Origin of the sequence: Pseudomonas sp. HS6, from assembly GCF_023375815.1 — a bacterium.
In the GTDB taxonomy this organism is placed as follows: domain Bacteria; phylum Pseudomonadota; class Gammaproteobacteria; order Pseudomonadales; family Pseudomonadaceae; genus Aquipseudomonas.
Genome location: NZ_CP067412.1, coordinates 5425991 through 5483661, shown reverse-complemented (window position 1 = coordinate 5483661; position 57671 = coordinate 5425991). Strand labels below are relative to the sequence as shown.

51 protein-coding genes (2 of these 51 running past the window's edge) are annotated in these 57671 nt (G+C 60.4%); 18 read left to right on the top strand and 33 right to left on the bottom strand.

The window, feature by feature from the left end:
• Positions 1-332, bottom strand: partial view of a PaaI family thioesterase gene (locus tag JJN09_RS24860; RefSeq protein WP_249484183.1) — the 5' portion only. The gene continues 145 nt to the left of window position 1, outside the view; only the first 332 of its 477 coding nucleotides appear in the window; its start codon is at positions 330-332; its stop codon lies beyond the left edge, outside the window.
• Between the two features lie 158 nt (positions 333-490).
• Between JJN09_RS24860 and JJN09_RS24855 the strand changes: the two genes are divergently transcribed.
• Positions 491-727, top strand: a complete 237-nt coding sequence (locus tag JJN09_RS24855; RefSeq protein WP_007959016.1) for a hypothetical protein — start codon at positions 491-493, stop codon at positions 725-727.
• Between the two features lie 77 nt (positions 728-804).
• On the opposite strand, the gene JJN09_RS24850 is transcribed toward JJN09_RS24855, so the two are convergent.
• The 12 genes from JJN09_RS24850 to sdhC all read right to left on the bottom strand — a co-directional run bounded on the left by JJN09_RS24850 (position 805) and on the right by sdhC (position 15223).
• A complete protein-coding gene (locus JJN09_RS24850) occupies positions 805-1206 on the bottom strand; it encodes an MAPEG family protein (protein ID WP_096822977.1) in 402 nt (133 codons plus the stop codon).
• Positions 1206-1943 (bottom strand): DUF599 domain-containing protein, encoded by a 738-nt coding sequence (locus tag JJN09_RS24845; protein ID WP_249484182.1) that lies wholly within the window; start codon positions 1941-1943, stop codon positions 1206-1208. Before JJN09_RS24845 ends, JJN09_RS24850 begins: the two co-directional genes overlap by 1 nt.
• Positions 1944-2198: 255 nt before the next feature.
• Positions 2199-3512 carry a branched-chain amino acid transport system II carrier protein gene (gene brnQ, locus JJN09_RS24840; protein WP_249484181.1) on the bottom strand — a complete coding sequence of 438 codons (1314 nt, stop codon included), beginning with the start codon at positions 3510-3512 and terminating at the stop codon, positions 2199-2201.
• Between the two features lie 329 nt (positions 3513-3841).
• Positions 3842-4723: a succinate--CoA ligase subunit alpha gene (gene sucD / locus JJN09_RS24835; RefSeq protein WP_017127973.1), complete on the bottom strand. Its 882-nt coding sequence runs from the start codon at positions 4721-4723 to the stop codon at positions 3842-3844.
• The gene (gene sucC, locus JJN09_RS24830; protein ID WP_085732277.1) at positions 4723-5889 is read right to left on the bottom strand and encodes an ADP-forming succinate--CoA ligase subunit beta; all 1167 of its coding nucleotides are present in this window, start codon (positions 5887-5889) and stop codon (positions 4723-4725) included. Before sucC ends, sucD begins: the two co-directional genes overlap by 1 nt.
• A 201-nt stretch (positions 5890-6090) precedes the next feature.
• A complete protein-coding gene (gene lpdA, locus JJN09_RS24825; RefSeq protein ID WP_249484180.1) occupies positions 6091-7527 on the bottom strand; it encodes a dihydrolipoyl dehydrogenase in 1437 nt (478 codons plus the stop codon).
• Positions 7528-7624: 97 nt separating this feature from the next.
• The gene (odhB, locus tag JJN09_RS24820) at positions 7625-8848 is read right to left on the bottom strand and encodes a 2-oxoglutarate dehydrogenase complex dihydrolipoyllysine-residue succinyltransferase (protein ID WP_249484179.1); all 1224 of its coding nucleotides are present in this window, start codon (positions 8846-8848) and stop codon (positions 7625-7627) included.
• Between the two features lie 42 nt (positions 8849-8890).
• On the bottom strand, positions 8891-11722 hold the full coding sequence (locus JJN09_RS24815; protein ID WP_249484178.1) for a 2-oxoglutarate dehydrogenase E1 component: 2832 nt from the start codon (positions 11720-11722) through the stop codon (positions 8891-8893).
• 272 nt (positions 11723-11994) lie between these two features.
• The gene (locus tag JJN09_RS24810) at positions 11995-12699 is read right to left on the bottom strand and encodes a succinate dehydrogenase iron-sulfur subunit (RefSeq protein WP_007959035.1); all 705 of its coding nucleotides are present in this window, start codon (positions 12697-12699) and stop codon (positions 11995-11997) included.
• 11 nt (positions 12700-12710) lie between these two features.
• The gene (gene sdhA / locus JJN09_RS24805; RefSeq protein WP_038363946.1) at positions 12711-14483 is read right to left on the bottom strand and encodes a succinate dehydrogenase flavoprotein subunit; all 1773 of its coding nucleotides are present in this window, start codon (positions 14481-14483) and stop codon (positions 12711-12713) included.
• 3 nt (positions 14484-14486) lie between these two features.
• A complete protein-coding gene (gene sdhD / locus JJN09_RS24800) occupies positions 14487-14855 on the bottom strand; it encodes a succinate dehydrogenase, hydrophobic membrane anchor protein (protein WP_085710546.1) in 369 nt (122 codons plus the stop codon).
• Entirely contained in the window at positions 14849-15223 is a 375-nt protein-coding gene (gene sdhC / locus JJN09_RS24795; RefSeq protein WP_055137330.1) for a succinate dehydrogenase, cytochrome b556 subunit, read from the bottom strand. Before sdhC ends, sdhD begins: the two co-directional genes overlap by 7 nt.
• A gap of 364 nt (positions 15224-15587) precedes the next feature.
• Here sdhC and gltA point away from each other — a divergent pair, with 364 nt between their 5' ends.
• Positions 15588-16877, top strand: coding sequence for a citrate synthase (gene gltA / locus JJN09_RS24790; RefSeq protein ID WP_249484177.1), 1290 nt, complete (start codon positions 15588-15590; stop codon positions 16875-16877).
• 838 nt (positions 16878-17715) lie between these two features.
• On the opposite strand, the gene JJN09_RS24785 is transcribed toward gltA, so the two are convergent.
• From JJN09_RS24785 to JJN09_RS24775, 3 genes are all read right to left on the bottom strand, one after another.
• Positions 17716-19374, bottom strand: coding sequence for a cation acetate symporter (locus JJN09_RS24785; RefSeq protein WP_249484176.1), 1659 nt, complete (start codon positions 19372-19374; stop codon positions 17716-17718).
• Positions 19371-19682 carry a DUF485 domain-containing protein gene (locus tag JJN09_RS24780; RefSeq protein WP_085710541.1) on the bottom strand — a complete coding sequence of 104 codons (312 nt, stop codon included), beginning with the start codon at positions 19680-19682 and terminating at the stop codon, positions 19371-19373. Before JJN09_RS24780 ends, JJN09_RS24785 begins: the two co-directional genes overlap by 4 nt.
• A 253-nt stretch (positions 19683-19935) precedes the next feature.
• A complete protein-coding gene (locus JJN09_RS24775; protein WP_249484175.1) occupies positions 19936-20787 on the bottom strand; it encodes a glycine betaine ABC transporter substrate-binding protein in 852 nt (283 codons plus the stop codon).
• Between the two features lie 300 nt (positions 20788-21087).
• Here JJN09_RS24775 and JJN09_RS24770 point away from each other — a divergent pair, with 300 nt between their 5' ends.
• Positions 21088-22683, top strand: coding sequence for a beta (1-6) glucans synthase (locus JJN09_RS24770; RefSeq protein WP_249484174.1), 1596 nt, complete (start codon positions 21088-21090; stop codon positions 22681-22683).
• Between the two features lie 122 nt (positions 22684-22805).
• Here the strand turns inward: JJN09_RS24770 and JJN09_RS24765 are convergent, their stop codons facing one another.
• Positions 22806-23174: a hypothetical protein gene (locus tag JJN09_RS24765; RefSeq protein ID WP_249484173.1), complete on the bottom strand. Its 369-nt coding sequence runs from the start codon at positions 23172-23174 to the stop codon at positions 22806-22808.
• 223 nt (positions 23175-23397) lie between these two features.
• On the opposite strand from JJN09_RS24765, the gene JJN09_RS24760 reads away from it, so the two are divergent.
• Complete coding sequence (locus JJN09_RS24760) at positions 23398-24696, top strand: serine/threonine protein kinase (protein ID WP_249484172.1); 1299 nt, start codon at positions 23398-23400, stop codon at positions 24694-24696.
• Positions 24689-25477 carry a VacJ family lipoprotein gene (locus JJN09_RS24755; protein ID WP_249484171.1) on the top strand — a complete coding sequence of 263 codons (789 nt, stop codon included), beginning with the start codon at positions 24689-24691 and terminating at the stop codon, positions 25475-25477. The genes JJN09_RS24760 and JJN09_RS24755 overlap by 8 nt, the downstream gene beginning before the upstream one ends.
• Before the next feature lie 129 nt (positions 25478-25606).
• On the opposite strand, the gene JJN09_RS24750 is transcribed toward JJN09_RS24755, so the two are convergent.
• From JJN09_RS24750 to JJN09_RS24730, 5 genes are all read right to left on the bottom strand, one after another.
• Positions 25607-26521 carry a DUF808 domain-containing protein gene (locus JJN09_RS24750; RefSeq protein ID WP_249484170.1) on the bottom strand — a complete coding sequence of 305 codons (915 nt, stop codon included), beginning with the start codon at positions 26519-26521 and terminating at the stop codon, positions 25607-25609.
• A gap of 67 nt (positions 26522-26588) precedes the next feature.
• Positions 26589-28133 carry an efflux transporter outer membrane subunit gene (locus JJN09_RS24745; protein ID WP_302851919.1) on the bottom strand — a complete coding sequence of 515 codons (1545 nt, stop codon included), beginning with the start codon at positions 28131-28133 and terminating at the stop codon, positions 26589-26591.
• Complete coding sequence (locus tag JJN09_RS24740; RefSeq protein ID WP_249484169.1) at positions 28130-31252, bottom strand: efflux RND transporter permease subunit; 3123 nt, start codon at positions 31250-31252, stop codon at positions 28130-28132. Before JJN09_RS24740 ends, JJN09_RS24745 begins: the two co-directional genes overlap by 4 nt.
• On the bottom strand, positions 31242-34325 hold the full coding sequence (locus JJN09_RS24735; protein ID WP_249484168.1) for an efflux RND transporter permease subunit: 3084 nt from the start codon (positions 34323-34325) through the stop codon (positions 31242-31244). The genes JJN09_RS24740 and JJN09_RS24735 overlap by 11 nt, the downstream gene beginning before the upstream one ends.
• A gap of 12 nt (positions 34326-34337) precedes the next feature.
• The gene (locus JJN09_RS24730; protein WP_249484167.1) at positions 34338-35465 is read right to left on the bottom strand and encodes an efflux RND transporter periplasmic adaptor subunit; all 1128 of its coding nucleotides are present in this window, start codon (positions 35463-35465) and stop codon (positions 34338-34340) included.
• A gap of 193 nt (positions 35466-35658) precedes the next feature.
• Between JJN09_RS24730 and JJN09_RS24725 the strand changes: the two genes are divergently transcribed.
• Positions 35659-36264, top strand: a complete 606-nt coding sequence (locus JJN09_RS24725) for a TetR/AcrR family transcriptional regulator (RefSeq protein ID WP_096822132.1) — start codon at positions 35659-35661, stop codon at positions 36262-36264.
• A 131-nt stretch (positions 36265-36395) separates the two neighbouring features.
• Here JJN09_RS24725 and JJN09_RS24720 read toward each other — a convergent pair whose 3' ends face one another.
• The gene (locus JJN09_RS24720; RefSeq protein ID WP_249484166.1) at positions 36396-36854 is read right to left on the bottom strand and encodes a transposase; all 459 of its coding nucleotides are present in this window, start codon (positions 36852-36854) and stop codon (positions 36396-36398) included.
• A gap of 210 nt (positions 36855-37064) precedes the next feature.
• Positions 37065-37505: a heme-binding protein gene (locus JJN09_RS24715; RefSeq protein WP_085710524.1), complete on the bottom strand. Its 441-nt coding sequence runs from the start codon at positions 37503-37505 to the stop codon at positions 37065-37067.
• A 268-nt stretch (positions 37506-37773) separates the two neighbouring features.
• Between JJN09_RS24715 and gcl the strand changes: the two genes are divergently transcribed.
• The 9 genes from gcl to JJN09_RS24670 all read left to right on the top strand — a co-directional run bounded on the left by gcl (position 37774) and on the right by JJN09_RS24670 (position 48269).
• Positions 37774-39549: a glyoxylate carboligase gene (gene gcl / locus JJN09_RS24710; RefSeq protein ID WP_249484165.1), complete on the top strand. Its 1776-nt coding sequence runs from the start codon at positions 37774-37776 to the stop codon at positions 39547-39549.
• Between the two features lie 193 nt (positions 39550-39742).
• The gene (gene hyi / locus JJN09_RS24705; RefSeq protein ID WP_249484164.1) at positions 39743-40525 is read left to right on the top strand and encodes a hydroxypyruvate isomerase; all 783 of its coding nucleotides are present in this window, start codon (positions 39743-39745) and stop codon (positions 40523-40525) included.
• A gap of 157 nt (positions 40526-40682) precedes the next feature.
• On the top strand, positions 40683-41576 hold the full coding sequence (locus JJN09_RS24700; protein ID WP_249484163.1) for a 2-hydroxy-3-oxopropionate reductase: 894 nt from the start codon (positions 40683-40685) through the stop codon (positions 41574-41576).
• 170 nt (positions 41577-41746) lie between these two features.
• The gene (locus tag JJN09_RS24695; RefSeq protein WP_249484162.1) at positions 41747-43021 is read left to right on the top strand and encodes a glycerate kinase; all 1275 of its coding nucleotides are present in this window, start codon (positions 41747-41749) and stop codon (positions 43019-43021) included.
• Positions 43018-44433: a pyruvate kinase gene (gene pyk, locus JJN09_RS24690; RefSeq protein ID WP_249484161.1), complete on the top strand. Its 1416-nt coding sequence runs from the start codon at positions 43018-43020 to the stop codon at positions 44431-44433. The genes JJN09_RS24695 and pyk overlap by 4 nt, the downstream gene beginning before the upstream one ends.
• Before the next feature lie 145 nt (positions 44434-44578).
• A complete protein-coding gene (locus tag JJN09_RS24685) occupies positions 44579-45493 on the top strand; it encodes an urea transporter (protein WP_249484160.1) in 915 nt (304 codons plus the stop codon).
• A 21-nt stretch (positions 45494-45514) separates the two neighbouring features.
• Positions 45515-46339 (top strand): ion transporter, encoded by an 825-nt coding sequence (locus JJN09_RS24680; protein ID WP_249484159.1) that lies wholly within the window; start codon positions 45515-45517, stop codon positions 46337-46339.
• Between the two features lie 105 nt (positions 46340-46444).
• Positions 46445-47440, top strand: a complete 996-nt coding sequence (locus JJN09_RS24675; protein ID WP_249484158.1) for a sulfate ABC transporter substrate-binding protein — start codon at positions 46445-46447, stop codon at positions 47438-47440.
• A 103-nt stretch (positions 47441-47543) separates the two neighbouring features.
• On the top strand, positions 47544-48269 hold the full coding sequence (locus tag JJN09_RS24670) for a hypothetical protein (RefSeq protein WP_249484157.1): 726 nt from the start codon (positions 47544-47546) through the stop codon (positions 48267-48269).
• A 13-nt stretch (positions 48270-48282) separates the two neighbouring features.
• Here JJN09_RS24670 and JJN09_RS24665 read toward each other — a convergent pair whose 3' ends face one another.
• Entirely contained in the window at positions 48283-48903 is a 621-nt protein-coding gene (locus JJN09_RS24665) for a DUF5666 domain-containing protein (protein WP_249484156.1), read from the bottom strand.
• Positions 48904-49146: 243 nt separating this feature from the next.
• Here JJN09_RS24665 and JJN09_RS24660 point away from each other — a divergent pair, with 243 nt between their 5' ends.
• The 3 genes from JJN09_RS24660 to JJN09_RS24650 all read left to right on the top strand — a co-directional run bounded on the left by JJN09_RS24660 (position 49147) and on the right by JJN09_RS24650 (position 52047).
• Positions 49147-50334: an MFS transporter gene (locus JJN09_RS24660; protein ID WP_249484155.1), complete on the top strand. Its 1188-nt coding sequence runs from the start codon at positions 49147-49149 to the stop codon at positions 50332-50334.
• An 84-nt stretch (positions 50335-50418) separates the two neighbouring features.
• The gene (locus JJN09_RS24655) at positions 50419-51138 is read left to right on the top strand and encodes an SDR family oxidoreductase (RefSeq protein ID WP_096822145.1); all 720 of its coding nucleotides are present in this window, start codon (positions 50419-50421) and stop codon (positions 51136-51138) included.
• A gap of 21 nt (positions 51139-51159) precedes the next feature.
• On the top strand, positions 51160-52047 hold the full coding sequence (locus JJN09_RS24650; protein WP_249484154.1) for a LysR family transcriptional regulator: 888 nt from the start codon (positions 51160-51162) through the stop codon (positions 52045-52047).
• 44 nt (positions 52048-52091) lie between these two features.
• On the opposite strand, the gene JJN09_RS24645 is transcribed toward JJN09_RS24650, so the two are convergent.
• The 8 genes in view from JJN09_RS24645 to JJN09_RS24610 are tightly spaced (at most 27 nt apart) and all read right to left on the bottom strand, a layout consistent with a single transcriptional unit that may run on beyond the window.
• Positions 52092-52499, bottom strand: a complete 408-nt coding sequence (locus JJN09_RS24645; RefSeq protein WP_249484153.1) for a hypothetical protein — start codon at positions 52497-52499, stop codon at positions 52092-52094.
• 27 nt (positions 52500-52526) lie between these two features.
• Positions 52527-53726: a c-type cytochrome biogenesis protein CcmI gene (ccmI, locus tag JJN09_RS24640; protein WP_249484152.1), complete on the bottom strand. Its 1200-nt coding sequence runs from the start codon at positions 53724-53726 to the stop codon at positions 52527-52529.
• Complete coding sequence (locus tag JJN09_RS24635) at positions 53723-54193, bottom strand: cytochrome c-type biogenesis protein (protein WP_064378637.1); 471 nt, start codon at positions 54191-54193, stop codon at positions 53723-53725. The genes ccmI and JJN09_RS24635 overlap by 4 nt, the downstream gene beginning before the upstream one ends.
• Positions 54190-54726 (bottom strand): DsbE family thiol:disulfide interchange protein, encoded by a 537-nt coding sequence (locus JJN09_RS24630; protein ID WP_249484151.1) that lies wholly within the window; start codon positions 54724-54726, stop codon positions 54190-54192. The genes JJN09_RS24635 and JJN09_RS24630 overlap by 4 nt, the downstream gene beginning before the upstream one ends.
• Entirely contained in the window at positions 54723-56711 is a 1989-nt protein-coding gene (locus tag JJN09_RS24625) for a heme lyase CcmF/NrfE family subunit (protein WP_249484150.1), read from the bottom strand. The genes JJN09_RS24630 and JJN09_RS24625 overlap by 4 nt, the downstream gene beginning before the upstream one ends.
• 3 nt (positions 56712-56714) lie before the next feature.
• Positions 56715-57170: a cytochrome c maturation protein CcmE gene (ccmE, locus tag JJN09_RS24620; protein WP_249484149.1), complete on the bottom strand. Its 456-nt coding sequence runs from the start codon at positions 57168-57170 to the stop codon at positions 56715-56717.
• Positions 57167-57343: a heme exporter protein CcmD gene (gene ccmD, locus JJN09_RS24615; RefSeq protein WP_008055370.1), complete on the bottom strand. Its 177-nt coding sequence runs from the start codon at positions 57341-57343 to the stop codon at positions 57167-57169. Before ccmD ends, ccmE begins: the two co-directional genes overlap by 4 nt.
• A protein-coding gene (locus JJN09_RS24610) for a heme ABC transporter permease (protein ID WP_025111913.1) crosses the window boundary here: on the bottom strand, positions 57340-57671 show its 3' portion. 424 nt of this gene lie beyond the right edge of the window; 332 of the gene's 756 nt are visible here — the last part of the coding sequence; the start codon falls outside the window, past its right edge; the stop codon is at positions 57340-57342. The genes ccmD and JJN09_RS24610 overlap by 4 nt, the downstream gene beginning before the upstream one ends.

The following is a 57671-nucleotide window of genomic DNA, read 5'->3' as shown; positions in this document are numbered from 1 at the left end:
GTGGTGACCCGGTAACACTGGGCGAAGCCATAGACATCTTTATGCGGTTCGGCGGCATGCATGTAGTCGATGCGCAGATCGAGGGTCGGGCAGACTTCGAATTCCGGCAGGACACACAGGGTCGACATGCCGCACGCAGTGTCCATCAGCGACGTGATCGCCCCGCCGTGGACCACGCCGGTCAGCGGGTTGCCAACAATTTGTGCGCTGTACGGCAAGACCACCGTCAGGCCTTCACTGCTGGCACTGTGCACTTTCAAACCCAGTACCTGACAGTGGCGCAGGGCCGAAAGAAAGCGGGTCGCGCGCTCAAAAACAGGGTTTTCGGCCATTTGATAATTACTCTTGTTAGTCACTGTTCCCGGTAGTGGAAAGAACAGCAAAAGTTCCATTGCAAAACAAACTTATATATCTGAGAGAAATGAGGAACTTAACCCTCGGGGCTGCGCTCTTAAGGCCAGTAGTTATTTTCCATAAGGAGAAACACCCCATGCGTAAGACTTTAGCTATTGCCTTGATGTTGACCGCTTCCCTCGGTCTCGCAGCCTGCGATAAAAAATCCGAGGACAAAGCTCAAGATGCCAACCAACATGCTGAACAAGCTCAGCAAGACATGAACAAAGCTCAGGATAAAGTGAACGACGCAGCGAAAGAAAACGCCGAAGCTGCCAAAGCTCAGGCCGAATCGAACGCTGCAGCGCAAGAAGAAGCTGCCAAGAAGCAATAAGCCGCTTCTGGATGGCAAAAAAGAAAACCCGCCAAGTGCGGGTTTTCTTTTGCCTGTCATTTTTTGGTAATGCCGTGTTAGAGCAAGACAGTTCTAAAAGTCGGACTAATCATCAACAACAATGAACACACTAAGCCGATCAGCCAGACCAGACTGCGCAGCTTGGGAATATCCGCCAGGTAGAACCACAAGTAGAGGATTCGTGCGATCACGAAGATGATCGCCAACGTATCGATCAGCCATCCCGCCGTCTGCGTGGTATGCGCCATCAACACGCCAACGGCAAACAAGATGAACGCTTCGATGCTGTTCTGATGCGCTGCCAGTGCCCGGGCCCCATAACCGGTGAGTTGCGCCTGTTGCTGACGCGGCAAGTGGTTGTTGTAACCCCCCTGCTCTTTCATGGCCTTGCCCACGGGCATGCGCGCCACGTAGATCAACAACGCACTGATAAACACACACCAGAACGGAATACTCATCAAGCAGCCTCTTTGATCGTTTCGGGCAATGGCGCCTCTGTAGGGGTATAGACCATTACATCAAGCACGTCGGAATGAAACTCGCGGCGATACAACACCAGCACCACGCCTGCGCTCATCAGCATGAACAGCCAGGGGCTGACGAACCACGCCAGCATGCTGATGCCGAAGTAATAGGAACGCAGACCAAAGTTGAACTGGTTGGCCGCCATCGAAATCACCCGCGCCGCCCGCGAAGCGAACGCCTTGCGCTCCTGCTCGGACACGTGCCGCTCGCCGATCATCGGCGCCGAGCCGATCAGGATCGCCGCGAAGTTGTACTGACGCATGCACCAGCTGAACGTGAAGAAGGCGTAGACAAACACCAGCGCCAGGCACAGCAACTTGATCTCCGACATGCCTTGGGAAGCCTGCTGCACCATCGGAATATCCGCCAGCAACGACACCGCACGTTCCGAGGCGCCGAGCACGGTGAGAATGCCCGCCAGGATGATCAGCGTGCTGGAAGCGAAGAACGAGGCGTTGCGCTCAAGGTTGCCGATCACGCTGGTGTCGGCGATGCGGTTATCACGCAGCAGCATGCGGCGCATCCAGTCTTCGCGGTACAGGTGCAACACGCTGGCCAGGCACGCCGTGTCACGGCCCTTCCAGGTCGCATAACGGGTGTAACCGCCCCAGCAGATGACGAACCAGAGCGCGGCAAGCAGGTGGATCAGGTTGGCTTGGATGAATGACATGCAATTCCCTGTGGAGTATGAAAGCGGCACCTGTGGGAGCGAGCTTGCTCGAGATGGCGCCGGCACATTCTGAATAGATGTGACAGACGCACCGCCATCGCGAGCAGATCCACTCTCGCACAAAAGCTTTGCTTGCTTCGACGCTGGATCACGGAAAAAGACACTGCCTGAAACCCATAAAAAATGCCCCGTATCGATTGATACGGGGCATTTCTGTTTAATCGCTCGACAGCCGCTTGTGGCGGCCCGGCAATCTTAGGCGAGTGCTTCGGCGCGCTTGCCCAGCAGGCGATCGCAAACCACGGCAACTACCAGGGTCATCACGCACGGCACCAACCACGCTAGACCTTGCTCGCTCAGCGGCAGGTGGGCCAGTTGCGACGGCAGCCAATCAGCCAGACCGGCGCCTTTCAAGGCGTCGATGGTGCCGAACACGAACGACACCAGCATCACCGGGCCCATGATGCGGCTCTGCTCATGCCAGAAGGCGGCACAGAAGCTCAGGGCCACCAGCACGATGCACGGCGGGTAGATCGCGGTCAGCACCGGGATCGAGAACGCGATCAGCTTGGTCAGGCCCAGGTTGGACACCAGCAGCGAGAATGCAGCCAGGATGATCACCAGCGTCTTGTACGACAGCGGCAATACGCGGCTGAAGTACTCGGCGCAGGCGCAGGTCAGGCCAACCGCAGTTACGAGACACGCCAGGGAGATCAGCACCGCAAGGAAACCGCTGCCCAGCGAACCGAAGGTGTGTTGCACGTAAGCGTGCAGCACCGCCGCGCCGTTGGTAGCGCCAGCGGCCACTTCATGGCTGCCGGAACCCAGACGGAACAGGCTGACATACACCAGCGCCAGACCGACGCCGGCAATCAGCCCGGCGATGATTGCGTAACGGGTGATCAGCGCCGGCGACTCGACGCCACGGGAGCGGATCGCGTTGACGATGACGATGCCGAACACCAGAGCGCCGAGGGTATCCATGGTCAGGTAACCATTGATGAAGCCCTGGGAGAACGGTGCCGCAACGTATTCCGGAGTGGCCACGCCGATGTCACCGGCCGGCAGCGCAAACGCAGCGATGCCGAGTACCGCCAGAGCGATGATTTTCAGCGGCGCGAGGAAGCGTCCTACGGTGTCCAGCAAACGGCCCGGGTAGAGCGAGATGAAGAACACCAGCAGGAAGTACACCGAGCTGTAGAGGAACAGCGCCAGCGGGCTTTCGCCGGTCAGCGGCGCCAGGCCTACTTCGAACGACACGGTCGCGGTACGCGGCGTTGCGAACAGCGGGCCGACTGCGAGATAGCACGCCGCCGCCAGCACGCCACCGGCAATCTTGCCGATCGGGCTGCTCAGGGAATCCATCGCTCCGCCGACCTTGGCCAGCGCCACGACGGTGATCACCGGCAGACCGACCGCCGTGATCAGGAAGCCCAGCGCCGCCATCCAGACGTGAGGCCCGGACTGCAAACCGACGATAGGCGGGAAGATGATGTTACCGGCCCCGACGAACAGGGCGAATGTCATAAAACCAAGTGCCAGGATGTCCTGACCTTTCAAAACTTTCATTAAGGAAATACCACACTACTGAATCGGAATTTAGAGGGGGATTTCCCTGTGGGGTTAGGGAAATGCTGTCAATCCGTATGGGACTGACCCGTTTAGCGCGTTGCATGCCTTGTGGGCGGCAGACGCAAAAATGGCTGCTAGCCTAACGAATTTGTCTGACAAACGCACTGTTTGAGGGCGAACTATCCGATACGCGACGTGTCTGTGTCGCGTTTTTGCATGTTATTGGGCGAGAGCCTATAAATCGCCATCGTCAAATAAACATCAGAAACGACAAAGGCCACCCGAAGGTGGCCTTTGTTTGGTAAAGCGTCAGCTAAGCGCGAGGCTTACTTGACAGCCCAACCAGTCAGCTCGGCCAGGGCCTTGCCGATGTCTGCCAGCGAACGCACGGTTTTCACGCCTGCGTCTTGCAGAGCAGCGAATTTCTCGTCTGCAGTGCCTTTGCCGCCGGAGATGATTGCGCCAGCATGGCCCATGCGCTTGCCCGGAGGAGCAGTCACACCAGCGATGTAGGAAACAACCGGCTTGGTCACGTGTGCCTTGATGTAGGCAGCCGCTTCTTCTTCAGCCGAACCGCCGATCTCGCCGATCATCACGATCGCCTCGGTCTTCGGGTCTTCCTGGAACAGCTTCAGGATGTCGATGAAGTTCGAACCCGGGATCGGGTCACCACCGATGCCGACGCAAGTCGACTGACCGAAACCGGCGTCAGTAGTTTGCTTGACAGCTTCGTAGGTCAGGGTGCCGGAACGGGAAACGATACCGACCTTGCCAGGCAAGTGAATGTGACCTGGCATGATGCCGATCTTGCATTCGCCTGGGGTGATCACGCCTGGGCAGTTAGGGCCGATCAGGATAACACCCAGCTCGTCGCACTTAACTTTAGCGTCCAGCATGTCCAGGGTAGGAATGCCTTCGGTGATGCAGACGATCAGCTTGATGCCGCCGAACGCTGCTTCCAGGATCGAGTCCTTGCAGAAAGGAGCCGGAACGTAGATTACGCTGGCGGTGGCGCCAGTGGCAGCTACGGCGTCTTTCACGGTGTTGAACACTGGCAGACCCAGGTGCTCGGTGCCGCCTTTGCCCGGAGTTACGCCGCCAACCATCTTGGTGCCGTATTCGATGGCTTGCTGGGTGTGGAAGCTACCTTGCGAACCGGTAATACCCTGGCAGATAACTTTGGTGTCTTTATTGATCAGGACGCTCATTACTTGCCCTCCGCAGCTTTAACGACTTGTTGAGCAGCGTCGGTCAGGCTGGTAGCAGCGATGATGTTCAAACCGCTTTCTGCCAGTACTTTAGCGCCCAGTTCAGCGTTGTTGCCTTCAAGACGAACAACAACCGGGATTTTCACGCCGACTTCTTTCACTGCACCGATGATGCCTTCGGCAATCATGTCGCAACGAACGATGCCGCCGAAGATGTTAACCAGTACTGCAGCGACGTTGGTGTCGGACAGAATGATTTTGAATGCTTCGGTAACGCGTTCTTTGGTAGCACCACCACCTACGTCGAGGAAGTTGGCTGGCTTGCCGCCGTGCAGGTTGACGATGTCCATGGTACCCATGGCCAGGCCGGCACCGTTCACCATGCAGCCGATGTTGCCTTCCAGCGCTACGTAGTTCAGTTCGAACTTGGCAGCGTGCGCTTCGCGCGGATCGTCCTGCGACGGATCGTGGAAAGTCTTCAGCTTAGGCTGACGGTACATTGCGTTGGCGTCGATGTTGATCTTGGCGTCCAGGCAGTGCAGATCGCCGTCAGCCTTGATCACCAGCGGGTTCACTTCCAGCAGAGCCAGGTCGTGATCCTTGAACAGCTTGGCCAGACCTACGAAGATCTTGGCGAACTGAGCAACCTGCTTGCCTTCCAGACCCAGCTGGAATGCCAGCTCGCGACCCTGGAATGGCTGAGCGCCAACCAGTGGATCGATAGTGGCTTTCAGAATTTTTTCTGGAGTGTCGTGAGCGATTTTCTCGATGTCCACGCCACCTTCGGTGGAAGCCATGAACACGATGCGACGGCTCGAACGGTCAACGACAGCGCCCAGGTACAGCTCTTTAGCGATATCAGTGCACGATTCAACCAGGATCTTGGTGACTGGCTGGCCATTGGCATCAGTCTGGTAAGTCACCAGACGCTTGCCCAGCCACTGCTGTGCGAAGGCTTTGGCGTCTTCTTTGCTGCGAACCAGCTTAACGCCGCCCGCTTTACCGCGACCACCGGCGTGAACCTGAGCTTTGACAACCCACTCGTTGCCGCCGATTTTGTCGCAAGCTTCTGCTGCTGCTTCCGGGGTGTCTACTGCATAACCAGTGGAAACTGGCAGGCCGTATTCAGCGAACAGCTGCTTACCCTGATACTCGTGAAGATTCATGCTTTTTACCGTCTTCGTTAGGTACTGCGCATTCGGCGCTGCGCTCTTGATGAGTGCCGCGCCACCTGTGACTGCTGCTTGCGTAGCCTTTCCGGATACCCGGTGCAGCTACGCAAGGCTGCGTCCAGCGGACATTCCGCGGTGAGTCTTGCACGCAAGGCTCACGACGGGCCGTACCGCCGTGGTTTCTTATTGTGTGTCTTAACGCTTCTTGCGGTTGGCAATGTGGATGGCGCCGCCATTCACTGCCAGAGCTGCTTCGTGCAAGGCTTCAGACAGGGTCGGATGGGAGAAAACCATCATGCCCAGGTCTTCAGCGCTGGTGCCGAATTCCATACCGATCGCGCCCTGCTGAACCAGTTCTGCAGCGCTCGGGCCAATCACGTGCACGCCCAATACGCGGTCAGTCTTGGCATCAGCGATGACCTTGACGAAACCACCGGTATCGTTAGCGGCCATGGCACGGCCGGAGGCTGCGAACGGGAAGGTGCCGACGTTAACTTCAACGCCTTCAGCTTTCAAGGCCTGCTCGGTTTTACCCACCCATGCGATTTCCGGGTGAGTATAAATAACCGAAGGGATCAGGTCATAGTTCATCTGAGCCTTGTGGCCCTTGATGCGCTCGACAACCATGATGCCCTCTTCCGAGGCTTTGTGAGCCAGCATCATGCCGCGAACCACGTCACCGATGGCGAATACGCCCGGTACGGTGGTGGCGCAGTGATCGTCAACGTGCACGAAACCGCGCTCGTCCAGGGTCACGCCGCTGTCGGCAGCCAGCAGATCAGTGGTCACCGGACGGCGACCAACGGCTACGATCAGCTTGTCGAAAGTGATGGTCTGTTCGCCGTTGGCATCGGTGTAGTTCACAACGACTTCGTCGCCGTTCACTTTCGAGCCGGTCACGCGAGCGCCCAGTTTGATGTCCAGACCTTGTTTGGTCAGGGTTTTCAGCGCTTCCTTGGAAACAGCGGTGTCCGCTGCCATCAGGAAGGTGTCCAGAGCTTCCAGGACAACCACTTCCGAACCCAGACGCGACCATACCGAACCCAGTTCCAGACCGATCACGCCAGCGCCGATCACGCCCAGACGTTTAGGTACGGATTGGAATTCCAGTGCGCCAGTCGAATCAACGATGACTTTCTGATCAACCGGAGCCGGTGGAATGTCGATCGGACGCGAACCTGGAGCCAGGATGACGTTTTCGGCTTCGATGATTTCAACCGAGCCGTCTGGCTTGGTGACTTCGACTTTCTTGCCAGCCAGCAGTTTGCCGTGGCCCTGGATCGAAGTAACGCCGTTGGCCTTGAACAGGGTGGCAACACCGCCGGTCAGGTTCTTGACGATGCCAGCCTTGCGGCCAACCATAGCAGCGACGTCCATTTTGACTTCGCCGGTCGAGATACCGTGGACGTTGAAGCTTTCTTTCGCTTCCTTGTATTTCCAGGAGCTGTCCAGCAGCGCCTTGGAAGGAATGCAGCCTACGTTCAGGCAGGTGCCGCCCAGGGCTTGCTTGCCTTCAGCATCGGTGTACTTCTCGATGCAGGCAGTGGTCAGACCGAGTTGCGCGGCCTTGATGGCAGCCACGTAGCCGCCAGGGCCAGCACCGATCACTACTACGTCAAATTTCTGCGACATTCAAAAAATCCTCTTTAGCGAAAAGCTTCAAGCCGCGCGCTGCAAGCCAGGCTGCGTTCTCTTGCAGCTTGAAGCTTGCAGCGCGTGACTGCTTCTATCAGATATCCAGCAACAGACGAGCCGGATCTTCCAGCAGGTTCTTGATGGTCACCAGGAAAGTCACAGCTTCTTTGCCATCGATCAGACGGTGATCGTAGGACAGTGCCAGGTACATCATCGGACGAATAACGACCTGACCGTTGATGGCCATCGGACGCTGGATGATGTTGTGCATGCCCAGAATCGCTGCCTGCGGCGGGTTGACGATCGGAGTCGACATCATCGAACCGAAGGTACCACCGTTGGTGATGGTGAAGGTACCGCCGGTCATCTCGTCCATCGACAGTTTGCCGTCACGGGCTTTCTTGCCGAAAGTGGCAATGCCGCCTTCGATTTCAGCCAGGCTCATCAGTTCGGCGTTACGCAGAACCGGAACCACCAGACCGCGGTCGCTGGAAACAGCAACACCAACGTCGGCGTAGCCGTGGTAAACGATGTCGCCGCCGTCGATCGAAGCGTTGACAGCCGGGAAGCGTTTCAGCGCTTCGGTGGCAGCCTTCACGAAGAACGACATGAAGCCCAGGCGTACGCCGTTGTGGGACTTCTCGAACAGGTCCTTGTACTTCGAACGCAGCGCCATGACTTCGGTCATGTCGACTTCGTTGAAAGTGGTCAGCATCGCCATGTTCGACTGAGCTTCTACCAGACGCTTGGCCACGGTAGCGCGAACGCGGGTCATCGGAACGCGCTTCTCGACGCGGTCGCCAGCAGCGAACACAGGAGCGGCAGCGGCCGGAGCAGCAGCCTTCGGCGCAGCAGCCGGAGCGGCTTTCTTGGCTTCAACAGCAGCAACCACGTCTTCCTTGGTCACACGGCCGTCTTTGCCAGTGCCTTTTACGGAAGCCAGGTTGATGCCGTTTTCTTCGGCCAGCTTGCGAGCGGCAGGCGCAGCGATAGCGTCTTCGTCAGCGCCGGCAGCTGGAGCAGCAGCGGCAGCGGCAGCGGCCGGTGCAGCAGCGGCAGCCGGAGCGGCAGCAGCAGCGCCGCCTTCAACGATGGAGCCCAGGACTTCGTCGGACAGGACGGTTTCGCCCTCGCCCTTGACGATTGCGCCCAGCACGCCGTCGGCGGTAGCCAGCACTTCCAGGACAACCTTGTCGGTTTCGATGTCGACGATCAGTTCGTCACGCTTGACGGCGTCGCCCGGTTGTTTGTGCCAGGTGGCAACGGTGCCATCGGCAACCGATTCCGGGAAAGTGGGGGCTTTGATCTCGATAGCCATTGTCTGTGGTTCCTTAAATTCGGTTTCAGGTGCGCGAAGGCGTTAAATGGTAAACGCGTCTTGCAGGAGTTTTTCCTGCTGCTCGGCGTGCATCGATGCGTAACCACAAGCAGGTGCAGCAGAAGCCTCACGGCCCGCGTACTCAAGTACGAGAGACTTGTCGAGGTTGCTGATGCTGCGGCGCAAGTGATGCTGGCTGCAGTACCAGGCGCCCTGGTTCATCGGCTCTTCCTGACACCAGACGGCATTTTTGACGTTGGTGTACGGAGCCAGGACTTCCTTCAAGTCGTCCTCAGGGAATGGGTACAGCTGCTCGATACGCACCAGGGCGATATCTTCGCGGCCTTCGGCACGGCGCTTTTCCAGCAGGTCGTAGTAGACCTTGCCGCTGCACAGAACAACGCGCTCGACCTTTTTCGGGTCCAGGGCATCGATTTCCGGGATAACGGTCTGGAACGAACCTTCGGCCAGATCTTCCAGGGTCGAGATGGCCAGTTTGTGGCGCAGCAGCGACTTCGGAGTCAGGACGATCAATGGCTTGCGCAGCGGGCGAATCACCTGACGACGCAGCAAGTGGTAGATCTGAGCCGGCGTGGTCGGTACCGCCACCTGAATGTTGTGCTCGGCGCACAGCTGCAGGTAACGCTCCAGACGAGCCGACGAGTGCTCAGGACCCTGACCTTCATAACCGTGCGGCAGCAACATGGTCAGACCGCACAGACGGCCCCACTTGTGCTCGCCACTGGTGATGAACTGGTCGATTACCACTTGGGCACCGTTGGCGAAGTCGCCGAACTGGGCTTCCCAGATCACCAGCGCATCCGGCGTGGTGGTCGAGTAACCGTATTCGAACGCCAGAACAGCTTCTTCCGACAGGAACGAGTCGTACAGGTCGAAGCGCGGCTGACCGTCGTACAAGTGCTGCAACGGGATGTAGGTGCCAGCATCTTTCTGGTTGTGCAGAACAGCGTGACGGTGCGAGAACGTACCACGGCCGATGTCCTGACCGGTCATGCGGATCGGGTGACCTTCGAACGCCAGGGTCGCGTACGCCATGGTTTCGGCGTAACCCCAGTTGATCGGCAGGCCGCCGGCTTGCATTTTCTGACGGTCTTCGTAGATCTTCGCGACCTGGCGCTGAACCACGAAGCCTTCCGGAATTTCCAGCAGCTTGGCGGACAGTTCCTGCAGGGTCTTCAGATCGAAACGCGTGTCGTGACGCGCAGTCCAGGCGTGGCCCAGATACGGACGCCAGTCCACGAACAGCTCTTTGTTCGGCTCTTTGACCAGCGATTTCACTACGTGCAGACCGTTGTCCAGCGCGTTGCGATATTCGTCGACTTTCGCCTGAACACGCTCAACGTCGAGCACACCGCCCTGGGTCAGACGATCAGCGTACAGCTCACGGGTGGTGCGCTGCTTGGTGATCTGCTGATACATCAGAGGCTGGGTGCCGCTTGGTTCGTCGGCTTCGTTGTGGCCGCGACGACGGTAGCAGACCAGGTCGATCACCACGTCACGCTTGAACTGCATGCGGTAGTCGATGGCCAGCTGGGTCACGAACAATACGGCTTCCGGATCATCACCATTCACATGGAGGATCGGCGCCTGGATCATTTTCGCAACGTCGGTCGCGTACTCGGTGGAGCGCGAGTCCAGCGGGTTGCTGATGGTGAAACCAACCTGGTTGTTGATCACGATGTGCACGGTACCGCCGGTCTTGAAACCGCGGGTCTGCGACATCTGGAAGGTTTCCATCACCACGCCTTGACCGGCAAATGCCGCGTCACCGTGGATGGAGATCGGCAGAACCTTCTCGCCGGTAGGGTCGTTACGACGATCCTGACGGGCGCGAACCGAACCTTCAACCACCGGGGAAACGATTTCCAGGTGGGACGGGTTGAACGCCATGGCCAGGTGAACTTCACCGCCGGCGGTCATCACGTTGGACGAGAAGCCCTGGTGGTATTTAACGTCACCGGAACCCAGCTCGACCTTCTTCTTGCCTTCGAACTCGTCGAACAGCTCGCGCGGGTTCTTGCCGAAGGTGTTGACCAGCACGTTCAGACGGCCACGGTGGGCCATGCCGATGACGACTTCCTTGGTGCCGTAGGAACCGGAACGCTGGATCAACTCGTCGAGCATCGGAATCAGGCTTTCGCCGCCTTCCAGACCGAAACGCTTGGTGCCCGGGTATTTGGTACCCAGGTATTTTTCCAGACCTTCACCGGCGGTGACGCGCTCGAGCAGGTGGCTCTGAATGTCGGCGGAGTAGGTCGGACGGCCACGTACGCTTTCCAGACGCTGCTGGAACCACTGGCGCTGCACGGAATCGGTGATATGCGTAAATTCAGCGCCGATGGTGCGGCAATATGTCTGCTGCAACGCTTCGTGAATTTCGCGTAGGCTCGCTTCCTCTTTGCCGATGAACAGGTCGCCGGCACGGAAGGTCGTATCAAGATCGGCATTGGTCAAGCCGTAATGATTGATCGACAGGTCTGCAGGTGCAGGACGCTGCCACAGTCCCAGCGGGTCAAGCTGGGCTGCCTGGTGGCCACGCATACGGTAGGCCTGGATCAATCGCAGCACTTCAACTTGCTTCTTCTCGTGCTCACTGCTCACGCTGCCGGCGGAAACCGGTTGGGCGCGGCGCTGGTTCTTTGCCAGCAGCACGAAATGATCGCGAATTGTGGAGTGCGAAACATCGGTGGCAGAGTTGCCGTCGGCAGGCAACTTCTGAAAGTAGGTGCGCCACTCTTCTGGCACAGCGTTAGGGTCGTGCAGGTAGAGCTCATAAAGCTCTTCCACATAGGCAGCGTTTCCACCTGAAAGGTAGGCGCTGTTCCACATGCGCTGCATCACGCTTTCTTGCATGCTTGGTCACCCTCGGTTAGGGGAACACCATCGATGTCGACACCGAGCAAACTTGCAGAAGTCCGAATGCAGCGACCAAAACAAGCCACTTAGGATCACACTGATAGTCCGGGTACCAGCCCGGATGCCCCTGCTTGTCTCATTTCTTCAAAATAAGAGCCGCAGCTTATGGCTGTTGCTCTGGTTATAGCCAGGGCGCGGGTTGAAGCCCGCGCCTTGACCTGTACGGTGCAGCAGTGCCGCTTTTTACAGCGGCAGTTACAACTTCTGAATCACACGCCGCTCGAAAGCAGCATGTTACGGATGTGACCGATGGCCTTAGTCGGGTTCAGGCCTTTCGGACATACGTTGACGCAGTTCATGATGCCCCGGCAGCGGAAAACGCTGAACGGGTCATCGAGGGACGCCAGACGCTCGGACGTCTTGGTGTCACGGCTGTCTGCCAGGAAGCGGTACGCTTGCAGCAGTGCAGCTGGACCCAGGAATTTGTCCGGGTTCCACCAGAAGGACGGGCAAGAGGTCGAGCAGCAAGCGCACAGGATGCACTCGTACAGACCGTCGAGCTTTTCACGCTCTTCAGGGGACTGCAGACGCTCGATGGCCGGAGCCGGCGTGTCGTTCTGCAGGAATGGCTTAACCTTCTCGTATTGCTTGTAGAAGATGCTCATATCGACAACCAGGTCACGGATAACCGGCAAACCTGGCAGAGGACGAACGATCAGCTTGTTACCTTTGACGACAGCGGACAGCGGCGTGATGCACGCCAGACCATTCTTGCCGTTGATGTTCATGCCGTCGGAGCCGCAGACGCCTTCACGGCAAGAGCGACGATAGGAGAAACCCTCGTCCTGCTCTTTGATCAGGGCCAGCACGTCCAGCACCATCAGGTCTTTACCACCGGTATCGACCTGGAATTCCTGCATGAACGGCGCAGCGTCCTGATCAGGGTTGTAACGATAAACACTGACTTGCAACATGGCGGTCACCCTTAATAAGTCCGGACTTTTGGTTCGAAAGTCGGAACAGTCTTCGGCGAGAAGTTCACGGCACGCTTGGTGACGCGCTTGTCACCCGGGAAGTACAGGGTGTGGCACAGCCAGTTTTCGTCGTCACGATCTTCGAAGTCTTCACGGGCGTGAGCACCGCGGGACTCTTTACGTACTTCGGCAGCGATGGCGGTAGCTTCAGCCACTTCCAGCAGGTTTTGCAGTTCCAGCGCTTCGATACGTGCAGTGTTGAAAGCCTGCGACTTATCGTTGATCTTCACGTTGGCGATGCGGGTACGCAGGTCAGCCAGTTGCGCGATGCCTTTCTGCATGTATTCGCCGGTACGGAATACACCGAAGTAGTTCTGCATGCAGCTTTGCAGCTCGCGACGCAGGGTAGCGACGTCTTCGCCGTCGGTACGGTTGTTCAGTGCGTTCAGGCGCGACAGGGCAGCTTCGATGTCGGCTTCGGTGGCGTCATCGTATTCGATGCCGTCAGTCAGCGCTTTTTCGAGGTGCAGGCCGGCAGCGCGACCGAATACCACCAGGTCGAGCAGCGAGTTGCCGCCCAGACGGTTGGCACCGTGAACCGATACGCAAGCCACTTCACCGACCGCGAACAGACCAGGGATGATCTGATCCACGCCTTCGGCATTCTGGGTGATCGCCTGGCCATGAATGTTGGTGGCAACGCCGCCCATCATATAGTGGCAAGTCGGAACAACCGGAACCGGGGCAACCACCGGGTCAACGTGCGCGAAAGTCTTCGACAGTTCGCAGATGCCTGGCAGACGGCTGTGCAGCACTTCCTCGCCCAGATGGTCGAGTTTGAGCATTACGTGGTCGCCATTCGGACCGCAACCGTTGCCGGCGATGATTTCTTTAACCATCGAACGGGCAACAACGTCACGACCAGCCAGGTCTTTGGCGTTCGGAGCGTAACGCTCCATGAAACGCTCGCCGTGCTTGTTGATGAGGTAACCACCTTCACCACGGCAGCCTTCGGTAACCAGTACACCGGCGCCGGCGATGCCGGTCGGGTGGAACTGCCACATTTCGATGTCTTGTACCGGCACGCCAGCACGCAGAGCCATGCCGACGCCGTCACCGGTGTTGATCAGGGCGTTGGTGGTGGATGCATAGATACGACCTGCACCGCCGGTAGCCAATACGGTGGCTTTCGCGCGGATGTAGGTGGTTTCGCCGGTTTCGATGCAGATTGCGATCACACCGACGAATTCGCCTTCCTGGTTTTTCACCAGGTCGACAGCGTAGTACTCGTTCAGGAACGTGGTACCGGCTTTCAGGTTGCCCTGATAAAGGGTGTGCAGCAGCGCGTGACCGGTACGGTCGGAAGCGGCGCAAGTACGGGCAGCCTGCCCGCCCTTACCGTAATCCTTCGACTGACCGCCGAACGGACGCTGGTAGATACGGCCTTGCTCGGTACGCGAGAACGGCAGACCCATGTGGTCCAGCTCGAAAACGGCAGCCGGGCCTTCCTGACACATGTATTCGATAGCGTCCTGGTCACCGATGTAGTCGGAACCCTTGACGGTATCGTACATGTGCCAGCGCCAGTCATCGTTCGGGTCGGCGGACGCGATGGCGCAGGTGATGCCGCCCTGGGCGGATACAGTGTGCGAACGGGTCGGGAAGACCTTGGTGATCACGGCAGTCTTGTGACCGCCCTGTGCCAGCTGCAGCGCAGCGCGCATGCCGGCACCGCCACCACCAATAATGATGGCGTCGAAAGAAATCGTTGGAATGTTAGCCATGACTCAGATACCCCAGAGAATCTGCACACCCCAGACGAAGTAAGCGAACATCGCAACGCCGCATACTGCCTGGAAAAGGAAACGTACTGCAGTCGCGGACTTGCCCAGCGCCATCGGCGTCAGGTAGTCGGTCGCGATAGTCCACATGCCGACCCAGGCGTGAGCGCCCAGGGCAACCAGTGCCAGCAGACTGAAGATACGCATTCCGTTGTGGGCGAACAGGCCATGCCATTGTTCATAGCCAATGCCCGGGTGAGCGGCGAGGTAGCCGATCAGGAAGATGAAATAAGCCGCGAGAACAACCGCAGACACACGCTGTGCCATCCAGTCATAGAGGCCCGAACGCGAAAGGTTCGTAACGCTGGTTACCATATCCAAACTCCTGCCAGAACGATCAGCACCACGGAAACGGCGATGATAATTTTCGAGCCCAGGCGGCCGCCTTCCAGCGTCTCACCGATGCCCATGTCCATGATCAAGTGGCGCACACCGGCAACCAGGTGATACAGCAGAGCGGACAGGAGGCCCCATGCTACGAACTTGGCCAGCGGACTGGTCAAGCATGCCTTCACCTCGACATAACCTTCCTCGGAACCCAGGGATTTGCCCAATGCATAAAGCATGATGCCAAGGCCCAGGAAGAGGATGATGCCGGAAACACGGTGAAGAAACGACGTAACGCCGGTGATGGGGAGTTTGATGGTCCTTAGGTCTAGGTTTACAGGTCGTTGGCTTTTCACGGCTTTTTTTTCACACTGAAGAGCCCCTAACAATCAGGGCAAAGTTGTTGGGGAGTGCACTGGTCAGGTAACCACCACCCAGGGATGCGACCCCCAATGAAAGCAAGCCCAAAAGCCCTTGGCGGTCGGTCGCCGAGTATAGACAGTTAGGCTACTAATGACAACGCAATCGCCTACCCCCAATAGCTGATTGCACAAGTTGTATAAAAGGCGTAAATGGCAGTCAATTTCGAGGAAAAAGTGCGGTTAAAGCCTTCTGGAGCAAGACTTTAGGCAAATTGACATTCGAATTTATCTCACTATAGTGGTGCGGGCCCTGCGTGGGGGGTCTGTCTGATGATTTCAAGCATAAATAGGAGGCCACATGGCTGACAAAAAAGCGCAGTTGATCATCGAGGGCGCAGCCCCCGTCGAGCTGCCCATTTTAACCGGCACCGTTGGTCCCGATGTAATCGATGTTCGGGGCCTGACGGCCACGGGCCGCTTCACTTTCGACCCCGGTTTCATGTCGACCGCTTCCTGCGAATCGAAGATCACCTATATCGATGGCGACAACGGCATCCTGCTGCACCGCGGCTACCCGATCGAACAGCTGGCTGAAAAGTCGGACTACCTGGAAACCTGCTACCTGCTGCTGAACGGCGAACTGCCGACCGCAGAACAGAAGGCCCAGTTCGTCGGCACCGTGAAGAACCACACCATGGTTCACGAGCAGCTGAAAACCTTCTTCAACGGCTTCCGCCGTGACGCCCACCCGATGGCCGTCATGTGTGGTGTAGTCGGCGCCCTTTCGGCCTTCTACCACGACTCCCTCGACATCAATAACCCGCAGCATCGCGAAATCTCCGCGATCCGCCTGGTTGCCAAGATGCCGACCCTGGCCGCGATGGTTTACAAGTACTCCATGGGCCAACCCATGATGTACCCGCGCAACGACCTGTCGTACGCGGAAAACTTCCTGCACATGATGTTCAACACCCCGTGCGAGATCAAACCGATCAGCCCGGTACTCGCCAAGGCCATGGACCGGATCTTCATCCTCCACGCCGACCACGAGCAAAACGCTTCGACCTCCACCGTACGCCTGGCGGGCTCTTCGGGTGCCAACCCGTTCGCCTGTATCGCCGCCGGTATCGCCGCACTGTGGGGCCCTGCCCACGGCGGTGCGAACGAAGCCGTGCTGACCATGCTCGATGAAATCGGCGATGTCTCGAACATCGACAAGTTCATCGCCAAGGCCAAGGACAAGAACGATCCGTTCAAGCTGATGGGCTTCGGTCACCGCGTCTACAAGAACCGCGACCCTCGTGCGACCGTGATGAAGCAGACTTGCGACGAAGTATTGCGCGAACTGGGCATCAACAACGATCCGCAACTCGAACTGGCCATGCGCCTGGAAGAGATCGCCCTGACCGACCCGTACTTCATCGAACGTTCGCTGTACCCGAACGTCGACTTCTACTCGGGGATCATCCTCAAGGCGATCGGCATTCCGACCAGCATGTTCACTGTGATCTTCGCGCTGGCACGTACTGTCGGCTGGATTTCGCACTGGAAGGAAATGCTCTCCAGCCCGTACAAGATTGGCCGTCCGCGTCAGCTGTACACTGGCTACGAGTCGCGTGACATTACCAAGCTGGAAGATCGCAAATAAGACCTGTCTTGCGATAACGTCTTAAGTTGTATCGGGAACGGCCTCCATGAGAATGGGGGCCGTTTTTTTTGTTTTTTATTGGGGGCATATCCGTTGCTGCGGTAACGGCTTCTCAGGGTTCCGCCCTTACGGCGGGTCACTTTTTCCAAACGCCGAAAAAGTAACCAAAAAGGCTTTACCCTGACGTACGGCCCTCGCTGTGGCTCGGGTTCCTTCGCTCCGGGATCGATCCGGGGGCATCGCCTACGGTTTGCTTCGCTGCACCTCCTCTCGATGTGTTTGGCTTCGCCAAACGGTCGCTGCGCTCCCACCCCCGGATCAATCCCTCCACTCAGCCTGCCGACGGGCCTTGCGATCAAAAGCTTCACTCGAGCTAACGCTCATCGTGGTGAGGAGCACGGCTTGTTCTCCTTTGGTTTTGCGGCGGGGCTTTTGCTCTGGCTCTTGATCTTGTTTTTGATCTTCAGCCCCTTCGGCAGGCCGAGCGGAGGTGTTCATCAGGGGGTAGGCGCGCAGCGCCGTGCGGCGAAGCCGCATACATCGAGAGGAGGTGCAGCGAAGCAAACCGTAGGCGATGCCCCCTGATGGACACCGTAGCGAGGGAACACTGAGCCTCAGCGAAGTGCCGTACGCCGGGGGCCCAGCCTTTTTGGTTACTTTTTTGGCGTTTGAAAAAAGTGACCCGCCGTAAGGGCGGAACCCTAAGAAGCCGTTACCGCAGCAACGGATATACACCCAATCCCCAAGAACATCCGATAACCGCCCACAAAAAAACGCCCCAATCTCTCGACCAGGGCATTTTCCATCCAACTCAACCTACATATTCAACCCAAAAGCCTCAGTGCGAAACCGCCCCACTAGCCCCCAACCCAGTCTGCGAACGCACAAACTGCGGGAAGAACGCCGCACGCTCTTTCTCTGCCGCCGCCGACTTATCGGTGATCGAGAAGAACCAGATCCCGATGAACGCAATCATCATCGAGAACAACGCAGGATACTCGTAAGGGAAGATCGCCTTCTCGTGATGCAGAATCTGCACCCAGATGGTCGGACCAAGAATCATCAGCCCCACCGCACTCACCAGACCCAGCCAGCCGCCAATCATGGCGCCACGGGTGGTCAGCTTCTTCCAGTACATCGAAAGCAGCAGCACCGGGAAGTTGCAGCTCGCCGCAATGGAGAACGCCAGACCGACCATGAACGCAATGTTCTGGCTTTCGAACAGGATGCCCAGGCCGATGGCCAGGATGCCCAGTGCGATGGTGGTGATCTTCGAAACGCGAATCTCATCCTTGTCGTTGGCTTTGCCTTTCTTGATCACACTGGCGTACAGGTCGTGAGACACCGCCGAAGCACCAGCCAGGGTCAAACCCGCCACTACCGCCAGAATGGTTGCAAACGCCACGGCCGAGATGAAGCCGAGGAAGATGCTGCCGCCCACGGCGTTAGCCAGATGCACCGCCGCCATGTTGTTGCCGCCGAGCAGAGCGCCCGCTGCATCCTTGAACGCCGGGTTGGTGCTGACCAGCAGGATCGCGCCGAAGCCGATGATGAAGGTCAGGATGTAGAAGTAGCCAATGAAACCGGTGGCGTACAGCACGCTCTTACGGGCTTCTTTTGCATCGCTCACGGTAAAGAAGCGCATCAGGATGTGCGGCAGGCCAGCAGTACCGAACATCAGCGCCAGGCCGAGGGAGAACGCCGAGATCGGGTCTTTCACCAGACCGCCGGGGCTCATGATCGCTTCGCCCTTGGCGTGAACCTTGATGGCTTCGGAGAACAGGGTGTTGAAGTCGAAGTTGACGTGCTTCATCACCATCAGCGCCATGAACGAGGCACCGGACAGCAACAGCACAGCCTTGATGATCTGCACCCAGGTGGTCGCCAGCATGCCGCCGAACAGCACGTACAGGCACATCAGGATACCGACCAGAATCACCGCAACGTGGTAGTCGAGACCGAACAGCAGCTGGATCAGCTTGCCGGCGCCGACCATTTGCGCGATCAGGTAGAACGCCACCACCACCAGCGAACCGCAGGCCGACAGCGTGCGGATCTGGGTTTGCCCGAGGCGGTAGGACGCCACGTCGGCAAAGGTGTATTTACCCAGGTTGCGCAGGCGCTCGGCGATCAGGAACAGGATGATTGGCCAGCCCACCAGGAAGCCGATCGAGTAAATCAGGCCGTCGTAGCCGGAAGTGAACACCAGTGCGGAAATCCCCAGGAAGGACGCCGCCGACATGTAGTCACCGGCAATCGCCAGGCCGTTCTGGAAACCGGTGATCTTGCCGCCCGCCGCATAGTAGTCAGCAGCCGACTTGTTGCGTTTGGAGGCCCAGTAGGTGATGCACAGGGTCGCGCCGACGAACACCACGAACATGACGATCGCGGAAACGTTGAGCGGTTGTTTGTGGACTTCGCCGGTCAGGGCGTCAGCGGCCCAGGCGGCCGGAGCGAACGCTGCGATGCTCAAAAGAGCCAGTAGACGCCGGATCATTGCTGAGCCTCCTTGAGAATCGCATTGTTCAGGTCGTCGAACTCGCCATTGGCGCGGCGTACGTAGATACCGGTCAGGATGAAGGCCGAGACAATCAGCCCGACACCGATGGGGATACCCCAGGTGATCGATGAGCCGGCACTGATTTTGGTCCCGAGCACTTGCGGCCCGTACGCGATCAGAAGGATGAATCCGGAATAGAGCCCTAGCATGATCGCCGAGAGTATCCAGGCGAACCTTTCCCTTTTTTTCACCAGCTCCTTGAAGCGCGGGCTGTTCTGAATAGAGAGGTAAATGCTGTCGTTCATTGTTTTTATCCTCGCAGCACAGATTTTTATTTTTGGAACATAGCCACTCTATGCGGCTGCGAGCCGGGTTCCAGACGACCTTAGTAGTAGAACGCCATGACACATGTGCCATTTTTGAGCACACACAAAAAACTGTGGGAGCTGGCTTGCCAGCGATGGCGTCGTGTCAGCCAACTTATCAGTCAACTGACAGACCGCTATCGCGGGCAAGCCCGCTCCCACAGGGTGTGCGGTGAATAAAAGCGATTGAGGGTTATTTGGTCCAGTCAGCCACGCGATCCGGGTGTTTGGCCACCCAATCCTTGGCCGCTGCGTCAGGTTTGGCACCGTCCTGAATCGCCAGCATGACTTCGCCGATTTCGTCTTTCGAAGCCCACTGGAAGTTCTTCAGGAACTTGGCCACTTCCGGCGCCTTGGTCGCCAGTTCCTTGCTGCCGATGCTGTTCACGGTTTCAGCTGCGCCATACACGCCTTTCGGGTCGTCGAGGAAACGCAGTTTCCACTTGGCGAACATCCAGTGCGGCACCCAACCGGTCACGGCGATGGATTCATTCTTTTTCTCGGCACGGGTCAGCTCGGCAATCATGCCGGCGCCGGAACTGGCCTTGAGGGTGTAACCGGTCAGGCCGTAATCCTTGATCGCCTGGTCGGTCTTGAGCATTACGCCTGAGCCGGCGTCGATGCCGACGATACGATTCTTGAAGCTGTCGTCGGTTTTCAGGTCTTCGATGGATTTGGCTTTGACGTACTCCGGCACGATCAGACCGATTTTCGCGTCCTTGAAGTTCGGGCCGTAATCGACGACCAGATCCTTGTTCTTCGTCCAGTATTCACCGTGGGTCACGGGCAGCCAGGCCGACAGCATTGCGTCGAGTTTGCCGGTGGCAACGCCCTGCCACATGATCCCGGTAGCGACGGCCTGGAGCTTCACGTCATAGCCGAGTTTCTGTTTGATGACCTCGGCTGCCACGTGGGTGGTCGCCACGCTGTCGGACCAGCCGTCAACGTAACCGATGTTCAGGGTCTGTTTTTCAGCGCTGGCGAAAGTGGAGCTCATCGCAAGCACCAGAGCGGCACCTGCGCCTAAAAGTCGTCGCATCTTCATCGTTACTTCCCCGAAATGCTGCGCCCGACGGATGCCGGACATCGTCAACGTATTGTTATGGTGCACAGCGCCCCCATCACGCCTGACCGCAAACTCGTTAGTACATCAGCCGGATTATCAATAAGGGTACTGACGAGTTCGATCATCAACCTGACGCACTCAGCGACCTGCTCTGCCAGCGACCTCGAAGCAACGAGAAACGACATCAGAAAGCCATTAACTGCGGCTGAATAATTGGCGCCAGACAATCCGCCCGAACTTTGCATGTCAAAATCATGCGGGCCACCAACCCCTCTATAAATGCAGGTAACATGCGTCGCTTTGCAGCCACTCGGCCTGACCATGTCCGCCTCCTCCCGCTTCCCTTTTCTGCCTTATCTGTTCGCCTGCCTGCTCGGCCTGTTTGCCCTTTGCGGCTTCTGGTACGGCCTCGGCAAACCGGTGATCCTGCCGGACGTCGCCACCCCGACCCACAAGTTGCAGTGCGCCTCCTACACCCCGTTCGACAAGGATCAGTCGCCGTTCGACGTGCCGTTCAAATTGCGCCCGGAGCGCATGGACGCCGACCTCGCCCTGCTCGCTACTCGCTTCGAATGCATCCGCACCTATTCCATGACCGGCCTCGAAGCCCTGCCTGATCTGGCGCGCAAGCATGGCTTGAAGCTGATGATCGGCGCCTGGGTCAACAGCAATCCGGTGGACACCGAGAAAGAAGTCGATCTGCTGATCGCTTCGGCCAACGCCAACCCGGACGTGGTCAGCGCGGTGATTGTCGGCAACGAAGCCTTGCTGCGCAAGGAAGTCACCGGGGCGCAACTGGCGAAGCTGATCAACAAGGTCAAGAGCCATATCAAGCAGCCCGTGACCTACGCCGATGTCTGGGAGTTCTGGCTCAAGCACCCGGAAGTCGCGCCGGCGGTGGATTTCCTGACCATTCACTTGCTGCCGTACTGGGAAGACGATCCGTCGAATATCGACGCCGCCCTGCAACACGTGGCGGATGTGCGCCAGGTGTTCGGCAACAAGTTCGCCCCCAAGGACGTGATGATTGGCGAAACCGGCTGGCCGAGCGAAGGCCGTCAGCGTGAGACCGCGCTGCCGAGCCGGGTCAACGAAGCCAAGTTCATTCGTGGTTTTGTCACTCTCGCCGAACAGCAGGGCTGGCATTACAACCTGATCGAAGCCTTCGACCAGCCGTGGAAGCGCGGCAGCGAAGGCGCGGTCGGCGGTTACTGGGGGCTGTTCGATGCGGATCGCCAGGACAAAGGCGTGCTGGCCGGGCCGGTGTCAAACGTGCCTGACTGGTCGCGCTGGCTGGCGCTCGGTGGTTTGATCTTTGTCGGCACGTTGATGCTTGGCGGCCGGGTTCGCACCACGCGTTCAGCGCTGGTGCTGCCATTGCTCGGCGCCCTCGCCGCTTGCTCGATTGGCGCCTGGGGCAATCTGGCATGGCTGACCACGCGGTTCGCCAGCGAATGGCTGTGGGTCGGTTTGCTGACCGTGTTGAATCTGCTGGTGCTGGCACATGCCGCACTGACCTTGAGCGCCCGAAATGGCTGGCGTGAGCGCGCCTTCAATGCCTTCGAACGACAGGCAGGCTGGCTGGTCGCTGCCGTCGGTTTCGCCGGTGCGGTGATGGCGCTGGAGATGGTGTTCGATCCACGCTATCGCAGCTTTGCGAGTGCGGCGTTCATTCTGCCGGCATTGGTTTACCTGTGCCGCCCGGTGCCGGTGGCCCGTCGGGAGATTGCCCTGCTGACCTTCATCATCGGCGCGTGCATTGCACCGCAGTTGTTCCGTGAAGGCTTGCAGAATCAGCAAGCCTGGGGCTGGGCGCTGGTCAGCGTGTTGATGGTGGCGGCGTTGTGGCGCTGTCTGCGGGTTCGCAGCCTTTGATCTTCAGAGGCTGAACCGGCCTCTTCGCTGGCAAGCCAGCTCCCACAGTGACCGAGTCGAGCGCGGGTTTTGTGTGCGCCACGCATCCCTGTGGGAGCGGGCTTGCCCGCGATGACTGACTGTCAGACGCTGCGAGATTCCCGGACCAGCCGCAACCCGGCAATCACCACCGCAAACACCGCCAATGTCGTGTTGTACAACGCCAGAGCCGGCAAGCCGAACACCAGCGCCAGCACTGCCAGCCACCACCCTGCCCGCCCCGGCACGACAAAACCGATCACTGCAGCCGCGATCGCCGCCCAGCCCAGCATCTGGAAATGAATCATCAGGCCCAGGTTCGAGCGCACCGAGCATTCCCAACGGCTCGCCTCATCCACGCAGATGCCTACCCACTGCGCATCCTCCATGAAGCCGTAACGCGCGCCATAACTGGCGGCCAGCCATAACGGCAACAGAACGAGCAGCAGAATCACAGGCAAGCGGCGGGACATGGAACACTCCAAACGATGAAATCGGCGGCCAGCTTAATCGCCTGCCAGCCGTGTGCAAGAACTAACAACTCTTAACTGGTCATTCAATCCGTGCAAAGTGTATCGTCCGGCTACTATTACCCCGAATTCCGTCAGTTTGGTGCCGAGGCATGGCACTTTGGCGCAAACCCAGTGGTCATAGCCTGCGAACCTCATTCGGCACCTTCCTCTAAGGGAATTAGTCATGCTCCGATCCTTGCGCTTCGCCGCCCTGTTTGGCGGCCTTATTCTGAGTGCGTCCGCGCTGGCGGTGGACATCGACGCCGCCAGTTATGGCTATCCCCTGACCAACCCGTTCGAAGCGACCATCGCCACCACGCCGCCGGACCTGCGTCCGGAATTGCCGTCGGACGACGACATCAACCAGACCGACCGCAGCGTCACCCTGCGCCCGGAACGGGAATTCATCCTGCCGGACAATTTCTGGGCGGTGAAAAAACTGACGTATCGCATCGCCACCCAGGACAAGGCCGCCCCGCTGATCTTCCTGATTGCCGGCACTGGCGCGCGCTTTGACAGCACCCTCAACGAGTACCTGAAAAAGCTCTACTACAAGGCCGGCTACCACGTCGTGCAGCTGTCCTCCCCGACCAGTTTCGACTTCATGAGCGCCGCCTCGCGTTTCGCCACCCCCGGCGTGACCAAGGAGGACGCCGAAGACATGTATCGGGTGATGCAGGCCGTGCGAGCGCAGAACCCGAAAGTGCCGGTCACCGACTATTACCTCAGCGGCTACAGCCTTGGCGCGCTGGACGCGGCGTTCGTCGCCCACCTGGACGAAACCCGCCGCAGCTTCAACTTCAAGAAAGTCCTGCTGCTGAACCCGCCGGTCAACCTCTACACCTCGATCACCAACCTCGACAAACTGGTGCAGACCGAGGTCAAGGGCATCAACAACAGCACCACGTTCTATGAACTGGTGCTGGGCAAGCTGACCCGCTACTTCCAGCAGAAAGGCTACATCGACCTCAACGATGCGTTGCTCTATGACTTCCAACAGTCCAAGCAGCACCTGAGCAACGAGCAGATGGCGATGTTGATCGGCACCTCGTTCCGCTTCTCGGCGGCAGACATCGCCTTTACCTCGGACCTGATCAACCGTCGCGGCCTGATCACCCCGCCGAAATTCCCGATCACCGAAGGCACCAGCCTCACGCCGTTCCTCAAGCGTGCGCTGCAATGCGATTTCGACTGCTACCTGACCGAACAGGTGATCCCGATGTGGCGCGCCCGCACCGACGGCGGCAGCCTGCTGCAACTGATCGATCAGGTCAGCCTGTACGCCCTCAAGGACTACCTGCACGACAGTCCGAAAATCGCCGTCATGCACAACGCCGACGACGTGATCCTCGGCCCGGGCGACCTCGGTTTCCTGCGCAAGACCTTCGGCGATCGCCTGACGGTTTACCCACTGGGCGGCCATTGCGGCAACCTTAACTACCGCGTCAACAGCGACGCCATGCTGGAGTTCTTCCGTGGCTAAATATCTCCTGCTGTTTGCAGCGTTACTCTGTGCAGGCGTGGCCCAGGCCGACAACAGCAAAGCCAACGCACCGGTGGTGATCGACAGTGACGGCTTCAAGGAGCCGCTGTCCAAACTCAAGTTCAACCCGGGGCTGGACCAGCGCGAGTTCGAGCGCTCGACGCTTAACGCACTGAACGTGTACGACCCGCTGGAGTCGTGGAACCGCCGGGTCTACCACTTCAACTATCGCTTTGACCAATGGGTGTTCCTGCCGGTGGTCGACGGCTATCGCTACGTCACGCCCGGTTTCGTGCGCTCCGGCGTGAGCAACTTCTTCAACAACCTCGGCGACGTGCCGAACCTGGTCAACAGCCTGTTGCAGTTCAAGGGCAAGCGTTCGATGGAAACCACCGCGCGCCTGCTGCTCAACACCACCATCGGCATCGCTGGTCTATGGGACCCGGCCACCGCCATGGGCCTGCCGCGCCAGAGCGAAGACTTCGGTCAGACCCTGGGCTTCTACGGCGTACCGGGCGGCGCGTACTTCGTGCTGCCGATCCTCGGCCCGTCGAACATCCGCGACACCGCCGGCCTGGCCGTGGACTACACCGCCGAATCGGCGATCAACTACCTGAACGTGGCGAAAGTCAGCGAAAACCACCCGGAAATCTGGGCGCTGCGTGCAGTCGACAAGCGCTATCAGACCCACTTCCGCTACGGCCAGATGAACTCGCCGTTCGAGTACGAGAAGGTGCGCTACGTGTACACCGAATCGCGCAAACTGCAGATCGCCGAGTAATTTCGGCGAACACAAAGCACTGTGGGAGCGAGCTTGCTCGCGAATGCGTTAGTTCAGTCCCATTTCTATAGACTGACACTCCGCCTTCGCGAGCAAGCTCGCTCCCACAGTTGTGTTATGCGCTGGTAATCAGCCCTTCAGCGCTTTCCAGACTTTGCCGATGACCGAAACCACCGCCAGCACCACCGCCCCCGCAACAACCCCCGCCACGCCATTGAGCAACACCGGCACTGCAAACCCGAAGCTACCCGCCGCTGCGGCAATGTTCTCAATCCAGTGATGTACCACCGGTACGCCGTGGGTCAGGATGCCGCCGCCGACCAGGAACATCGCCGCCGTGCCGATCACCGACAGGCCTTTCATCATGTACGGCGCGGCGCGCAGGATCGCGTTGCCGATGCGTTTCGCCGCAGCGCCGGGCTTCTGGGTCAGCCACAGGCCGAGGTCATCGAGTTTGACGATGCCGGCCACCAGGCCATAGACGCCCACGGTCATAACGATGGCGATGCCCGACATCACGATCACTTGCTGGGTCAGCGATGCCTCGGCCACGGTGCCGAGGGTGATGGCGATGATTTCCGCCGAAAGGATGAAGTCGGTGCGGATCGCGCCTTTGATCTTGTCCTTCTCGTAGGCCACCAGATCGGTCGCAGGATCGGCCACCGCTTCGGTCAACTGTGCATGCTCGGCCTGATCTTCGTCCTTGCCGTGCAGCAGCGGGTGCGCGAGTTTCTCGAAACCCTCGAAGCACAGATACGCGCCACCGACCATCAACAACGGCGTCACTAGCCACGGCACAAAGGCACTGATGGCCAGCGCCGACGGCACCAGGATCAACTTGTTGACAAACGAGCCCTTGGCCACCGCCCACACCACGGGAATTTCCCGTTCGGCGCGTACGCCCGAGACCTGCTGGGCATTGAGCGCCAAGTCATCACCGAGCACCCCGGCGGTCTTCTTGGCGGCCATTTTGCTCATCAACGCCACATCGTCCAGAACGGTGGCGATGTCGTCGATCAGCACCAGCAAACTGCTTCCTGCCATGGGTCAGGCTTCCCTACATGAAAAAAGTGCGCGCAGCATACCGTGCGCCACTCAAGGGAGCGAGATGCTACGGCACCTGCCAGCCACCGCCCAGGCTCTGGAACAGCGCGACGCTGCCCTGACTGAGCAACCCCTGGGTATCACGCAAGTTTTGCTCGGCCTGCAACAGCACCAATTGCTGGGTCAGCACCGCTTGCTGGCTGACCGTGCCCGCCCGCTGCTGCGCCTGCTGACTGCCGAACAATTGCTGATTGCGCTGGAACATCTGATCAAAGGCTTGCGCCTGAGTATGCAAATGATTGATTGCCGACAGGTTGTCCTCGACGTTCTGCAGCGCGCCGAGCACCGTGCCGCGATACGTCGCCACGTCCTGATCGTAAGAGGCCTCGGCTTCCTGTTTGGCTGCCTCGCGGGCGCCGCCGTCGAAAAGGGTTTCGGCCAGCGCCGGCCCAAGGGTCCAGATACGGTTGGGCACAGAGAACAGACCACCCAGCGCCGAACCCCGAAAACCACCTTCGGCAGTCAGACTTAGGGTCGGAAAAAACGCCGCTTCGGCAACGCCGATCCGTGCGTTGGCCGCCGCCGCGAGTCGTTCGGCCGACACCACATCCGGTCGGCGCAGCAGCAGATTCGACGGCAGTACCGACGGCGGCATTGGTGTCGTGAAGCGATAGTCGGCGGCCTTGGGCAAATCGAACTGCGCCGGCGCCATTCCCACCAGCACCGCCAGCGCATGCTCGGCCTGCTCCCGCGAACGCTGCGCCGTTTGCAGCGCCGTGATCACCGTGCTGAGCTGATCCTGCGCCACCAGCAATTGATCATTGGTCGCCGTGCCCTGAACGGTTTGCGCCTGAATCATCGTCAGCAGTTGCTGATTGATGGCCTGCTGTTGCTGCAACAGATCGATGTCGATATCCAGTTGCCGCAACCCCAGATAATTGGTCGCCACGCTGGCGCCGATGGACAGCCGCACGCCGGCCAGCAACGCGTCGGAGGATTGCAGCGACGCCTGGCTCGACTCGATACCGCGCCGCACCTGTCCCCAAAGATCCGGTTCCCAACTGGCCGTCAGGGTGGCACTGACCGTTTGCTCGACGGTGCCGCCGCTGCTGCCGGTCAAGCCGCTGGTGGTGCTGCCGCTGGCACCGCCGCCGACACCGCGAGCGCCGGACAACCCCACGCCCACCGTCGGCCATAACCCGGCACGGCTCGACGCCACTTGCGCCTGCGCCAGCCGATACGCCGCTTCGGCGCCGATGATCGATTGATTGGCTTTGGCCGAGCGCTCGATCAGATCGTTGAGTATCGGATCCTGATAGGCCTGCCACCATTGACTGTCCAACGCGCCTTGCGGATTGGCCTGGGCGCGCTGCCACTGCGTACCTTCCTTGAACGAAGTCGGCAGCTCAATGGCAGGCTTGTGGTAGTCCGGGCCGACCATGCAACCGCTCAACAAGAAACTCAGCACAAAAGCCAACACTATCCAGTGTGGGAGCGACGGTGCGACGACTCGACTTGATCGCGAATGCGATTTCACATTCAACATCAATGCTGACTGACTCGACGCATTCGCGGGCAAGCCCGCTCCCACAGGGAATCTACGGCGTTTCATGGAGTTCTCCTGCGGAGGCGCTGCGACGCGCGGTCCAGCCAAAGGTAGATCACCGGCGTGGTGTACAGCGTCAGCAACTGGCTGAACAGCAAGCCGCCAATGATCGAGATCCCCAACGGCCGGCGCAGCTCCGAACCATAACCGCTGCCCAGCACCAGCGGCAGCGCACCGAGAATCGCCGCCAGTGTAGTCATCATGATCGGACGGAAGCGGATCAGGCAGGCGCGACGGATCGCGTCCTTGGCGCTCAAACCGAATTCGCGGCGCTCGGTGATGGCGAAGTCGATCATCATGATCGCGTTCTTCTTCACGATCCCGATCAGCAAAATCACCCCCACCAGCGCGATGATCGACAGCTCGGTGCCGGTCAGCAGCAAGGCGATCAGCGCGCCGACGCCGGCCGACGGCAAGGTCGAAAGGATCGTCAGCGGATGCACCAGGCTCTCGTAGAGCATGCCCAGCACCACGTACACCGACAGCAGCGCCGCGACGATCAACAGCGGCTCGCTGGCCACCGATGACTGGAACACCTGCGCCGTCCCGGCAAACTGACCGACCACACTGGCCGGCATGCGCAATTGTTTGACGGCGTTGTCCACCAGCGTCGTCGCCTGGCCGATGGAGACGCCCGGCGCCAGATTGAACGAGGCCGTCACCGCCGGAAAAGTCCCCTGATGACTGATCGAAATCGCCGTGCGCCCCACGGAATAATCGGCCAGCGCCGACAGCGGCACCAACGCCTGCGAGGCCGTGGCGCTGAGGTTCGGAGCCGCCGCAGCGCCACGGCCGGTGACAGCGGCGGTGCCCACCGGCACGTAGATGTTTTTCAGGGTCGCCGGGGAATCCCAGTACGGCGGCGCGACTTCCATCACCACGTGATACTGATTGGCGGAGCGGTAAATGGTGGAAACCTGGCGCTGACCGAAGGCGTCGTACAGCGTCTGGTCGATGGCCGACATGCTGACCCCGAGCCGGGCGGCGGCATCGCGATTGACCGTCACGCTGGCCATCAGGCTGTTGTCCTGCTGGTCGGTGTTCACATCGGTCAGTTGCGGCAAGCCGTGCAGCACCGCGACGACTTTTGGCACCCATTCGTCGAGGGTGCTCTGGTCGTCGGCGGTCATCGTGTATTGGTACTGCGCCCCGCTCTGCCGGCCGCCGACCGTGATGTCTTGGGCCGACTGCAGATACAGGCGCGTGCCGGGCATGTCACCAAGGGTGTGGCGAACCTGCGCGATGACCTGATCGGCGCTGTCCTTGCGATCTGCCAGCGGCTTGAGGGTGATGAACAGTTGCGCACTGTTGACCGCCCCGCCGATCCCGCCACCGCCGCCGACAAACCCACCGACAGTCGCCACATTCGGATTGCTCAGGACCTTTTTATTGATCTCGCTGAAGTTCGATTGGATCGCCCCGAAGGAAATGCTCTGCGCCGCGATGATGCTGCCGGACATGCGCCCGGTGTCCTCCTGCGGGAAGAAGCCCTTGGGCACCAGCACGTACAGCACGCACGCCAGCACAATCACCAGCAATGTCAGCAGGCCCATCAGGAACGAATGCTCGACGACCCAGCCGAGAGTGCGGTCGTAAAAGCGATGAAAATACGAGTCCGGGTGATCGTCACCGTTGCCGCTCTGCTGCTGAGTGCGCAGCAGCACACTGGCCAGCATCGGCGTCACCGTCAGCGACACCAGCATCGAAATCACGATGGCCACCGACAGCGAAATCGAAAACTCGCGAAACAGCCGCCCGACCACTCCGCCCATCAGCAGTAACGGAATGAACACCGCCACCAGTGACACGCTGATCGTCATCACCGTGAAGCCCACCTCCCGCGCTCCGGCCAGTGCCGCTTGCACGCGGCTCTCGCCTTTCTCCAGGTGACGCATGATGTTCTCGACCACCACGATCGCATCGTCCACCACAAACCCGGTGGAAATGGTCAGCGCCATCAGCGACAGGTTGTTGAGGCTGTAGCCGAGAAAATACATCGCCCCGAAAGTGCCCAGCAGCGACAGCGGCACAACGATGGCCGGGATCAACGTGCTGCGCCAGTCGCGGAAGAAGCCGAAGGTCACCAGCGTCACCAGTGCAATCGAAATCAGCAGGGTCACTTCCACGTCGTGCAGCGACGCACGAATGGTGGTGGTGCGGTCCATCAGGATGTTGATCTTGATCGCCGAAGGAATCGAACTCTGCAGAAACGGCAGGTCGGCCTTCACTGCGTCCACGGTATCGATGACGTTGGCCCCGGGCTGCTTGAACACCACCAGCAACACCGCCGGTTTGCCGTTGGACAGACCAAAGTTGCGCAGGTCTTCTACGTCTTCGCTGACGTCGCCCAGGTCCGAGATGCGCACCACATCGCCGTTGCGTTGCTTGACCACCAACGGGCCGTAATCGCTGCCCTGATACAGCATATCGTTGGCCTTCAGGCCATAGGACTGATCGCCGACCGACACCGTGCCTTTGGGCAGGTTGACGTTGGACGCCTGAATCACTTGCCGCACCTGTTCCAGGCTGACGCCGTAGCGGTTGAGCCGATCCGGATTGAGCTCGATGCGCACTGCCGGCAACGCCGCGCCACCCACCGTCACGTCGCCCACCCCCGTGGTCTGCAACAGGCGCTGCTCGAGCAGGGTCGAGGCCACGTCGTACATCTGGCCGCGCGTCGCGGTGTCTGAAGTCAGGCTGAGGATCAGGATCGGCGAGTCGGCCGGGTTGACCTTGCGATAGGTCGGGTTGCCGGACAGGTCGCTCGGCAGATTGCTGCGGGCGGCGTTGATCGCTGCTTGTACGTCCCGCGCCGCGCCGTCGATGTCGCGGTTGAGGTCGAACTGCAAGGTGATGCGGGTCGCCCCCAGCGAACTGGACGAGGTCATTTCAGTGACCCCGGCGATCTGCCCGAACTGACGTTCCAGCGGTGTCGCCACCGATGACGCCACGGTGCTCGGGTCAGCACCGGGCAACGACGCACGAACGCTGATGGTCGGGAAATCAACCTCCGGCAGCGGCGCCACCGGCAGCAGGTTGAACGCCAGCACGCCGAACAGCGCCAGCCCGACCGCCAGCAACGTGGTGGCGATAGGGCGCTGGATGAACGGCGCGCTAAGGTTCATCGCGCAAGGCCTCGGCCGCTGCTGGCCGGCGCCGGGTGAAGCGCTGCTCCAGGCCATGCATGGCGAGGAAAATCACCGGGGTCGAGAACAGCGTCAGCAACTGGCTCAGCAACAGCCCGCCGATGATCGCGATCCCCAGCGGATGGCGCAGCTCCGAGCCGATCCCGGTGCCCAGCGCCAGCGGCACCGCACCGAACAGCGAAGCCATGCTGGTCATCAGGATCGGCCGGAAACGCAGCTCGGCAGCCTGACGGATCGCCGCTACCGGATCGAGACCGCCCTTGCGCTCCAGCTCCAGGGCGAAGTCGACCATCATGATGCCGTTCTTCATCACGATACCGATCAGCAGCACAATGCCGATCAAACCGATGATGTCGAACTGCGTACCGGTGATCAGCAACGCCAGCAAGGCGCCGAGCGCGGCGGACAGCAGCGTCGAGAGAATCGTCACCGGGTGCACGAAGCTCTCGTAGAGAACCCCCAGCATCAGGTACACCACGATGATCGCCGCCAGCACCAGAAACACCTGATTGGACAGCGATGCCTCGAACGTCGCCGCCGCCCCTTCCAGATTGGCTTGCACCGACAACGGCAGGCCGGCCTTGGCCTCGATGTCCTTGAGCCGCGTCACCGCCGCGCCAAGGGTCTGGCCGGGGGCGAGGTTGAACGAGACATCGGCGTAAGGAAATTGCCCCAGTCGGTTGATGGTCACCGGCGAGCGAATCACCTGCATCGTCGCCATGCTCGACAACGGCGCCACGCCACCGCCGGGAATGTCGACGTAGAGCCCGGTCAACAGATCCGCCAGATTGTGTGGCGGATGGTCGGTGGCGATCACCACGTGATACTGGTTGAGCTGGGTGTAGATGGTCGACACCTGACGCTGACCAAAGGCGTCATACAGCACATCGTCGATGGCTTGCGGCGTGATGCCCAGACGCGACGCCGTGGCGCGGTCGAAGTTGAGTTGAATCTGATTGCCGAACTGCATCGCCTGACTTTGTACGTCGGTGAACATCGGGTCCTGTTTGATCGCCGCCAGCAGTTTGTTGGTCCACAGCTCCAGCTCATCCGGGTCGGTGGCTTGCAGGCCGAGGCGGTAACTGGTGGTCGACACCGTGGCATCCAGCGTCAGGTCCTGCACGCTGTGCAAGTACAGACGAATCCCCGCGTCGTCGGCATTGGCGTCGGAGAGCCGACGTATCACCGCCGCGCTGCTGTCCCGGTCGCCGTGGGGCTTGAGGTTGATCAGCAGGTTGCCCTGATTGATCGTCGGGTTGGTCTGGTCGATGCCGACGAACGAAGACAGGCTCGCCACTGCCGGGTCCTTCAGAATCCGTGCGGCCAGCCGCTGCTGTTCGATCTGCATCTGCTGGAAGGAAATGCCCGGCGAGGCCTGGGAAATGCCCTGGATCAGCCCGGTGTCCTGCTCGGGGAAAAAGCCCTTGGGCATCACCACGATGATCAGCAGCGTCAACAGCCCGGTGAGCACCACCGAGATCAGCGTCAGCCCGCGATGCAGCAAAACCCAGTCCAGTCCTTTGACGTAGTACCCGTTGACCCGGTCGAAGAAATCGACGCGGCGTTCTTTGTGTTTATCCTTGAGCATGCGCGAACACATCATCGGCGTCAGGGTCAGGGTGATCAGCGCCGAGATGACGATGGTCACCGCCACGGTCATGGCGAATTCGCGAAACAGCCGGCCGACCACATCGCCCATGAACAGCAGCGGAATCATCACCGCGATCAGCGCCACCGAGAGCGAAATGATGGTGAAACCAATCTGCTCCGCGCCCTTGAGCGCGGCCTCCATCGGCGAGTCGCCGGCCTCGATGTAGCGGGTGATGTTTTCGATCATGACGATGGCGTCATCGACCACAAAACCGATGGCGATGGTCAGCGCCATCAGCGTCAGGTTGTTCAGCGAAAACCCCACCGCGTAGGCCACCGCCAGGGTGCCGACCAGCGTCAGCGGCACGGTCACCGCCGGGATGATCGTCGCCGCCACGTTGCGCAGGAACAGGAAAATCACGATCACCACCAGCAACACCGCCACCGCCAGTTCGTACTGCACGTCGGTGACAGAGGCGCGGATGGTTTGCGTGCGGTCGGTGAGCACGTTGACCTTCAGCGTCGCCGGCAGGCTGGCGCGCAGCTTGGGCAGCAGCTGTTGCACGCGGTCGACCACATCAATGACGTTGGCGCCGGGCTGGCGCTGGATATTCAGGACAATCGACGGCGTGCTGTCGGTCCATGCCGCTTGCCGTGGATTTTCCGGGCCCTGGGTCGACGAGGCGATCTGCGACAGGCGAATCGGCGCGCCGTTCTTGTAGGCGATCACCAGATCGCGGTACTCCTCGGCGGACTGCAACTGGTCGTTGGTGCCGATGGAATACGCCTGATATTTGCCGTCGATATTGCCCTTGGCCTGATTGACGTTGGCCGTGCCCAGCGAGGTGCGCAGGTCATCGAGGGACAGCCCCAGACTGTTCAGCGCCGAGGTGTTGGCCTCGACCCGTACCGTCGGGCGCTGACCACCGCTGAGGGTGACCAGGCCGACGCCAGTGATCTGTGAAATCTTTTGCGCCAGCCGCGTATCGGCCAGATCTTCGACTTTGGTCAGCGGCAGCACGTCGGAGGTCAGCGACAGCGTCAGCACCGGCGCATCGGCCGGGTTGACCTTGCTGTACACCGGCGGGTACGGCAGGTTCGCCGGCAGGAAGGTGCCGGCGGCGTTAATGGCGGCCTGCACTTCCTGTTCGGCGACATCCAGCGACAGCGACAGATCGAATTGCAGGGTCACCACCGAAGCGCCGTCGGAGCTGGTGGAGTTCATCGACTTGAGCCCCGGCATCTCGCCGAGCTGACGCTCCAGCGGCGCGGTGATCGACGAGCTGATGACCTCGGGGCTCGCGCCGGGGTATTGGGTGAACACCTGAATGGTCGGGTAATCCACCTCCGGCAACGCCGACACCGACAGCAAGTGATAACCGAGCAGACCGAGCAATAGCACCGCCACCATCAACAGCGTGGTGGCCACCGGACGTTCGATGAAAGGGCGCGAGACGTTCATGGGTTACGCCTCCTACGGCGCGACGACTTTCACCGCAGCGCCATCGTCGAGTTTGTCGGCGCCCTCGGTGACAACCTGCTCGCCCGCCTTCACCCCGTTGTCGAGCACCGCCGAGACATCACCGGTGGCCGGCCCGGTCTTGATGTTGCGCAGGCTGACCTTGTTGCCGGGGTCGACCACCACAAACACGAAATCACCCTTGCTGCCGTGCTGGATCGCCCGGGTCGGCACCACAGGGTTCTGGCTCAGGGTGTCGGCCTTGAGCCGGGCGTTGACGAACTGATTGGGAAACAGCGCCTTGTCCGAATCGTCGAACTGCGCCTTGACCTTGATCGTGCCGGTGCTGGTATCGACCTGGTTATCCAGCGCCAGCAGATTGCCGGTGGCCAGCAGGTTGTGTTTGTTGCGGTCGTACGCCAACACCGTCACCGCGCCTTTGGCCATCGCCTGATTGATCGCCCCCAGATCATCCTCGGGCACGGCGAACACCACGGTGGCCGGAGTCATCTGGGTGATCACGGCAATCCCGGTGGTGCTGGTGGTGGTCACGTAGTTGCCGGGGTCGACCTGACGCAAACCGACCACGCCATCCACCGGCGAGGTGATGGTGCAGTAGCTCAACTGGACGTCGAGGTTCTGCACGCTGCCCTGATCCGAAGCGACTGTGCCTTGCAGTTGTTGCACCAGCGAGGCCTGGGTATCGAGGGTTTGCTGGGTGGTAGAGCCGACCTTGATCAGTTCGCGATAACGCGCCAGATCCCGCACGGCGTTGGCGAGCAGTGCCTGATCGTGCATCAGCGTGCCTTTGGCCACCGCCAGTTGCGCCTTCAGCGCACGGTCGTCGATGCGGGCGATGACCTGGCCCTTGGCGACGTGCTGGCCTTCCTTGAACTCGACCGAGCTGAGTATGCCGTTGACCTGCGTTACCACCGTCACGCTGCGGGTCGGGGTCACCGTACCCAAGGCGTCGATGTAGACCGGCACGTCTTGCAGCTTGACCGCGACCGTTGCGACCGGCTCGGCGGCAGGCGCAGGTTTGACCCGATGCTGACCGGCGCTCAGGTAGAGCCACAGGCCAAGCCCCAGCAACAGCACAATGCCGATGATCAACAGGACTTTGCCGCGCCTGCGTTTCGCCATAACCGCCTGCCTCTTGCCCCCGAGTCTGCCTTGACTCTAGCAGCGTCGCGAAAGCCGTCGCGGGGGAAGCCGAAGTTGTTCAGGCTGGCGACAGACTGACGCGACGAGCGCCACCAACCGGCATTGTTGAGCGCCGCGCGAGGCCGGTGCTACCATGCGCAACCGCCAGTACAGGCAAGGAACCACCGGGTTTATGAGCACAATCCGCGAGCGCAACAAAGAACTGATCCTGCGTGCCGCCAGTGAGGAGTTCGCCGACAAGGGCTTCGCTGCGACCAAAACCAGCGACATCGCCGCCAAGGCGGGATTGCCCAAGCCCAACGTCTACTACTACTTCAAGTCCAAGGAAAACCTCTACCGCGAGGTTCTGGAAAGCATCATCGTGCCGATCCTGCAGGCCTCGACCCCGTTCAATCCGGACGGCGTGCCGAGCGAAGTGCTGAGCGGCTACATCCGCTCGAAGATCCGCATCTCCCGCGACCTGCCGTTTGCCTCGAAGGTGTTTGCCAGCGAAATCATGCACGGCGCCCCGCACCTGAGCGCCGACCTGGTCGAGCAGCTCAACAGCCAGGCCAAGCACAACATCGACTGCATCCAGAGCTGGATCGACCGCGGCCAGATCGCCCCGATCGACCCCAACCACCTGATGTTCAGCATCTGGGCCGCGACCCAGACCTACGCCGACTTCGACTGGCAGATCTCCGCCGTGACCGGCAAGGAAAAGCTCGACGAAGCGGATTACGAGGCGGCAGCGCAGACGATTATCCGGTTGGTGCTCAAGGGCTGTGAGCCGGACTGAAAGACCACGTTGACTGCGTCGCGAGCAAGCCCGCTCCCACAGGGAGCCGTGTCGATCAATAATCTTGTATTCAACACGAAAACCTGTGGGAGCTGGCTTGCCAGCGATGAAGGCAACTCGGTGCAAAATTGTTAAAGCCAAACGGCATCCCACAGTGGGTATTCGCCGATCTTGCCCACAAGTCCAGCCCGCAAGGGGTTGGCCACGACATACCGCGCCATTTTCACCAAGTCATCTTCCCGCCTCAACGCCCGGTCATGGTAACCCCGCTGCCATAGAGGCCCCTTTCTGCCACTGCGCAGATTTACCTCTCGCGTAATCAGGGATTTGGTCTCGCGCATCAGTTTGCGGAGAGAGCAATTTTCCAGCTCGACGAGCCAGTGAAAATGATCGGGCATGACAACCCACGCCAACGATTTAGCCATTCCGCGGTCCTGTGCGCGACGAAGTTGATGAACAACCAGTCTGCCCAACGCGAAATCAGCAAAAATCGGTTCTCGATCAAGAGTGTTTGAAGTCAGTAAATAGATTTGATTCGGCTCGGCATAGCGGCCGGTTCGCAGACGATGTGACGCAGGAAGATCAGGCAATCCATTGCCCCTTGTTGATGAGTTCATCAGAAGGCTAGACCTCCATTACCCATTTGGCCGGGCCAGTCTTTTATCTTGATGTGTCAGTAAGACCGCCATCGCTGGCAAGCCAGCTCCCACAGGGTTTTGTGCCGTTCGCAGAATTTGAATTCAACGCACAAGGTGTGGGAGCTGGCTTGCCAGCGATAACTTTCGATCAAACGCCGAATATCAGGCCGCCACCCCCGCATCCGCCCGCAGATCCAGGGCCTCCACAGCCTTGATCGCCACTTGCTCATCGACATCCGACAGATCGCCGCTGATGCCGATCGCTCCCAGCACGTTGCCCGCCTGATCACGAATCAACACACCACCCGGTGCCGGCACGACGCTGCCCTGTCCCATGCTGTTGAGTGCGGCGATGAACGCCGGACGTTGTTGCGCGTCCAGCGCCAGCAGGCGTGAGCCCTTGCCCAGGGCGATGGCGCCCCAGGCTTTGCCGATGGCGATGTTCGGGCGCAGCAGGCTGGCGCCGTCTTCGCGTTGCAAGGTGACCAGGTGGCCGCCGGTATCCAGTACTGCAATGGTCAGCGGCGCAGCGGAGATCGCCCGCCCTGCGCTGATGGCTTCGTTGACCAGGTTGACTGCGACTTTCAAGGTTAAAGCGCTCATGGTGCCGTCCTCATTTTGTTATTGGGAAAGCCGTTGGGCTGCGCGTTTGTGCCGCAGCCCGATGCAACAAATAGAACACAATAAATTATTTTTTTGTATACAATAGCTCTCGAAAAGCGCTCCATGCGACGAAAAGCCACAGCAGAACAGGCTTCCGACGAATGAAACAGACGCTTGAGAAAATGGATTGACCTGCGCCGTCCGCCGTGAATACACTCTGCGCAAAGCCACTTGTATACAATTACAAAACGTAAAGAGGCACAAAACCATGAGCAAAATGAGAGCAATCGAAGCCGCCGTTCTGGTGATGCGCCGTGAAGGGGTTGATACCGCTTTTGGCATTCCGGGCGCTGCAATCAACCCGCTGTATTCCGCCCTGCAGAAAGTCGGTGGCATCGATCACGTCCTTGCTCGCCACGTTGAAGGCGCCTCGCACATGGCCGAGGGCTACACCCGTACCAAGGCCGGCAACATCGGCGTGTGCATCGGTACTTCCGGCCCTGCCGGCACCGACATGGTCACCGGCCTGTACAGCGCCTCCGCGGACTCGATCCCGATCCTCTGCATCACCGGCCAAGCGCCGCGTGCCCGTATGCACAAGGAAGACTTCCAGGCGGTCGACATCACCAGCATCGTCAAGCCAGTCACCAAGTGGGCGACCACCGTTCTGGAGCCGGGCCAGGTGCCTTACGCGTTCCAGAAAGCCTTCTTTGAAATGCGCTCCGGCCGTCCAGGCCCAGTGCTGATCGACCTGCCGTTCGACGTGCAGATGGCTGAAATCGAATTCGACATCGACGCCTACCAGCCGCTGCCATTGGCCAAACCGACCGCTACCCGCGTACAGGTTGAAAAAGCCCTGGCGCTGCTCGATCAAGCTGAGCGTCCACTGTTGGTTGCCGGCGGCGGCATCATCAATGCCGACGCCAGCGACCTGCTGGTGGAATTCGCCGAGCTGACCGGCATCCCGGTCATCCCGACCCTGATGGGCTGGGGCACCATTCCGGACGATCACCCGCTGATGGTCGGCATGGTCGGCCTGCAGACTTCGCACCGCTACGGCAACGCCACGATGCTGAAATCCGACGTGGTGCTGGGCATCGGTAACCGTTGGGCCAACCGTCACACCGGTTCGGTCGACGTGTACACCGAAGGTCGCAAGTTCATTCACGTCGACATCGAAGGCACCCAGATCGGCCGCGTGTTTACACCGGACCTGGGCATCGTTTCCGACGCTGCCGCCGCGCTGACCGTGTTCATCGAAGTCGCTCGTGAATGGCAAGCCGCCGGCAAACTGAAAAACCGCAGTGCATGGCTGCAGGACTGCCAGCAGCGCAAGTCCAGCCTGCAACGCAAGACCCACTTCGACAACGTGCCGGTCAAGCCGCAGCGTGTGTATGAAGAAATGAACCAGGTGTTCGGCAAGGATACCTGCTACGTCAGCACCATCGGTCTGTCGCAGATTGCCGGCGCGCAGTTCCTGCACGTCTACAAGCCGCGTCACTGGATCAACTGCGGCCAGGCCGGCCCGTTGGGCTGGACCATTCCGGCAGCGCTGGGCGTGGTGAAGGCCGATCCGAACCGTAAAGTCGTGGCCCTGTCGGGGGACTATGACTTCCAGTTCATGATCGAAGAACTGGCGGTCGGCGCTCAGTTCAATCTGCCGTACATCCACGTCGTGGTGAACAACTCGTACCTGGGGCTGATCCGTCAGGCCCAGCGCGGGTTCGAAATGGACTACTGCGTGCAGCTGTCCTTCGATAACCTGAACGCGCCGGAACTCAACGGTTACGGTGTCGACCACGTCGCAGTCGCCGAAGGCCTGGGCTGTAAGGCGCTGCGTGTGTTCGAACCGTCTGAAATCGCCCCTGCCCTGCGCAAGGCCGAACAGATGATCGAAGAGTTCAAAGTGCCGGTGATCGTCGAAATCATCCTGGAGCGTGTGACCAACATCTCCATGGGGACCGAGATCAACGCCGTCAACGAATTCGAAGACCTGGCGCTGGTCGGCAACGATGCGCCTACCGCGATTTCGTTGCTCGACTGATTGCTTTTAGCTCCCTCTCCCTCTGGGCGGTACGACGTTTCGGGAGGGCTGGGGTGAGGGAAAGGTTTTGCAGTGCTCGCAAAATCGGGATCAGACTCAAGATTCCCCCTCACCCTAACCCTCTCCCCCAGGAGAGAGGACTGATCGAGTTCAGTCTGACCAACCGTGTCAAATCCGCTTTTAGGAGACCACCATGCCGCGTTTCGCAGCCAACCTGTCCATGCTGTTCACCGAACAGGATTTCCTTGCCCGTTTCGACGCCGCCGCCAAGGCTGGCTTCAGCGGTGTCGAGTACCTGTTCCCGTACGATTTCAGCTCCGCCGAAATCAAGGCCAAACTCGATGCCAACGGTCTGACCCAAGTGCTGTTCAACCTGCCGGCCGGCGACTGGGCCAAGGGCGAGCGCGGTATCGCGTGCCTGCCGGACCGGGTCGAAGAGTTCCGCGCCGGGGTCGATCTGGCCATCGCTTACGCACAGGTTCTGGGCAACACCCAGGTCAACTGCCTGGCCGGTATCCGTCCGCAAGGCGTGGACGATGCCACCGTTGAAAAGACCTTCGTCGCCAACCTCAAGTACGCCGCCGAGAAGCTGCAAGCCGTCGGCATCAAACTGGTGATGGAAGCGATCAACACCCGCGACATCCCGGGTTTCTACCTGAACAACACGGCGCAGGCCCTGTCGATTCGCGAGCAGGTCGGCAGCGCCAACCTGTTCCTGCAATACGACATCTATCACATGCAAATCATGGAAGGCGATCTGGCCCGCACCCTGCAATCGCACCTGGGCGAGATCAACCATGTGCAGCTCGCCGACAACCCGGGCCGCAACGAGCCGGGCACTGGCGAGATCAACTACCGCTTCCTGTTCGAACACCTTGATCGCATCGGTTATCAGGGCTGGGTCGGCTGCGAGTACAAACCGCTGACCACCACTGAAGCCGGCCTCGGCTGGCTGAAGACCCACAACGCGATTTAAGAACAATGCAAAACCCTGTGGGAGCGAGCCTGCTCCCGAATGCGGTGGTTCAGTCAACACGGATATTGAGTGTTCCACCGCATTCGTGAGCAAGCCCACTCCCACAAAGAGCTGCCCCCTATTTGCTTGAGCAAGACAAAAACAAGAGGATTTTCTCATGGCTAAAATCGGATTTATCGGCACCGGCATCATGGGCCACCCAATGGCGGCGAACCTGCAGAAAGCCGGTCACAGCCTGTTCCTGTCGGCGCACCACGACGCCGCCCCTGCCGATCTGGTTGCCGCGGGCGCCGTCGCCCTGGCCAACCCGAAAGAAGTGGCCCAGGAAGCTGAATTCATCATCGTCATGGTGCCGGATACCCCGCAGGTCGATGACGTGCTGTTCCGCGCCGACGGCGTTGCTGCCGGCATCGGCAAAGGCAAAGTCGTGATCGACATGAGCTCGATCTCGCCAACCGCCACCAAGGCTTTCGCGGCGAAGATCAACGAGAAAGGCGCTCAATACCTCGACGCTCCGGTGTCCGGCGGTGAAGTCGGTGCCAAGGCTGCGACCCTCAGCATCATGGTCGGTGGCGATGCCGATGCCTTCGAACGTGCACTGCCGCTGTTCCAGGCCATGGGCAAAAACATCACCCTGGTCGGCGGCAATGGCGACGGTCAGACCGCCAAAGTCGCGAACCAGATCATCGTGGCCCTGAACATTCAGGCTGTCGCCGAAGCCCTGTTGTTCGCTTCGAAAAACGGTGCCGATCCAGCCAAGGTGCGTGAAGCGCTGATGGGTGGTTTCGCTTCCTCGAAGATCCTCGAAGTGCACGGCGACCGCATGATCAAAGGCACCTTCGATCCGGGCTTCCGCATCAGCCTGCACCAGAAGGACCTGAACCTGGCCCTGCAAGGCGCCAAGGAGCTGAACATCAACCTGCCGAACACCGCCAACGCCCAGCAAGTGTTCAGCACCTGCGCGGCCATCGGTGGCAGCAACTGGGACCACTCGGCGCTGATCAAGGGTCTGGAACACATGGCCAACTTCTCGATTCGCGACAAGAAGTAAGTTGCGCCTCTGACCCGCTCCCTGTGGGAGCGGGCTTGCCCGCGATGGCATTGACTCGCTCGGCCTGAAAGACCGCAGCGCCTGAATCGCTGGCAAGCCAGCTCCCACAAGGATCGCGTCGCTGCATCGCTGTCGCTCTATCCCAATAACAAGAATTCCGGGAGCCCGCCATGTCGGTCGATCCGCAACAACTGCTGCGCGAGCTGTTTGCCACAGCCATCGACGCGGCCCATCCGAACCAGGTCCTCGAAGCCCATTTGCCAACCGATCGCAGCGGTCGCGTGATCGTCATCGGCGCGGGCAAGGCTGCCGCCGCCATGGCGCAAGTGGTCGAACGCTGCTGGGAAGGTGAAGTATCGGGCCTTGTGGTGACCCGCTACGGTCACGGCGCCCCGTGCGAAAAAATCGAAGTGGTCGAAGCCGCGCACCCGGTGCCGGACGCTGCCGGTCTGGCCGTGGCCAAGCGCGTGCTGGATCTGGTCAGCAACCTGACCGAAGACGACCGCGTGATTTTCCTGCTGTCCGGCGGCGGCTCTGCCCTGCTGGCGCTGCCGGCCGAAGGCATCACCTTGGCCGACAAGCAGTCGATCAACAAAGCCCTGCTCAAATCCGGCGCGACCATCGGCGAGATGAACTGCGTGCGCAAGCACCTCTCGGCGATCAAGGGCGGACGCCTGGGCAAGGCCTGCTGGCCGGCGACTGTTTATACCTACGCGATTTCCGATGTGCCGGGCGACCTCGCCACGGTCATCGCCTCCGGCCCGACCGTGGCCGACCCAAGCACCAGTGCCGAAGCGCTGGCAATCATCAAGCGCTACGGCATCGAGATTCCAGCGTCGGTGCGCAGCTGGCTGCAAAGCCCGGAATCGGAAACCGTCAAACCCGGCGATCCGAGCCTGGCCCGCAGTCACTTCCAGCTGATCGCCCGCCCTCAGCAATCGCTGGATGCCGCAGCAGTGAAATGCCGTCAGGCCGGTTTCAGCACGCTGATCCTTGGCGACCTGGAAGGCGAATCCCGTGAGGTGGCGAAAGTCCACGCCGGCATCGCCCGCCAGATCATTCATCACGGTCAGCCGCTGGCGGCGCCGTGCGTGATCCTCTCCGGCGGCGAAACCACGGTGACCGTGCGCGGCAACGGCCGGGGCGGACGCAACGCCGAATTCCTCCTCAGCCTCACCGACAGCCTCAAGGGCCAGCCCGGCGTCTATGCGCTGGCCGGTGACACCGACGGCATCGACGGCTCGGAAGACAACGCCGGCGCGATCATGACCCCGGACAGCTACGCCCGCGCCGCCGCCCTCGGCCTAAGCGCCAGCGACGAGCTGGATAACAACAACGGTTACGGTTACTTCGCGGCGCTCGATGCGCTGATCGTCACCGAGCCGACCCGCACCAACGTCAACGACTTCCGCGCCATTCTGATCCTCGAGAGCTCTAAATCATGACGCCTGATAAAAAGGTCAAAATCCTCGCCACCCTCGGGCCTGCCGTCGATGGCATCGAAGACATCCGCGAGCTGGTCGAGGCCGGGGTCAATATCTTCCGCCTCAACTTCAGCCACGGCGATCACGCCGACCACGCCAAGCGCTATCAGTGGATCCGCGAAGTCGAGCGCCAGCTCAACTATCCGCTCGGGATCCTGATGGACCTGCAAGGGCCAAAACTGCGGGTCGGCAAGTTCGCTGACGGCAAGGTGCAACTGCATCGCGGTCAGGCGTTCCGCCTCGATCTGGACGCGACACCGGGCGACGAACGCCGGGTGAACCTGCCGCATCCGGAGATCATCGAGGCGCTGGAAGCCGGAATGGATCTGCTGCTCGATGACGGCAAGCTGCGTCTACGTGTCGTCACCAAATACAACGATGCCATCGACACCACCGTGCTCAATGGCGGCGAGTTGTCGGATCGCAAAGGCGTGAACGTGCCACAAGCCGTGCTGGACCTGAGCCCGCTGACGGCCAAGGATCGCCGTGACCTGAGCTTCGGCCTGGAGCTGGGTGTGGACTGGGTCGCGCTGTCGTTCGTGCAGCGTCCGCAAGACATTATCGAAGCCCGCGCTCTGATCGGCGACAAGGCGTTCCTGATGGCGAAAATCGAGAAGCCGTCGGCCGTCGAACAACTGCGCGAGATCGCCGAACTGAGCGATGCGATCATGGTGGCTCGCGGTGACCTCGGCGTGGAAGTGCCGGCCGAGAGCGTGCCGCAAATCCAGAAAAACATCATCACCACTTGCCGTCAGCTCGGCAAACCGGTGGTGGTGGCGACGCAGATGCTTGAGTCGATGCGCTTCTCCCCGGCACCGACCCGCGCCGAAGTCACCGACGTTGCCAACGCCGTGGCCGAAGGCGCCGATGCGGTGATGCTGTCGGCCGAAACCGCGTCCGGCGAGTACCCGCTGGAAGCCGTGCAGATGATGAGCAAGATCATCCGCCAGGTGGAGAACGGTCCGGATTACCAGACCCAACTCGACGTCAGCCGACCGAAAGCCGAAGCGACCGTGTCCGATGCGATCAGTTGCGCGATTCGCCGGATCAGCAACGTGCTGCCGGTGGCGGTGCTGGTCAACTACAGCGAGTCCGGCGCATCGAGCCTGCGTGCGGCGCGGGAGCGGCCGAAAGCACCGATTCTCAACCTGACGCCGAACCTGCAGACCGCCCGCCGCTTGAGCGTGGCGTGGGGCATTCACTCGGTGGTCAATGATCGCCTGCGTCAGGTCGACGAGGTGTGCTCGACGGCACTGGAAATCGCTCAGGCTCAAGGAATGGCCGAGCGTGGCGATACGTTGCTGATCACCGCGGGTGTGCCGTTCGGGCAGCCAGGGTCGACTAATTCGCTGCGGATCGAAACATTGATTTAAGCAACACCTGTGTGGCGAGGGAGCGTGCTCCCGTCGCTCGGCATGACGGTTTCCACAAGAGACACCGCATTCACCGAGCATGAGCTCCCTCGCCACAGCTTCAAGCAAGACCTTTTGATTTTCCCACTGCCCAGATTCTCCAGACATGCCTGCCAACCATTTCAACACCCACTGCCCAGACTGGGCCGAAGCGTTGCTCAACGGCTTCAGTCAAATCTTCCTCCAGCGCCATCCGCTGTGTGGACTCTTGTGCCTTCTGGCCATTTTATTCACCGCGCCGGTGCTGTTCGCCGGCGCGCTGCTCGGCGCGGTCGCCGGTTTGCTCACCGCGCAACGGCGCAACTATGCCAAGGCTGATCGCCAGGCCGGGCTGTTCAGCTACAACGGCGTGCTGGTCGGCCTGTTGCTGAGCCTGTATTTCCCCTGGTCGCCGATGCTGCCGCCGCTGATTCTGGCGGCCGGCGGTCTGAGCGCGATGATCACGCAGCAGTGGCTCAAACGCGCACGCCTCACCGAGTACCTGCCCGCCTACACCGCGCCGTTCGTGTTGCTGAGCTGGGTGTTCCTGTGTTTCGCCGAGCCTTCGACGCCGGCTCCGGCGCTTGAGCTGAACACCCTGAACCTGCTCGGTGCCGCCCTGAAGGGCTTCGGTCAGGTGATGTTCCTCGACCATCCGTTGGCCGGTGGATTGATCGCTGTTGGGTTGCTGATCGCTGATCGCCGGGCCTTCGCCTGGGCGCTGCTGGCTTCGGTCATTGGTCTGGGTTCCAGCCTGTTGCACCACGACAGCCAGGTCGCGCTGCTGGGTCTGGGTGGCTACAACGCCGTGCTCGCCGCCCTCGCCTTCAGCGCCCAACGCCAGCAACCGTGGTTACCATTGTTCGGCATCGGCCTGGCGCCGCTGCTGACGCCACTGTTCAGTGCCATCGGTCTTGCGACCCTCACGGCACCGTTCATTCTCGCCTGCTGGCTGCTGCGCACCGGCATTCGCCTGATGCACCAGCCGCAGATCAGCGCCGCGCCTTGCGCTAACGGGGAGAATCAACCTAGGCTGCGCTGATTGACGGCCAAGGCGATGTGCATGAACGGTAACAACACGTGGCGTGATCGCCTGTACGTGATCATTTTCCAGACCGATACGGTGGCCGGCCGCCGTTTCGACAAAACCCTGCTGCTGATCATCTTCGCCAGTCTGGTGACCGTGATCCTCGACAGCATCGACGACGTCCACCAGAACTACGCCGATGTGCTGGCGTATATCGAATGGGGCTTCACGGTCATCTTCCTCGGCGAGTACCTGCTGCGCCTGTACTGCTCGCCCAAGCCCCTGCGCTACGCCTTCAGTTTCTATGGGCTGGTGGACTTGCTGGCGATTGTGCCCGGCATCCTCGCGCTGTATTACAGCGATGCCCAGTACCTGCTGATCATCCGGGTGATCCGGATGCTGCGGATCTTCCGCGTACTCAAACTCGGCCCGTACCTGAAACAGGCGCACTACCTGCTCGATGCACTGCGCGGCAGCAAGCAGAAAATCCTCGTGTTCCTGCTCAGCGTATGCACCCTGGTCACGGTGTTCGGCACCTTGATGTACGTGGTCGAAGGGCCGGAGCACGGCTTCACCAGCATTCCCAAAGGCATCTATTGGGCGATCGTGACGCTGACCACCGTGGGTTACGGCGACATCGTGCCGAGGACCGTTCTGGGTCAGATGATTTCGTCGCTGGTGATGATCACCGGTTATTCGATCATCGCCGTGCCCACCGGGATTTTCACCGCTGAACTGGCCACGGCCATGCGCGGCGGTCAGCTGCAGCACGACTGCCCGGTGTGCACAAAAAGCAGCCATGAACAGGAAGCGTCGTTCTGCTCCCGTTGTGGCAATGCGTTGTTCAAGAAAATGGAATAAGCAAAGTCCTTTTTAATCTTTAAGCGACTATGCGCGCCCCGCTATAGTCGCTGGCAAATGGCCTCATCTTTGTAAAGACACCCCCTACAGAACAAGGAATGCGCAGTGAAAAAACTCTTTGGCGCCTCACTTCTCGCCGCTGGTCTTGCCTTCGGTAGCGTGGCTCAAGCCGCACCGACCCTGCTCAACGTTTCCTACGACGTGATGCGCGATTTCTACAAGGACTACAACACTGCGTTCCAGAAACACTGGCAAGCCGAACACAAAGAGGACATCACCGTGCAGATGTCTTTCGGCGGTTCCAGCAAACAGGCGCGCTCGGTGATCGACGGCCTGCCAGCTGACGTCATTACCATGAACATGGCTACCGACATCAACGCCCTGGCGGACAACGGCCAACTGGTGCCGAAGGACTGGGTCACCCGTCTGCCGAACAACAGCGCGCCATTCACCTCGGCCACTGTATTCATCGTGCGCAAGGGCAACCCGAAAGCCCTGAAAGACTGGCCGGACCTGCTCAAGGACGGCGTGCAGGTAATCGTGCCGAACCCGAAAACCTCGGGCAACGGCCGCTACACCTACCTGTCGGCCTGGGGCTACGTGCTGAAAAACGGCGGTGACGAGAACAAGGCCAAAGACTTCGTCGGCAAGCTGTTCAAGCAGGCGCCAGTGCTGGACACCGGCGGCCGTGCCGCGACCACCACGTTCATGACCAACCAGATCGGCGACGTGCTGGTGACCTTCGAAAACGAAGCCGAAATGATCGCCCGCGAGTTCGGCCGCGACCAGTTCGAAGTCATCTACCCAAGCGTCTCCGCCGAAGCCGAGCCGCCTGTGTCGGTGGTCGACAAAGTCGTCGAGAAGAAAGGCTCCCGCGCGGCGGCCGAGGAATACCTGAAGTACCTGTGGTCGCCGGAAGGCCAGGAAATCGCTGCCGCCAACTACCTGCGTCCACGTGACCCGGCGGTATTGGCCAAGTACACCGACCGCTTCCCGAAAGTCGACTTCCTGTCGGTCGAGAAGACCTTCGGCGACTGGCGCACCGTGCAGAAGACCCACTTCAACGATGGTGGGATCTTCGATCAGATCTACAGCCAGTAACCGCAGGACTGTTTCAAACAAGGCGACCATTGGTCGCCTTTTTCTTTTACAATTCCCCGCATTTTAGCAACGCAATTCGAAATTAATAAAAGGACGATATTCGTTGAAGGGTGAAAAAGTTAGCGCCTTAATTTTTGGAGTGATTACATCAGTAACGGCCATCGTAGGCCTTTACATTGGGCTATCGAGTCCAAGCCCACAATTAAAGGCCGAGGTGAGTAAATATGTTTCGTATGTACCTCCGCAATACACCGAAATGATGCGAAATAATAGAAATCTGGCCAACTCAGAATCTCTATCAGCTCTTATTGATAAAGCTGTGCCTGACGCTCAATTCAAGCAAAAAAATGAGCTCTTTGAACGAGTACGGAAAAACATGTTGGCACCTTGGGCATCACCTTTTGATAGAGGTGTTGGCGAGTTTCAAACAATGCTATTCATTTGGATCAAAAATGAAGGCTCGGCCGTTGCGAAGGACGTTTACGTTGACCTTCCCCAAAAGGGGTTGATGATGATCGAAGACGATAAAACAGAACTGGTAACAGTTGCAGAGCAAACCCGCCGCTACAAAATCCCGTCGATAAAGCAAGGTGGGGCTTTCAAACTGTGGGTTTGGTTTCCGTCAAAGCTCGAAGAAGTTGACGAATACACCGTCAGCATCGGAAACGATCAGCAGACAGCGAAGATGGAATACAGGAAGGAATTCGCCGGCTGGCCTGCCCGCGTAGCAGACCATTACCTACTTTTCCTTTTCCTCACCGGATTAATGATAATTTCCTTCGTCTTGTGGCTCTATGAAGCTCTAAAACCTGCCTGGCGAAATTCCTGAGCTCTGTTCTCCTCTACATCGGTGGTTTCACGCCATCCTTGCCGGCCGAGATCGATTGCGCGGTCAACGTGCCGTCCGCGCTCTGGGTCACGAAGGTGACGATCTTCACGCCAACCTTGAGCAAGCTGCGATCACCCGGCGTCAGATTGACGATCGGCACGTCCTCCGGCACCAGGATCTTCTGCTGGCCGCCCTTGTAGTTGACGGTCAGCACCCGGCCGTTGCTCACCACCAGATCGCCGACGCTGCCATTGGTCATGCTGCTGCCCTTGGCCAGGTCGAACGGCCGATGGCCATCGCCGCTGCCGGCCAGCTCCGGCGGGAAGACGTGAACCTCCAGCGCCTTGAGCGTGCCATCCTCCATCGGAATGGCTGCCGAGCCGATGTAGCTGCCGGGCTTGATGTCTTCGATGTTGGCCAGAGTAACGGCGCGGACCTTGGTGTCAGCCGTCAACTGGACCACCACGTTTTCACCGCTGTTGACGTGAACCTTGAGCGAGTCGGGGCTGACCCCGGTGATTTCGCCGCGCACGCCGATGCGCATCCCCGGCGCGTCGCCGGCGTAGACGCTGCCGGCGCCGAGCAGGCCGATCAATGCAAGAGTCGTGGTGTGGCGAAGCAACTGACGAAACATCGCGATCCTCCGGTTGTTTGCAGGTGGAAATCCAATGACAACATAAGCACGCTATCGAACAGGATGTAAGTGAATGTATCATCGCCCCTCCCCGGTCGGACGCAAGGTTCGCCGATGGACGACACCTCACCGGTTGCCATCTATTCCGCAACGGAATAACTGATATCGATCCAAGGCTTCTACCGCCGACCCGGTTCGTCCCTTAGCCTCACCGCATTCCTTTTCGCTGGATCGAGAAACCCTATGACCGCCACAACTCACGCAATGACCCGAGGCATGGTGCTGCTGTTCGCTTTCTGCTGCGGCGCCATCGTTGCCAACATCTACTACGCCCAGCCGATTATCGGCCTGATCGCGCCGGACATCGGCCTGACCGACACCATGGCCAGTTTCATCGTGTCGCTGACCCAGATCGGTTATGCGCTGGGCCTGTTCTTCTTGGTGCCGCTGGCTGACCTGCTGGAAAACCGCCGGCTGATGATCATCACCACCGTGGTGGCGATTGCCAGCCTGCTGGGCGCGGCGTTTACCGATCAACCAAACGTGTTTCTGCTGATCTCGTTGCTGGTGGGTTTCAGTTCGGTGTCGGTGCAGGTGCTGATTCCATTGGCGGCGCATCTGGCGCCGGAAGAGTCTCGTGGCCGGGTGGTCGGCGGAATCATGGGCGGCCTGCTGCTGGGCATTCTGTTGGCGCGGCCGGTGTCGAGCGTGGTTGCCGACCATTTCGGCTGGCGGGCGATGTTCATGATTGCGGCAGGGTTGATGGCGGCAATCAGCGTCGTCCTGGCGTTGACCGTGCCCAAGCGCCAACCGGATCACAGCGCTTCCTACGGCCAGTTGCTCGGATCGTTGTGGACGCTGCTGCGCAAGCAACCGGTGCTGCGTCAGCGGGCGTTTTACCAGGCCTGCATGTTCGCCACCTTCAGCCTGTTCTGGACCGCCGTGCCGCTGGAACTGGCGCGCAACCATGGCCTGTCCCAGAGTGAAATCGCGATCTTCGCCCTGGTCGGTGCCATCGGTGCCATCGCCGCGCCCATCAGCGGACGCCTGGCGGATGCCGGCCACACCCGCGTCGCCTCGCTGCTGGCCATGCTGTTCGCCAGCCTGAGTTTCCTGCCGGCCTTCATCCACCCGGCCTACAGCGTGATCGGCCTGGCGGTGACCGGCGTCGTGCTCGACTTCTGTGTGCAAATGAACATGGTGCTCGGCCAGCGCGCGGTCTACTCCCTCGACGCCAAAAGCCGCGGCCGTCTCAACGCGCTGTACATGACCAGCATCTTCATCGGCGGCGCCTTCGGCTCATCGATCGCCAGTGCGGTGTATGAACACGGCGGCTGGCTGTGGATCGTGATCGTCGGCAGTGTGTTCCCGTTGCTGGCGCTGGTGCGGTTCTTGAGTGTTTCGCAAAAGGGTGTTTTGGCAACGGCATAAATCAACGCAAGCAATCCGCATTACACTCGGCATATTCAAACAATCAATGGCTGCCCGAGCCGCAGCCTGCCCCAAGGAGTTGCCATGACCCGTCGTACCTTCCTCATCACCGGCGCCAGCAAAGGTATCGGGCGAGCGCTGGCCGAGCATCTGGATCGGGCCGGGCATCGGGTGGTGGGGATTGCGCGCAAGCCGGACCTGAGTTTTCCGGGGATCCTGTTTCCGCTGGACCTGAGTGATCGCAAGCTCGCCGGTGAAGTGCTGGCGGATCTGGCGCGCACTTATGAGTTCGATGGGCTGGTGAACAATGTCGGGCTGGTGCGACCGCAAGCGTTGGGGGACATCGATCTCGATGCGTTTGACGATGTGATGCGGGTCAACCTGCATTCGGCCTTGCAGGCGACTCAGGCGTTGTTGCCGGGCATGCGCACGCGCGGCTGGGGCCGGGTGGTGAACATTTCCAGCCTGACCGTGCTCGGTATCGCCCAGCGCACCGCGTATGCGGCGGCAAAAGCGGCGCTGGTCAGTTTCACGCGCTCGTGGGCGCTGGAACTGGCGCAGACCGGGATTACCGTCAACGCCGTCGCGCCGGGGCCGACCGAGACCGAACTGTTTCGCGCCAACAATCCCCCGGGCAGCGAAGGTGAAGCGCGGTATCTGGCCGGGGTGCCGATGGGTCGTCTCGGGCAGCCGGAAGAAATCGCTTCGGCGATTGCCTTTCTGTTGTCCGAGCAAAGCGGATTCATCACCGGGCAGACGCTGTTTGTCGATGGCGGCGCCTCGGTGGGCAAGGCCGCGTTCTGATCACTGGCACAAGGACACCCGATGGACCGCCTCGCCGCCATGGAAACCTTTGTCTACGTCGTGGAAACCGGCTCGTTTTCCGCTGCCGCCCGGCGGCTGAATATAGGTCAGCCGGCCGTGTCGAAAACCATCGCCCAACTTGAAACCCGCCTCGCCGTGCGCCTGCTGTTGCGCTCGACCCGAGGCCTGACGCCGACTGAAGCCGGGCTGGCGTTTTTCGAACGGGCAAAGCGCACCCTCGAAGAAGCCGACGAGGCCGACAATGCAGCTCGCGGCACAGCCAGCGGCCTGAGCGGCAACCTGCGCATCAGCACCGCCGTGACCTTCGGCCGAATGCATGTGGTTCCACACCTGGGGCCGTTCCTCGATCAGCACCCGCAACTCACTGTCGATCTGTTGCTCGACGACCAGAACATCAACCTCGTGGAAGAAGGCATCGACGTCGCCCTGCGCCTGGGCCCGCTCAACGACTCCGGCCTGACCGTGCGCAAGATCGCCGAATGCCGTCGCGTTGTGCTGGGCACGCCGGGTTACTTCGCCAGCCACGGTGAACCCGCCTGCCCTGCCGATCTGACTGGACACCACGCTGTTATCTACAACCGCGGCGGTGGTGCGACCTGGCCTTTCACCAAGGATGGCGAAGCACAGTCCGTGACCGTCAATGGCCGACTGCGCGTCAGCGCTGCCGAAGGTTTGCGTGAGGCGGTGCTGGCCCATCAGGGCCTGGGGCTGGGCTCGGAGTGGATGTTCGCGCCGGAACTGGCCAGTGGCGCGGTCAAGGCTGTCATAAGCGACTGGGTGTTGCCGAAGCAGGAGTTGTGGGCGGTGTTTCCCACGGGCCGAATGGCCAGCGCGAAGGCACGGGCGTTTGTTGAGTATGTGCAGGGGTTGTTGGCAAAAGCTCTGTAAAACCCCACACAGCAAAACGGCGATCCAAAGATCGCCGTTTTTCATTACTCTCCGAACTGCTTGCCCAGCCCCGCCGGTACGCCGTGGATGTTGGTTTCTTCCCACGGTCCGCTCGGGCTGATCGAACGGCTCCAGCCGTTGTTCCAGCGGTAGTAGGTGCGCTGGCGGTAGAAGGTGTTCGGCTGGTCATCAAGAACGTACACGCCCAGCTTCTGGTCCCAGTGGCTGTTACCACCCGGTGGCGGGGCGAAGCTTGCGGAGGTGCGTGGTGCGGGTTTGGCGGGTTTGGCCGGGATGCCCGGTTTGCCCGGCGTCGGGGTGGTTGACGGGGTCGGGCTGGGTTGTGACGGCGGGATCGGCGGCAGCCGTGTCGTCGGTTCAGGTCGTTGCACCGCACATGCGCTCAAGCCCAGGGCCAGTGTGAGTACTGTGATTCGGGCGATGGCGTTCATGGCGGTGCTTTTCCTGTGGTTTCCCGGTTACTTGTCCGGGCTGTCGATGGTCAGTGTCTGCGTCGCGGTGGTGCTGCTGGCCAGAGGCCCGCTGCGACCGACCCATTCACCGGCGGTCGGCTGACCGGCACGGGAGATGCGCGCAACCAGTTGGACTTCGGGGAAGTTCGACAGTTTCAATTGCGGCATCATCGCGTCGGCGTCGCCCAGTTCGACGGTCACCGGCAGGTCGGCGACGGTCAGTCGCTTGGCGGCCAGCGGTGCTGGAGGGCCAGACACTGCGCGGGCGAAGATGAACACGCTGTCGCCCGGTTGCACCTTGCCCTTGAGCTCGGCGGCCAGATCGACGCTGACCTTGAGCAGCGCGGTTTTCGCGACCGGTGCCTGAGCCACCTTGCCGCCGCTCGCCTCTAGCTTTTCAGTGGCGCGGGCGATGCCGCCTTGCAGAGCCTCGCGGGACTTGTCATTCGCTGGCAGTTGCTCCAGCAGACGGTTCCAGTAGTCGATGGCTTGCTGATAGCGCTCGCCTTCGAACGCGGCGATGCCCAACAGGCCGAGGCTGGTAACTTCTTTCGGATCAGCTTTCAGCGCTTCATCGGTCAGGGCCTGAATCTTGTCCGACCACTTCTTGCCATCGGCAAAATACTGCGCCTGCGCCCATTGGCCGAGCAGTTCCGGTTGACGACCGGCCAGGTTGGCGGCGCGCTCGAACATCTTCGCCGCGTCCGCCGGACGATCCTGAGCCATGTAGGTACGACCGAGGAAGTACAGGCCTTCGGCGGAATCCGGTTGCGCGGCTACGGCGCGTTCCAGACGCTGGGTCATCTCTTCCATCGACTGCGGCGCCTGGGCGAATTCCCGGGTCAGTTCGACTTTGTCGGCGGCACCGAAATGCATATAGAGACCGAGGCCCAACACCGGCACCAGTACAGCCGCCAGCAACGGCAGCGGTTTGCCCAGACGCGAGACCCGAGCAGGCGCCACGCCTTCAGTGTCGGCCAGCAGTTCCCGGGCCGCTTCGGCACGGCCGCTGTCCATTTGCGCGGCATCGAGAACGCCTTCGGCCTGCTGCGATTGCAGCTCGGCGACACGCTCCTGATACAGCGCCACGTTCAGGGCAGTCCGATCCTCTTCACGCTGGGCGCGACGTTCACGCAGAACGGGGATCAACAGAAAACTCAGGGCGACCAGAAGCAACAGCCCTGCGGCAAGCCAGAAATCAATCATTCTTGGTTTTTATCCAACAGTTGGTCGAGGCGCTGACGCTCTTCAGGGGACAGCGATTGCGGCGTCTCGGCGCGTTGCCCGCGACGGCGGCGGACAATCACGGCGATGACGACAAAACCGCCGAGCAACAATCCGGCCGGGCCAAACCACAGCAGCGCGGTTTTGGCATTGAGCGCCGGTTTGTAGCGCACGAAATCACCGTAGCGGTCGACCATGAAGTCGATGATCTGCTGATTGTCCTTGCCCTCGCCGAGCATGCGGAAAATCTCTTTGCGCAGGTCGGCAGCGATCGGCGCGTTGGAGTCGGCGATGTCCTGATTCTGGCACTTGGGGCAGCGCAGTTCCTTGGTCAACTCGCGGAAACGCTCGCGATCGCCTTCTTTGGCGAACTCGTAGGTGTCGATCGCGGCGTGGGCCACACCGGCCAGGCTCAAGCCCAACACGACGGCAGCTAGAAAGCGCTTCATGGCTTGGCCTCATCGACCAGCGCCTGATACTTGGCCGCCAGTTTTTCGCGCCAGACCTGCTCGTCAATCACCCCGACGAACTTGTCGCGGATGATGCCCTTGGCGTCGATGAAGAAGGTTTCCGGTGCGCCGTAGACACCGAGGTTCAGGCCCAAGGAGCCTTCATCGTCGCGGATGTCCAGTTGATACGGATTGTGGAACTCGGCCAGCCACTTCAACGCGTCGGCGTTGGTGTCCTTGTAGTTGATGCCGTAGATCACCACGCCGCGCTCGGCGAGTTTGTTCAGCACCGGGTGCTCGACCCGGCAGGAAATGCACCAGGTGCCCCAGACGTTGACCAGCGCAGGTTTGCCGAGAATGTCGGCCTTGGTCAGGGTCTTGTCGCCCTGCACGGCCGGCAGGGAAAACTCCGGGAATGGCTTGTTGATCATCGCCGAGGGCAGCTCCGCCGGATCCAGGTACAGACCGCGATAAAGGAAAACGGCCACCAGCAGGAAAATCGCCAATGGCACCAGCATCAACCAACGTCTCATGCAGCGGCTCCTTCCATGCCCAGCGCTTCACGCACCTTGGCTTTGACCTTGACCCGGTAACGCCGGTCCAGCGCTGCCAGCAAACCACCGAAACCGGTCAGCAGACCGCCGAACCAGATCCAGCGCACGAACGGTTTCACATGCACGCGCACCGCCCAGGCGCCATCGCCCAGCGGTTCACCCAGTGCAACGTAGAGGTCACGGGTGAAACCGGCGTCGATCCCGGCTTCGGTCATCATCGAACTCTGCACGGTGTACAGGCGTTTTTCCGGGTGCAGCACGCTGACTTCGCGGCCATCGCGGAGCACCCGGATGGTGCCTTTGTCGGAGGTGAAGTTCGGGCCTTCGAAATGCTTGGCACCTTCGAACACGAACTGATAACCGGCCAGCTCCATCGACTCGCCCGGCGCCAGACGCAGGTCGCGCTCGGCGCTGTTCTGACTCGACAACACCACACCTAGCGCGCAGACGGCGATCCCGAGGTGGGCGAGTTGCATGCCCCAGTAGCTGCGGGTCAGGGTCGGCAGGCCTTTGATCAGGCCTTTGTGGCGGGTCTTGTCGAAGATGTCGCGCACACCCGCCAGCAACACCCAGGCCGCGAGCAGGAAGGTTGCGATCACGGCCCAGTTGAAATCGCCGTAGGCGACACCGGCAACGACCGCCAGTGCGACGCTGCCCAGCAACACCGGGGTCAGCATGTTTGCCAGCCATTTCACCGGCGTGTCTTTCCAGCGCACGATCACACCGACCGCCATCACCACCATCAGCAAGGCCATCAACGGAATGAACAACGCGTTGAAGTACGGCGGGCCGACCGACAGCTTGGCGCCGCTGATGGCATCGAGGATCAGCGGATACAGCGTACCGAGCAGGATCATCGACGCCGCCACCACCAGCACCAGGTTGTTGCCCAGCAGCAGGGTTTCCCGCGACCACAGGTTGAAACCGACCTGGCTCTTGACCACAGGAGCCCGCAGGGCAAACAGCGTCAGCGAACCACCGACCACGAACAGCAGGAAGATCAGGATGAACACGCCGCGTTCCGGATCGGAGGCAAACGCATGCACCGAGGTCAGCACGCCGGAACGCACGAGGAAGGTGCCGAGCAGGCTCAGGGAGAACGCGGCAATCGCCAGCAACACCGTCCAGCTCTTGAACACGCCACGTTTTTCCGTGACCGCCAGCGAGTGGATCAGCGCCGTGCCCACCAGCCAAGGCATGAACGAGGCGTTTTCCACCGGGTCCCAGAACCACCAGCCGCCCCAGCCGAGTTCGTAGTAGGCCCACCACGAACCGAGGGTGATGCCAATGCCGAGGAAGGCCCAGGCGACGATGGTCCACGGACGCGACCAGCGTGCCCACGCCGCGTCGAGACGACCGCCGAGCAGTGCGGCGATGGCGAAGGCGAATGCCACGGAGAAACCGACGTAGCCCATGTAGAGCATCGGTGGATGCACGATCAGACCGATGTCTTGCAGCAACGGATTGAGGTCACGACCGTCGGCCGGGATCTGCGGCAGGATTCGCGAAAACGGGTTGGACGTGAGGATCAGGAACAGCAGGAAACCCGTGCTGATCATGCCCATCACCGCCAGTACGCGAGCGAGCATGACTTGCGGCAGTTGCCGGGAGAACACCGACACCGCAAAGGTCCAGCCTCCGAGAATCAACGCCCACAGCAGCAGCGACCCTTCGTGGGCGCCCCACACCGCGCTGAATTTGTAGTACCACGGCAGCGCGCTGTTGGAGTTCATCGCGACGTAGGCCACGGAGAAGTCATCGGTCATGAACGCATAGGTCAGGCAACCGAAGGCGAACAGCAGGAACGCGAATTGCCCCCACGCCGCCGGTTGAGCGAGGCCCATCCACAAACGGTCGCCGCGCCAGGCACCGAGCAACGGCACCACGGCCTGCACCAGCGCGAAACACAGCGCCAGGATCATGGCCAGATGGCCCAACTCAGGAATGAAAATGCTGGATGTCATCGATCAACCCTCCTTCGCAGGGGTTGGCGCGGATTGACCGCTGTCCTTCAGTGCTTTGGTCACTTCCGGCGGCATGTACTTTTCGTCGTGCTTGGCGAGGACCTCATCGGCCACCACCACGCCGTCTGCGTTGATCTTGCCCAATGCGACGATGCCCTGCCCTTCGCGGAACAGGTCCGGCAGGATTCCACGATAGGTGATGGTCACGGATTTGTTGAAGTCAGTGACCACGAATTTGACGTCGAGGGAATCCGAGGAACGTTGCAGCGAACCCTTCTCGACCATGCCGCCGGCGCGGATGCGAGTGTCCTGTGGCGCTTCGCCGTTGGCAATCTGGGTCGGGGTGTAAAACAGATTGATGTTCTGCTGCAGGGCGCTCAGGGCCAGGCCGACGGCGGCGCCGACCCCGACCAGAATCGCCAGAATGATGATAAGACGCTTTTTGCGCAGCGGATTCACTTGCCGTTCTCCCGGCGCAGACGACGCGCCTCTTGTTGCAGATACCGCTTGCGGGCCAGGATCGGCGCCGCCACGTTGAGGGCCAGTACCGCCAGGCAGATGCCGTAGGCCGACCAGACATACAGGCCATGATGGCCCATGGCGAGAAAGTCGCCGAATGACGCGAAACTCATCGAGCGGCCTCCAGGCTGTTCTGCACTTCTTCTTTCACCCAGCTGGCGCGGGCTTCGCGCTTGAGCACTTCAAGGCGCATGCGCAGCAACAGCACGGCGCCGAAGAAACAGTAGAAACCCAGCACCGTCAGCAGCAGCGGCAGCCACATTTCGGCGGGCATCGCCGGTTTTTCGGTAAGGGTGAACGTCGCACCCTGGTGAAGGGTGTTCCACCACTCCACCGAGTATTTGATGATCGGAATGTTGATCACGCCGACGATGGCCAGCACCGCGCAGGCCTTGGCGGCGCTGTCGCGGTTGCTGATGGCATTACCCAGCGCGATCACAC

Bases quoted from the DNA above. Each gene is read 5' to 3' on its own strand.
- JJN09_RS24715 (WP_085710524.1), bottom strand. From the start codon at position 37,505: ATGAGCGCTTTAACCTTGAAAGTCGCAGTCAACCTGGTCAACGAAGCC.
- JJN09_RS24745 (WP_302851919.1), bottom strand. From the start codon at position 28,133: ATGAAACGCCGTAGATTCCCTGTGGGAGCGGGCTTGCCCGCGAATGCG.
- JJN09_RS24725 (WP_096822132.1), top strand. From the start codon at position 35,659: ATGAGCACAATCCGCGAGCGCAACAAAGAACTGATCCTGCGTGCCGCC.
- JJN09_RS24750 (WP_249484170.1), bottom strand. From the start codon at position 26,521: ATGGCAGGAAGCAGTTTGCTGGTGCTGATCGACGACATCGCCACCGTT.
- JJN09_RS24665 (WP_249484156.1), bottom strand. From the start codon at position 48,903: ATGTTTCGTCAGTTGCTTCGCCACACCACGACTCTTGCATTGATCGGC.
- JJN09_RS24785 (WP_249484176.1), bottom strand. From the start codon at position 19,374: ATGATCCGGCGTCTACTGGCTCTTTTGAGCATCGCAGCGTTCGCTCCG.
- JJN09_RS24845 (WP_249484182.1), bottom strand. From the start codon at position 1,943: ATGTCATTCATCCAAGCCAACCTGATCCACCTGCTTGCCGCGCTCTGG.
- ccmI (WP_249484152.1), bottom strand. From the start codon at position 53,726: ATGATTGATTTCTGGCTTGCCGCAGGGCTGTTGCTTCTGGTCGCCCTG.
- JJN09_RS24635 (WP_064378637.1), bottom strand. From the start codon at position 54,193: ATGAAGCGCTTTCTAGCTGCCGTCGTGTTGGGCTTGAGCCTGGCCGGT.
- sdhD (WP_085710546.1), bottom strand. From the start codon at position 14,855: ATGGTAACCAGCGTTACGAACCTTTCGCGTTCGGGCCTCTATGACTGG.
- JJN09_RS24685 (WP_249484160.1), top strand. From the start codon at position 44,579: ATGCCTGCCAACCATTTCAACACCCACTGCCCAGACTGGGCCGAAGCG.
- sucD (WP_017127973.1), bottom strand. From the start codon at position 4,723: ATGAGCGTCCTGATCAATAAAGACACCAAAGTTATCTGCCAGGGTATT.
- JJN09_RS24735 (WP_249484168.1), bottom strand. From the start codon at position 34,325: ATGAACGTCTCGCGCCCTTTCATCGAACGTCCGGTGGCCACCACGCTG.
- JJN09_RS24765 (WP_249484173.1), bottom strand. From the start codon at position 23,174: ATGTCCCGCCGCTTGCCTGTGATTCTGCTGCTCGTTCTGTTGCCGTTA.
- gltA (WP_249484177.1), top strand. From the start codon at position 15,588: ATGGCTGACAAAAAAGCGCAGTTGATCATCGAGGGCGCAGCCCCCGTC.
- JJN09_RS24625 (WP_249484150.1), bottom strand. From the start codon at position 56,711: ATGACATCCAGCATTTTCATTCCTGAGTTGGGCCATCTGGCCATGATC.
- brnQ (WP_249484181.1), bottom strand. From the start codon at position 3,512: ATGAAAGTTTTGAAAGGTCAGGACATCCTGGCACTTGGTTTTATGACA.
- JJN09_RS24655 (WP_096822145.1), top strand. From the start codon at position 50,419: ATGACCCGTCGTACCTTCCTCATCACCGGCGCCAGCAAAGGTATCGGG.
- ccmD (WP_008055370.1), bottom strand. From the start codon at position 57,343: ATGAGTTTCGCGTCATTCGGCGACTTTCTCGCCATGGGCCATCATGGC.
- JJN09_RS24855 (WP_007959016.1), top strand. From the start codon at position 491: ATGCGTAAGACTTTAGCTATTGCCTTGATGTTGACCGCTTCCCTCGGT.
- JJN09_RS24645 (WP_249484153.1), bottom strand. From the start codon at position 52,499: ATGAACGCCATCGCCCGAATCACAGTACTCACACTGGCCCTGGGCTTG.
- JJN09_RS24770 (WP_249484174.1), top strand. From the start codon at position 21,088: ATGCAGGTAACATGCGTCGCTTTGCAGCCACTCGGCCTGACCATGTCC.
- JJN09_RS24815 (WP_249484178.1), bottom strand. From the start codon at position 11,722: ATGCAAGAAAGCGTGATGCAGCGCATGTGGAACAGCGCCTACCTTTCA.
- sdhA (WP_038363946.1), bottom strand. From the start codon at position 14,483: ATGGCTAACATTCCAACGATTTCTTTCGACGCCATCATTATTGGTGGT.
- JJN09_RS24780 (WP_085710541.1), bottom strand. From the start codon at position 19,682: ATGAACGACAGCATTTACCTCTCTATTCAGAACAGCCCGCGCTTCAAG.
- JJN09_RS24680 (WP_249484159.1), top strand. From the start codon at position 45,515: ATGAACGGTAACAACACGTGGCGTGATCGCCTGTACGTGATCATTTTC.
- JJN09_RS24700 (WP_249484163.1), top strand. From the start codon at position 40,683: ATGGCTAAAATCGGATTTATCGGCACCGGCATCATGGGCCACCCAATG.
- JJN09_RS24660 (WP_249484155.1), top strand. From the start codon at position 49,147: ATGACCGCCACAACTCACGCAATGACCCGAGGCATGGTGCTGCTGTTC.
- JJN09_RS24775 (WP_249484175.1), bottom strand. From the start codon at position 20,787: ATGAAGATGCGACGACTTTTAGGCGCAGGTGCCGCTCTGGTGCTTGCG.
- JJN09_RS24850 (WP_096822977.1), bottom strand. From the start codon at position 1,206: ATGAGTATTCCGTTCTGGTGTGTGTTTATCAGTGCGTTGTTGATCTAC.
- JJN09_RS24695 (WP_249484162.1), top strand. From the start codon at position 41,747: ATGTCGGTCGATCCGCAACAACTGCTGCGCGAGCTGTTTGCCACAGCC.
- JJN09_RS24760 (WP_249484172.1), top strand. From the start codon at position 23,398: ATGCTCCGATCCTTGCGCTTCGCCGCCCTGTTTGGCGGCCTTATTCTG.
- JJN09_RS24630 (WP_249484151.1), bottom strand. From the start codon at position 54,726: ATGAGACGTTGGTTGATGCTGGTGCCATTGGCGATTTTCCTGCTGGTG.
- JJN09_RS24740 (WP_249484169.1), bottom strand. From the start codon at position 31,252: ATGAACCTTAGCGCGCCGTTCATCCAGCGCCCTATCGCCACCACGTTG.
- pyk (WP_249484161.1), top strand. From the start codon at position 43,018: ATGACGCCTGATAAAAAGGTCAAAATCCTCGCCACCCTCGGGCCTGCC.
- lpdA (WP_249484180.1), bottom strand. From the start codon at position 7,527: ATGTCGCAGAAATTTGACGTAGTAGTGATCGGTGCTGGCCCTGGCGGC.
- hyi (WP_249484164.1), top strand. From the start codon at position 39,743: ATGCCGCGTTTCGCAGCCAACCTGTCCATGCTGTTCACCGAACAGGAT.
- JJN09_RS24730 (WP_249484167.1), bottom strand. From the start codon at position 35,465: ATGGCGAAACGCAGGCGCGGCAAAGTCCTGTTGATCATCGGCATTGTG.
- gcl (WP_249484165.1), top strand. From the start codon at position 37,774: ATGAGCAAAATGAGAGCAATCGAAGCCGCCGTTCTGGTGATGCGCCGT.
- sucC (WP_085732277.1), bottom strand. From the start codon at position 5,889: ATGAATCTTCACGAGTATCAGGGTAAGCAGCTGTTCGCTGAATACGGC.
- JJN09_RS24810 (WP_007959035.1), bottom strand. From the start codon at position 12,699: ATGTTGCAAGTCAGTGTTTATCGTTACAACCCTGATCAGGACGCTGCG.
- JJN09_RS24650 (WP_249484154.1), top strand. From the start codon at position 51,160: ATGGACCGCCTCGCCGCCATGGAAACCTTTGTCTACGTCGTGGAAACC.
- odhB (WP_249484179.1), bottom strand. From the start codon at position 8,848: ATGGCTATCGAGATCAAAGCCCCCACTTTCCCGGAATCGGTTGCCGAT.